44 protein-coding genes and 3 pseudogenes (1 of these 47 running past the window's edge) are annotated in these 57,671 nt (G+C 40.7%); 9 read left to right on the plus strand and 38 right to left on the minus strand.

Annotated features, from left to right (window positions below; translation table 11 throughout):
• A partial coding sequence (locus tag HT724_RS05470) for a YSIRK-type signal peptide-containing protein (RefSeq protein ID WP_173293564.1) occupies positions 1–1,120 on the minus strand: 1,120 nt, incomplete at its 3' end.
• A 383-nt stretch (positions 1,121–1,503) separates the two neighbouring features.
• Between HT724_RS05470 and HT724_RS05475 the strand changes: the two are divergent.
• Positions 1,504–1,728, plus strand: a pseudogene (locus HT724_RS05475) (ISL3 family transposase); the annotation flags it as partial.
• A gap of 125 nt (positions 1,729–1,853) precedes the next feature.
• On the opposite strand, the gene rplA reads toward HT724_RS05475, so the two are convergent.
• The 18 genes from rplA to recJ all read right to left on the minus strand — a co-directional run bounded on the left by rplA (position 1,854) and on the right by recJ (position 21,527).
• Positions 1,854–2,543 carry a 50S ribosomal protein L1 gene (gene rplA / locus HT724_RS05480; RefSeq protein ID WP_001085675.1) on the minus strand — a complete coding sequence of 230 codons (690 nt, stop codon included), beginning with the start codon at positions 2,541–2,543 and terminating at the stop codon, positions 1,854–1,856.
• 206 nt (positions 2,544–2,749) lie between these two features.
• The gene (gene rplK, locus HT724_RS05485) at positions 2,750–3,175 is read right to left on the minus strand and encodes a 50S ribosomal protein L11 (RefSeq protein ID WP_001085807.1); all 426 of its coding nucleotides are present in this window, start codon (positions 3,173–3,175) and stop codon (positions 2,750–2,752) included.
• Positions 3,176–3,297: 122 nt separating this feature from the next.
• Positions 3,298–4,014, minus strand: coding sequence for an LD-carboxypeptidase LdcB/DacB (ldcB, locus tag HT724_RS05490; protein WP_173275421.1), 717 nt, complete (start codon positions 4,012–4,014; stop codon positions 3,298–3,300).
• Positions 4,015–4,016: 2 nt separating this feature from the next.
• Complete coding sequence (locus HT724_RS05495; RefSeq protein ID WP_173275424.1) at positions 4,017–4,487, minus strand: HIT family protein; 471 nt, start codon at positions 4,485–4,487, stop codon at positions 4,017–4,019.
• Position 4,488: 1 nt separating this feature from the next.
• Positions 4,489–5,526, minus strand: coding sequence for a M42 family metallopeptidase (locus tag HT724_RS05500; protein WP_173275427.1), 1,038 nt, complete (start codon positions 5,524–5,526; stop codon positions 4,489–4,491).
• Positions 5,527–5,623: 97 nt separating this feature from the next.
• Positions 5,624–6,949, minus strand: coding sequence for a branched-chain amino acid transport system II carrier protein (brnQ, locus tag HT724_RS05505; RefSeq protein ID WP_033685412.1), 1,326 nt, complete (start codon positions 6,947–6,949; stop codon positions 5,624–5,626).
• 171 nt (positions 6,950–7,120) lie between these two features.
• Positions 7,121–7,408, minus strand: a complete 288-nt coding sequence (locus HT724_RS05510) for a rhodanese-like domain-containing protein (protein WP_173275430.1) — start codon at positions 7,406–7,408, stop codon at positions 7,121–7,123.
• Positions 7,409–7,567: 159 nt separating this feature from the next.
• Positions 7,568–8,146 (minus strand): uracil-DNA glycosylase family protein, encoded by a 579-nt coding sequence (locus tag HT724_RS05515; protein ID WP_173275433.1) that lies wholly within the window; start codon positions 8,144–8,146, stop codon positions 7,568–7,570.
• Positions 8,147–8,199: 53 nt separating this feature from the next.
• A complete protein-coding gene (gene pepV / locus HT724_RS05520) occupies positions 8,200–9,600 on the minus strand; it encodes a dipeptidase PepV (protein ID WP_173275436.1) in 1,401 nt (466 codons plus the stop codon).
• Positions 9,601–9,613: 13 nt separating this feature from the next.
• Positions 9,614–10,219, minus strand: coding sequence for a nitroreductase family protein (locus tag HT724_RS05525; RefSeq protein ID WP_000670164.1), 606 nt, complete (start codon positions 10,217–10,219; stop codon positions 9,614–9,616).
• 173 nt (positions 10,220–10,392) lie between these two features.
• Complete coding sequence (locus HT724_RS05530; protein ID WP_173275439.1) at positions 10,393–11,247, minus strand: metallophosphoesterase family protein; 855 nt, start codon at positions 11,245–11,247, stop codon at positions 10,393–10,395.
• Positions 11,237–13,084, minus strand: coding sequence for an excinuclease ABC subunit UvrC (gene uvrC, locus HT724_RS05535; protein ID WP_173275442.1), 1,848 nt, complete (start codon positions 13,082–13,084; stop codon positions 11,237–11,239). Before uvrC ends, HT724_RS05530 begins: the two co-directional genes overlap by 11 nt.
• 38 nt (positions 13,085–13,122) lie before the next feature.
• Entirely contained in the window at positions 13,123–13,824 is a 702-nt protein-coding gene (locus HT724_RS05540) for a M57 family metalloprotease (protein WP_173275444.1), read from the minus strand.
• Positions 13,825–13,902: 78 nt separating this feature from the next.
• Complete coding sequence (gene murN / locus HT724_RS05545; RefSeq protein WP_173275447.1) at positions 13,903–15,135, minus strand: peptidoglycan bridge formation alanyltransferase MurN; 1,233 nt, start codon at positions 15,133–15,135, stop codon at positions 13,903–13,905.
• 4 nt (positions 15,136–15,139) lie between these two features.
• Complete coding sequence (locus HT724_RS05550; protein ID WP_173275450.1) at positions 15,140–16,360, minus strand: aminoacyltransferase; 1,221 nt, start codon at positions 16,358–16,360, stop codon at positions 15,140–15,142.
• Between the two features lie 108 nt (positions 16,361–16,468).
• Entirely contained in the window at positions 16,469–17,248 is a 780-nt protein-coding gene (locus HT724_RS05555; protein ID WP_173275455.1) for an alpha/beta hydrolase family protein, read from the minus strand.
• A 67-nt stretch (positions 17,249–17,315) separates the two neighbouring features.
• Positions 17,316–18,977: a ribonuclease J gene (locus tag HT724_RS05560; protein WP_000065613.1), complete on the minus strand. Its 1,662-nt coding sequence runs from the start codon at positions 18,975–18,977 to the stop codon at positions 17,316–17,318.
• A gap of 327 nt (positions 18,978–19,304) precedes the next feature.
• Complete coding sequence (recJ, locus tag HT724_RS05565) at positions 19,305–21,527, minus strand: single-stranded-DNA-specific exonuclease RecJ (RefSeq protein WP_173275458.1); 2,223 nt, start codon at positions 21,525–21,527, stop codon at positions 19,305–19,307.
• Positions 21,528–21,703: 176 nt separating this feature from the next.
• On the opposite strand from recJ, the gene HT724_RS05570 reads away from it, so the two are divergent.
• The 5 genes from HT724_RS05570 to HT724_RS05590 all read left to right on the plus strand — a co-directional run bounded on the left by HT724_RS05570 (position 21,704) and on the right by HT724_RS05590 (position 25,961).
• Positions 21,704–22,462, plus strand: a complete 759-nt coding sequence (locus HT724_RS05570; RefSeq protein ID WP_173275461.1) for an amino acid ABC transporter ATP-binding protein — start codon at positions 21,704–21,706, stop codon at positions 22,460–22,462.
• Between the two features lie 10 nt (positions 22,463–22,472).
• On the plus strand, positions 22,473–23,267 hold the full coding sequence (locus HT724_RS05575) for a transporter substrate-binding domain-containing protein (protein ID WP_084923729.1): 795 nt from the start codon (positions 22,473–22,475) through the stop codon (positions 23,265–23,267).
• Positions 23,268–23,279: 12 nt separating this feature from the next.
• A complete protein-coding gene (locus tag HT724_RS05580) occupies positions 23,280–23,957 on the plus strand; it encodes an amino acid ABC transporter permease (RefSeq protein WP_000131137.1) in 678 nt (225 codons plus the stop codon).
• A 9-nt stretch (positions 23,958–23,966) separates the two neighbouring features.
• Complete coding sequence (locus HT724_RS05585; protein ID WP_119919915.1) at positions 23,967–24,626, plus strand: amino acid ABC transporter permease; 660 nt, start codon at positions 23,967–23,969, stop codon at positions 24,624–24,626.
• 144 nt (positions 24,627–24,770) lie between these two features.
• A complete protein-coding gene (locus HT724_RS05590) occupies positions 24,771–25,961 on the plus strand; it encodes a ferric reductase-like transmembrane domain-containing protein (RefSeq protein ID WP_173275465.1) in 1,191 nt (396 codons plus the stop codon).
• Between the two features lie 95 nt (positions 25,962–26,056).
• Here the strand turns inward: HT724_RS05590 and ugpC are convergent, their stop codons facing one another.
• The 17 genes and pseudogenes from ugpC to HT724_RS05675 all read right to left on the minus strand — a co-directional run bounded on the left by ugpC (position 26,057) and on the right by HT724_RS05675 (position 51,658).
• Positions 26,057–27,187, minus strand: coding sequence for a sn-glycerol-3-phosphate ABC transporter ATP-binding protein UgpC (gene ugpC / locus HT724_RS05595; protein ID WP_100104588.1), 1,131 nt, complete (start codon positions 27,185–27,187; stop codon positions 26,057–26,059).
• 112 nt (positions 27,188–27,299) lie between these two features.
• Positions 27,300–28,169 (minus strand): PucR family transcriptional regulator, encoded by an 870-nt coding sequence (locus HT724_RS05600; protein WP_173275468.1) that lies wholly within the window; start codon positions 28,167–28,169, stop codon positions 27,300–27,302.
• 3 nt (positions 28,170–28,172) lie between these two features.
• On the minus strand, positions 28,173–28,559 hold the full coding sequence (locus HT724_RS05605; protein WP_173275471.1) for a Mini-ribonuclease 3: 387 nt from the start codon (positions 28,557–28,559) through the stop codon (positions 28,173–28,175).
• A complete protein-coding gene (cysS, locus tag HT724_RS05610; RefSeq protein ID WP_173275474.1) occupies positions 28,552–29,895 on the minus strand; it encodes a cysteine--tRNA ligase in 1,344 nt (447 codons plus the stop codon). The genes HT724_RS05605 and cysS overlap by 8 nt, the downstream gene beginning before the upstream one ends.
• Before the next feature lie 82 nt (positions 29,896–29,977).
• Positions 29,978–30,862 carry a GNAT family N-acetyltransferase gene (locus HT724_RS05615; RefSeq protein ID WP_173275476.1) on the minus strand — a complete coding sequence of 295 codons (885 nt, stop codon included), beginning with the start codon at positions 30,860–30,862 and terminating at the stop codon, positions 29,978–29,980.
• 11 nt (positions 30,863–30,873) lie between these two features.
• Positions 30,874–31,491, minus strand: coding sequence for a serine O-acetyltransferase (gene cysE, locus HT724_RS05620; RefSeq protein WP_000539979.1), 618 nt, complete (start codon positions 31,489–31,491; stop codon positions 30,874–30,876).
• A 15-nt stretch (positions 31,492–31,506) separates the two neighbouring features.
• Positions 31,507–33,720, minus strand: coding sequence for a polyribonucleotide nucleotidyltransferase (gene pnp / locus HT724_RS05625; RefSeq protein WP_173275479.1), 2,214 nt, complete (start codon positions 33,718–33,720; stop codon positions 31,507–31,509).
• 752 nt (positions 33,721–34,472) lie between these two features.
• Positions 34,473–35,339 (minus strand): methylenetetrahydrofolate reductase [NAD(P)H], encoded by an 867-nt coding sequence (metF, locus tag HT724_RS05630; protein WP_000089967.1) that lies wholly within the window; start codon positions 35,337–35,339, stop codon positions 34,473–34,475.
• A 63-nt stretch (positions 35,340–35,402) separates the two neighbouring features.
• Positions 35,403–37,652: a 5-methyltetrahydropteroyltriglutamate--homocysteine S-methyltransferase gene (gene metE, locus HT724_RS05635; protein WP_173275482.1), complete on the minus strand. Its 2,250-nt coding sequence runs from the start codon at positions 37,650–37,652 to the stop codon at positions 35,403–35,405.
• Positions 37,653–37,896: 244 nt separating this feature from the next.
• Positions 37,897–38,259, minus strand: a complete 363-nt coding sequence (locus HT724_RS05640) for a TIGR02328 family protein (protein ID WP_173275485.1) — start codon at positions 38,257–38,259, stop codon at positions 37,897–37,899.
• Positions 38,243–38,647 (minus strand): annotated as a pseudogene (locus tag HT724_RS05645) (YbgA family protein). The gene HT724_RS05640 and the pseudogene HT724_RS05645 overlap by 17 nt, the downstream one beginning before the upstream one ends.
• An 81-nt stretch (positions 38,648–38,728) precedes the next feature.
• Positions 38,729–40,330, minus strand: coding sequence for a type I restriction-modification system subunit M (locus HT724_RS05650; protein WP_173275488.1), 1,602 nt, complete (start codon positions 40,328–40,330; stop codon positions 38,729–38,731).
• 11 nt (positions 40,331–40,341) lie between these two features.
• A complete protein-coding gene (locus HT724_RS05655; RefSeq protein WP_173275490.1) occupies positions 40,342–42,222 on the minus strand; it encodes a P-loop NTPase fold protein in 1,881 nt (626 codons plus the stop codon).
• Between the two features lie 10 nt (positions 42,223–42,232).
• A complete protein-coding gene (locus HT724_RS05660; protein ID WP_240156725.1) occupies positions 42,233–43,456 on the minus strand; it encodes a restriction endonuclease subunit S in 1,224 nt (407 codons plus the stop codon).
• The gene (locus HT724_RS05665) at positions 43,398–47,399 is read right to left on the minus strand and encodes a hypothetical protein (protein WP_240156726.1); all 4,002 of its coding nucleotides are present in this window, start codon (positions 47,397–47,399) and stop codon (positions 43,398–43,400) included. The genes HT724_RS05660 and HT724_RS05665 overlap by 59 nt, the downstream gene beginning before the upstream one ends.
• A gap of 105 nt (positions 47,400–47,504) precedes the next feature.
• A complete protein-coding gene (locus HT724_RS05670; protein ID WP_173275493.1) occupies positions 47,505–48,266 on the minus strand; it encodes a DUF6261 family protein in 762 nt (253 codons plus the stop codon).
• Between the two features lie 401 nt (positions 48,267–48,667).
• Positions 48,668–51,658: pseudogene (locus HT724_RS05675) on the minus strand (type I restriction endonuclease subunit R).
• A 147-nt stretch (positions 51,659–51,805) separates the two neighbouring features.
• Here HT724_RS05675 and HT724_RS05680 point away from each other — a divergent pair.
• Positions 51,806–52,423 (plus strand): TVP38/TMEM64 family protein, encoded by a 618-nt coding sequence (locus HT724_RS05680; protein ID WP_000076170.1) that lies wholly within the window; start codon positions 51,806–51,808, stop codon positions 52,421–52,423.
• Positions 52,424–52,465: 42 nt separating this feature from the next.
• Here HT724_RS05680 and scrK read toward each other — a convergent pair whose 3' ends face one another.
• Positions 52,466–53,353, minus strand: a complete 888-nt coding sequence (gene scrK, locus HT724_RS05685) for a fructokinase ScrK (protein ID WP_000164310.1) — start codon at positions 53,351–53,353, stop codon at positions 52,466–52,468.
• 302 nt (positions 53,354–53,655) lie between these two features.
• Positions 53,656–55,542, minus strand: coding sequence for a sucrose-specific PTS transporter subunit IIBC (locus HT724_RS05690; protein WP_173275495.1), 1,887 nt, complete (start codon positions 55,540–55,542; stop codon positions 53,656–53,658).
• 381 nt (positions 55,543–55,923) lie between these two features.
• On the opposite strand from HT724_RS05690, the gene HT724_RS05695 reads away from it, so the two are divergent.
• Together HT724_RS05695 and HT724_RS05700 are read left to right on the plus strand one after the other, a co-directional pair.
• On the plus strand, positions 55,924–57,378 hold the full coding sequence (locus HT724_RS05695; RefSeq protein WP_173275498.1) for a glycoside hydrolase family 32 protein: 1,455 nt from the start codon (positions 55,924–55,926) through the stop codon (positions 57,376–57,378).
• Positions 57,359–57,671 carry the beginning of a LacI family DNA-binding transcriptional regulator gene (locus HT724_RS05700; protein WP_173275501.1) on the plus strand. It continues 653 nt past the right edge of the window, so the window shows 313 of its 966 coding nt (coding positions 1–313); its start codon is at positions 57,359–57,361; its stop codon lies off the right edge, out of view. The genes HT724_RS05695 and HT724_RS05700 overlap by 20 nt, the downstream gene beginning before the upstream one ends.

A 57,671-nucleotide genomic window follows, 5' to 3' on the forward strand; every position in this document is an offset into this window, starting at 1 on the left:
CTTGCGTACCTTGAGTGCTGATTGGTTCTGTGTACGCTGGTTGTGCTGGTTGAACCAGAGCTTCGCCCTCGTGACCGGGCTCTTGAGTTCCCTTTGCTTGCACTACAGTTTCATTACTCTCTTGCTGTTGGGGCTCTATGGGAGAAGGTGCTCCCCCTTCTTGTCCCTCTGTTCTTGGTCTGATTGGGGATGGCTGGACTGTATTTGACTGTTCTTGATTCCCACCAGTTTGGCTTGAATTTGTTGCAGACGGTGTAGCCGATCCTTGTTTTTGGTCTGGCTCCTCACCTTTTACAACATGGCTATCCTTACTCTCCTGACTCTGAGAAATTGCTGCTTGCTGACTAGTATCCTCATTTTTAGGATACACAGCCGTTACTGTTGAGCTATCTTCATTTTTTATGTTAGACTTGCTATCATTTGATTGCTTGACAAATTCAGTTCCCATGGTCGAATCTGCTGAATGAGTAGTAACTACTTCCTTAGATTGACTGTTTTCTGATTTAAGCTCTTGATTTCCAGTAGATTCTGCCGGCTTGCTAGTTGTCAATACAGAAAGAGCTGGTTTGTTTTCTACATACCCTAGATAAGTATAACCAGGAATATCAAGCGGAGCTGGCAAGGCATCCCCTGCCTGAACCGATAGTTGGGTGTTATAGGCCGCTAGTGTCTCGCTAGTCAAAGCAAGAGCAGTTGGAGACAGCAACTGACTGCCTAGACCGCTTACTAACAAGAATCGACTAATCTTACTCTTGCCATCACGTCCCGTAAGAACTACTACAACCAATAAACTAAGACCTGCCACTAAGGCAAGAGTCCCTAATGGAGAGCTAGTCCCCGTATTGGGCAATACTCGATTCTCTCGATAAACCAGATAGTAGGTCGCATCAGATTCTTCCGCTACTTGTGGTGAGGATGTAACCAATAGAGCCTTCTCTTCACCAGTTAAATCCGACTCTAAAACGTAAGTATAGCTAACGGTATGAGATTCCTGGGCAGATACAGTTTGTAGGGCAGTTCCCATCAAAAAGAAACACGCAACAGCTACAGATACAAGGCCAACTGCCAATTTTCTTAACGAGAAGTTCTGTCTTTCTTCTCCACTAGTTTTGAAATTCATCTTCCCCTCTTTTTGCATTTTTAAATTAGTGTATTCATTTATAGTAAAAAATACAACTCCTTCCATTATACATCAACTTTTTAAAAGATTCTAGGAATTGATATGCAATTGAATGGATATGGAAAATCAAGTAACTAAGTAATTAACTGATTTGAAAGAAGCTGAGCCAAAGTTCCCACCACACTTTTCTCAAAATTTTTCAGAAATAAACTGTCAACAAAAATGAAGAGAAGCACTATTACTTCTCTCCGTCTTTAAAAGGCTCTATACTATTTGTAGTGGGTAAATCCCCTATGGATATTATGGAGCCTATTTTGTTGTAGAAAAAAGTCCCATAAGATCTATAATGAAAAGCAACAAAACAACTCATTAGAAAGATTCATATGGAACAATTACATTTTATCACAACATTACTAGACATTAAAGACCCTCACATCAAGATTGTAGATATCATCAATACGGATACACATAAGGAAATAATCTCTAAACTGGACTACGATGCTCCATCTTGCCCTGATTGTGGAAGTCTAATGAAGAAATATGACTTTCAAAAATCATCTAAGATTCCTTGCCTTGAAACGACTGGTATGCCTACCAAAATCCTTATTATTATTTAAATAAACACCTTCGCTTTCAGATTTCTTGTCTTAGGCTGGAATAGTTTCCTAGAATGAAAGTCACATAATCAAAAAAACGAGCACTTTCGTACTCGTTCTCTGATATAAACTACTGATTAAAGTGAGTTTACGTCAACTTTGATACCAACACCTTGAGTAGTTGTGATAGTCAAGTTTGTTACGTAAGTTCCTTTAGCTGTAGCTGGTTTTGCTTTTTGGATTGTTTCGTTGAAAGCTTTGAAGTTTTCAACCAATTTTTCAGCTTCAAATGATACTTTACCGATGATTGCTTGAACGTTACCTGCACGGTCAGCACGGTAAGTGATTTTACCACCTTTAGACTCTTCAACTGCTTTAGCAACATCCATAGTTACAGTACCAGTTTTAGGGTTTGGCATCAAGTTACGTGGTCCAAGGACACGTCCAAGACGTCCAACAAGAGCCATCATGTCAGGTGTAGCGATAACTACGTCGAAGTCCAACCAACCGTCGTTGATTTTAGCAACAAGGTCATCTTCACCAACAAAGTCTGCACCAGCAGCTTTTGCTTCTTCAGCTTTTGCACCACGTGCGAAAACAAGAACGCGTGAAGTTTTACCAGTACCGTTTGGCAATACCATTGCTCCACGGATTTGTTGGTCAGCTTTTTTAACGTCGATGTTCAAGTTGTAAGCAACTTCTACAGTTGCGTCAAATTTTGCAAAGTTAGTTTCTTTTGCAAGTGCTACAGCTTCTTCTACGCTGTATGCTTTTGTGCTGTCGATTTTCTCAAGAGCAGCACGAAGTTGTTTGCTTTTTTTAGCCATTTTCTATTCTCCTTGTAAGTGGTTCAATCGATTTTCATCTCCCACGTCACTCCTCGAAATGATGAAGTCTTGCGGGTTTTCAGTCTATTAGATTCTTTTCCTACGGCCTTAAGTTTCCTTGCCGTACCCAAGTACAAGCATCAGTCACTTGCCTAATATGAAAAGCAACTAATAGACTGCTGTGAGATTTTATACTGTGTTATTGATTAGTCAACAACAGTGAATCCCATAGAACGAGCAGTACCTTCGATCATACGCATTGCAGACTCTACGTTTGCTGCGTTCAAATCTGGCATCTTAGTTTCTGCAATTTCTTGTACTTGTGCACGAGTAACTGTAGCAACTTTAGTTTTGTTAGGTGTACCTGATCCTTTTTCAACACCTGCAGCTTTTTTCAAAAGAACAGCAGCTGGTGGTGTTTTAGTGATGAAAGTAAATGATTTATCTTCGTAAACTGAGATAACAACTGGAATGATCATACCAGCTTGATCAGCTGTACGAGCGTTGAACTCTTTTGTGAATCCCATGATGTTGATACCAGCTTGACCAAGAGCAGGTCCAACCGGTGGAGCTGGTGTAGCTTTACCAGCAGGGATTTGCAATTTTACAAGTTTTTCGACTTTTTTAGCCATTTTTAAATCCTCCTTTGTGGTTTTGGCGGTAATTAGAGATTTTTACCTCCCACAAGTATGCTTTACACATACTCATCTATTATACACTATTTATCTGGAATTGCAAGAGAAAAGTTTATTTTTTAATCGACGTAATCTCCGCCTTCAAAGCCATAGTATTCTTCCAAACTAAGACCACTCTCAGCAATTTCTTTAGCTTCTTTTCCTACATAACGCAGGTGCCATTCCTCAGCCATATAGCCTGTTTCCTTTTCCTTGCCTTTGAGATAACGGACAACAAAACCATAATCAGCTGCATGGTCTAAAAGCCATTGAACTGCTTTTTCTTCGGTTACCAAATCACCATCAGTCCCAATCACATCAAAGGCCAAGCCTGTCTGGTGTTCGCTATAACCAGGACGGGCAGAGTAACGGTCAGCTGCTGCTTTCCCATCTTGATTGACATAATCTTGGTAGAGCTTGGTCTGAGTTTCATAACTTCTAAAGCCACTGTAATGGTCACTAATTGGGAAACCTGCCTCTTGCATCGCTTTGATGAGTTTGACCAACTCAGCCTTAGCTGTTGGATTTTCCCCTGGATTGTAGTCTTTTGACAAGGGATAGTGTTTGTTGGCTACGATGATTTCATCGTATTTCCCTTGGATGCTGTAGTAGTCTCCTTTATTAACCACTTCTGCTTTTTTCTGAGCAGCTCCTTGAGACTTACTTCCGACTGTTCCATCAGCTTTAGCTGTTTGTTCTGTCTTAGCTGCGCCATCTTCATTTTTTGCTTTTTCTTGTGAACAAGCTGCTAGACTCAAGGCTAGCAAGGCTGTCAAAACAAGGTATCTTTTTTTCATTTCTACTCCTTTATTTCTAATAGTTTATCTAGTTCTGACGATAAACGTTTGACTAATCTTTTGATCTCATCCGGTTTTGCTTGGCAGGTTTCTGCTGTCATTTCTTCAAAGGGAACCCACCAGACTGGTCCACGTCCCTTGAGACCGTGACCATTCATATCACCTGTTCGTCTAGGAAACAGATGCCAATGAAGATGGGCATCACCATTTCCTAGCAGTTCGATATTCATTTTCTCAGCAGCAAAGGCCTTAGCAACTGCCTCTTGGACTAAACTCATTTCCTCTAGAAAACGGATTCTAGTTTCCTTCTCTAAATGATGCAATTCGGTGACGTGTTCCTTGGCTAGAAAGAGGCTATAGCCTGCAAAATACTGGTGGTCTCCAATCACAAGATAGCCTGTTTCCAACTCTTTGACAAAGTAGGGATTCTCTCCAGCTCTGATGAGGTCAATTCTCTGGCAAATCAGACACATATTAGTCTACCAATGCACTCTTAAGATAAGCATCAACCATACGCTCCGTTGCAACCACCGAGTCAATATGAGTGCGCTCATATGAATGGCTAGACTCGATACCAGCACCAAGAAGGGCGTGTTTAACCTCTACCCCTGCAGACATAGCCGCTGAAGCGTCCGAACCATAAAACGGATAGATATCCAGCTTAAATGGAATATCTTGCTCTTTCGCCAAGGCAACCAAATGTTGACGGAAGTCATAGTGATAAGGCCCTGAGGCATCCTTGACACAGATAGACACTGTATATTCGTCTGTTTGCTGGTCATCTCCCATAGCTCCCATATCCACAGCCAGATATTCTACCACCTGAGCAGGAATATTAGAGTTAGCCCCATGCCCCACTTCTTCAAAGACTGAAAAAGCAAAATGTGTTGTTACGGGCAATTCAATCTTCTCTTCCTTATAACGACGAAGCAAGTTAAGCAAAATCGCTGCGCTGACCTTATCGTCCAAATGACGAGACTTGATAAAACCTGTCTCTGTCACGACGGTTCGTGGATCAAAGCTAATAAAATCACCGACCTCAATACCAAGAGCACGAGTTTCTTTTTCACTGGTTACTTTGGCGTCCAAACGCACTTCCATATTATCCTGCGTGCGTTCTGCAGTTCCTGCATCCTTATAGACATGGCAAGAAGTTTGGTGGATGAGGATGGTTCCTGATACTTTTTGACCTGTGCTAGCCACATGAACGGTACAGTTTTCACCTTCAATCATGTTCCAAGGAAAACCACCGATACGATCTAGTTTGAGACGGCCATCTGGTTTGACAGCACGGACAATAGCACCCAGCGTATCTACATGGGCAGTCACATAGCGATGCTCTTCATCATTTTGACCTTTGATAGTCACATTGACACCACCCTTAGCTGTGCGAACCGGCTGGTAACCAAAGCCTTCTAGAGTCTTGACTAAATAGTCCGAAATCTCCCGAGTAAAACCTGTTGGCGATGCGATGGCTGTTAGTTCTTTGATATATTCTACTGTTTGATTCATTTCTTCACCTCTTTTAATACCTATTATAACACATTTATCATCGGATAAAAAAAGAAAATCACTCCTGTAGACTTGGCTACAAAAGTGATTTAAGTGATTATTCCATTTCAAAAACATCACTTTCTTGCTTGTTTGGTAGAACCAATGAGAGCAAGATTCCGACAACAGCTGGTACCAACCATGGGAGTGATGCCTTGGCAAAAGGAAGAGCGTTGACAAGATTAGCAAGAAACTCAACCTTAAATGAGCTTCCTAGTACGCTTGCAATGGCAATAGCTGTAACCACAGCAATTGTCAACTGCATACCTGGTTTTGAAAGAGCCACAAATTTGTTGACAATGACAATCATGACGATAGCAATGGTGATTGGGTACAAGATAACCAGTACTGGAATGGAGTACTTGATAATCGCATCAAGGCCCAAATTTGCAATGGCAAAACCAATCAAGGTAAAGGCTGTCGCATAAACCTTGTAGCTGATTTGTGGGAAGCGTTCATTAAAGAACTCAGCTGTTGACACAATCAAACCAACTGTTGTTGTGAAGCAGGTTACGGTCACCATAGCTGCAAGGAAGAGTTGAGCTGTTGAACCAAAGATTTCTTGAGTAGCTTGTGACAAGATGTAAACACCTGGTGTTCCACCCTTCATCGCTTCAGCAGGTACTGGGAAATGATTTCCAAGGAAACCTAAACCGATATAAAGAGCGCTGAAGGCAAGGGCAACAACAATACCAACAACCCAAATAGTTGAAATGTATTCTTTCTTACTTGAAAATCCAAGTTGTTTCAAGGTTTGAACTGCGATTACGCTAAAGGCAACTGAGGCAAGGGCGTCCAAGGTATTATAACCTTCTAAGAAACCTGTACCAAAGGCAGAAGCTTGATAAGCAGCTGAAGCAGCTTGAGGACTTGTCCCACCGTATTTGAAAGCTCCTAGTACAACCAAGATGACAATCAAAATCGCAAAGACTGGCGTTAAAATACGACCGATACGGTCCAAGATTTTTGATGGATTAAGCGAAATCAAATAGGCTGCCGCAAAATACAGAACCGTAAAGACAATCAAGCCAAGTCCTTTATTTGCATCCGATAAAAGGGGGCTAATCCCTACTTCGTAAGCTGTTGTAGCTGTACGTGGGATAGCAAAGAATGGACCGATTGACAAGTAAAGAACTGAGAGGTAAAGAGTCGCAAACCAAGGCGCTATCTTTGTTGAAATCTCGTAAATATATCCTTTAGGATTTAGCGTTCCAATAATCAGAGTCAAGACGGCGATACCGACACCTGAAAAGACAAAACCTGCGATGGCAGGAAGAAAATGTTCTCCAGATAGAGCACCCAGAGAAGGCGGAAAAATCAAGTTCCCCGCACCAAAAAATATTCCAAACAGGAGTAAACCTGTTAGGGCACCTTTTTTAGCCATGAAAATCTCCTTCATATTTATAAAATACTGACCTAGTATATCATGAATAGGAGTATGAAAAAAGCTTCACGAAGTAAATATTGAATGTTTTCAAGATTCTTAAAAATGAGAATTATCTAAAAATAAAATTCTCCTACCCAGTCCACACCAAGCAGGAGAAAATTCTAATGTTTAAAGTTCTTCAAAAGCCATCATGCCACCTTGGACATTGATAACCTCATAACCTTGTTCTGATAAGAATTGGCAAGCACGCGCCGATCTCATTCCAGATTTGCAAATAACATAATGTAACTGGTCCTTATCCAACTGATCATAGCTATCAGCCAATTGACTAAGTGGCAGGTTGTGGGCGCCTTCTAAATGAAGAGCTTCAAACTCATCCACTTCTCTCACGTCCACTAAAGAAAGTTGGTCATTTTGGTAAAGCTGGTAAAATGCGTCAAAGGTTATTTCTTTCATTCTTTTTCTCCTAATACTCTTCGAAAATCTCTTCAAACCACGTCAGCGTCGCCTTACCGTGCGTATGTTACCGACTTCGTCAGTTTTATCTGCAACCTCAAAGCTGTACTTTGAGCAGCCTGCGGCTAGCTTCCTAGTTTGCTCTTTGATTTTCATTGACTATAAAATGGTTTTAATTCTTTTTTTCAAATCTGTCACCACTTCTGACTCAAACCAAGGATTTTTGGCCATCCAGATTTGATTTCGCGGTGAGGGGTGTACCAGTGGAAAATAGGTTGGCAAGTAGTTCTGGTAATGTTTTACTCGTTCTGTTACCTTGCCACTGACTTTCTCCTGTAAATAGTAGGCTTGGGCATATTGCCCAATCAAGAGGGTCAATTGAATATCTGGTAATTCTTGCAAGAGCTGAGGATGCCATTTTTCAGCAAAGCCAGTTCTCGGTGGCAAATCACCTGACTTGCCATGCCCTGGAAAGTAGAAATCCATAGGCAAAACAGCAAAATAACCTGAATTGTAAAAAGTGTCTTCATCCACACCTAGCCAATCCCGCAAACGATCACCACTTTTATCTTTCCAATAAAGGCCTGCTTCTTGGGTTTTAAGTCCAGGTGCCTGACCGATGATATTGATGCGAGCAGTCTTTGGCGCTGCAAAGAGAGGTTCAATGCCACGCTCTGTATAGCTGACATTCTGCGGATCCGCCATAATAGCCTGCTTGATTCTTTCGATTTGAGACATCTACTTTCCCTCCAAAAAGAAGTCTAAGCATACAATCTCAGACTTCTATCGTTTTATTTGATCAATTCGTAAATAGCTTCGGCATAGATTGCTGCTGCTCGGAAGAGATCGTCCAAGGCGATAAATTCATTGGCTTGGTGCATGGTGTCAATGGAGTCTGGGAACATAGCTCCATAGGCAACTCCGCGTTCTAGCAAGCGACCAAAAGTGCCACCACCGATGACTTGCTCGTGACCTTTAAGGCCTGTTTGTTTTTCATAGACATTCAACAAAGTTTGAACAAGCGGATCTTCCATTGGCACATAGTGAGGCGTGTGACCGTGTTCAGAAAGGCTAACAGAAGCAACTGGCAAGTTTTCAAGGATTGACTTAATTTGTTCTGGACTTGTTCCTTTCGGATAGCGGATGTTGAGGGCAATGGTATTGTCAGCGCTTGTTTCATCAAAGCGGAAGACACCTGCATTCATAGAAAGGGCACCCATCTTTTCATCCACATGGGCAATCTTGAGATTTTCACCCTCATGGTCGTTCAAGAGAATCTTACCAGCAATGTCTAGGTAGTCTTTTGCAGGTCCTGCAAAGTCAAACTGGCTGAGGAAGAGAGCTAGGTAAGTCGCGCCATTGACACCTGAAGCAGGCATAGCACCGTGGGCTGATTTACCAATGATCGTCACCTTGTATTGGCCGTTTTCTTCTTGGAGTTCTCCTCTAAGTTTGTGTTCTGCAACAAAAGCATCTAGTCTAGCTTGCAAGTCAGTCAAATCTCCTGAAACAACCGCTGTTGCTGATTCTGGTACCATGTTTTCACGCAAACCACCTGTGAAGCTGTGAAGACGGGCAGCACCTGCATTTTCACCTGCAAAGTGGAGATATTCTGTAATATTTCCTTTTTCACCATTGATGATAGGGAATTCAGCGTCTGGAGAGAAACCAAAATCTGGTTTTGCAAGTCCTACGTGCTCGAAATAGTAGTCCATGTCTGCCCAACCTGATTCTTCATCTGTTCCAACGATGAAGCGTACTTTCTTAGAAGTTGGAAGACCCAATTCTTTAATGATTTTCAAACCATAGTAACAAGCTGTTGTAGGTCCCTTGTCATCAGAAGCTCCACGCGCATAGAGGCGACCGTCTTTAATAGTTGGTGTGTAAGGATCTGTGTCCCAACCGCTACCAGCAGGCACTACATCCATATGGGCAAAGATGCCGAGAACTTCTTCTCCATCACCAAACTCAAAATGTCCTGCGTAGTTGTCAACATTTTTAGTTGGATAGCCATCGCGGTCTGCGATTTCAAGGAATTTCTCCAAGGCTTTTACCGGCCCAGGTCCAAATGGATGCTCAGCATCAACCTTGCTATCATCACGTTCTGAGTTGATTTCCAAAAGGCTAAACAAGTCAGCCAAGAGGTCTTCTTTGCGTTTTTCTACTTCTGCTGTAAAATCAATTGCTGTCATTTTTTTCTTCTTTCTATCTTTTCTCAATGATTTCATCTACTGGCAAGCGGTAGCTTGGTTCCAATTTTTCGTCTGTATAACCCACTGTGATCAAGAGTTCTGGGCGGAAGCGGTCTTCGATATCCAAAACTTCATTGACTTTTGATTTGTCAAAACCAAGAATAAGATTTGATCCGATTCCTTGGTCTGTAAGAGCCAGAACCAAGTTCATAGCAACCAAACCTGCATTGAGGGCTAGGTAGTCGCTGACTTGTTGTTCATTGTAACGGGCAAATTCAGCAGGCAAATTCTTCATAAAGTATTGAAGTTGTTCTTCAGAAAAGTTATTAGCACCACCAACTCGGGCAATCTTACGAGCACGTTTAGCCAAATCTGTGTCTGTAAACAAGGCAATGGTTACAGGCGCCGATGATACCTGTTCAAAGTTTGAACCGTAAGCCAATTTTGCTAGTTCGGCATTTTTCTCACGCACCACTACAAATTTCCAAGGCTGGCTGTTGTGGGCACTTGGTGCCAAGGTTGCGATTTCGATAGCCGTACGTACATCTTTAGGATCAACAGGCTTATCAGTAAAATGCTTAGTCGCATGACGTTTTTTATTTAATTCAAGAAATTTCATAATCGATTTCCTTTTCTAATTCTACTGCTTCCATTCTACCATAATTTGAAAGAGCTTGCAGGGATTTTTCATAGAAAGAAATTGGAACAAGGATAAGCAACCGAATGAAGCACATCATTCAAATCAGGGATCCATTCATCCAGTTCCAACTATTTTTCAGTGACTTAACGAAACTAGTCTACCTTATATTCTGACTTTATAACCTCCAAGAAATCTTTCACATCCTCTACATACCCATGCTTTTCTATTAAGCTTGCTAATAATTCCAGATTGTGCCCCTGATAGTTATCGTCACGACGCAGTTCTTCATACATTTCGATAAAGGGAAGGCCCTTGGACTTGGCCAATTCTAACTCCGCCTCGTAATCATAAGCAACTTTACGAAATTGGATATTGAGTAATTCCCCATCTTCAACTTCTATCAAGGCATACTGGGCACGGTGATTTTTTAACGCCTCCCAATTAAAATAGGGCATGCCAATCGAACCTGGATTGATGATTTGTTGCCCTTGACTGCCATAACGAAGCAACTGCTTGTGAACATGACCATAGACTGCCACGTCCGTTTCCTCATCTAGTAGTTGGTCAAATTTCTCTGTATCATTCTCAACTAGCAAGTCACCACCATAGTTCTTATTTGGCAAATTATGAGAGATAGAAAAGCGCAATCCGTCAATTTCTTTCTTTTCCAGCAAAGGCAAGCTTCGTAGCCAGACAATCGTTGCAGGATCCATTCGCTCCATCAAAAACTGGGTCATGCGCATTGACTGGATTTCTTTCGGATGTTCCAAACCATATTCACCATCCAAGGCCTCAAGGATACGATCATCCCAATTGCCTCGAACACTGGCTGTGATAGGAAGGTCCTTTAGCAGGGCGACTAAGTCATTTGCGCCTGGACCAGGAAGAAAAATATCTCCCAGAAGCCAGTATTCACTGACTCCTTGATTTTTAGCATCTGCAATCACTGCTTCTAGCGCCGTCGCATTGCCATGAATATCTGATAAAATTGCGATTTTATGGTTCATTGTGGTTTCCTTCCGTTTGGTAATCTACTCTCTCTTCCGCCACTTGAGCCAACTCCACTTCTTCCTGCGGGGTCAATTTTCTTTGCACAGCCTCTGCGACTGTTCTTGGCACCCCAACTTCGACAATCTCATCCACACTGGCTTCCTTGATTTTAGTTAGAGACTTGAAATGCTTCATAAGATTTTGCTTGCGTTTAGGTCCCAGCCCTTCAATTCCATCCAGTTGTGATGAAAAAGAATTTTTGGAGCGCAGTTGGCGATGGAAAGTAATAGCAAAGCGGTGGACCTCGTCTTGAATACGTTGGAGGAGGAAAAATTCCTGAGAATTGCGAGACAACTCCACCACCTCAAGCGGATCTCCAAAGAGCAATTCATGGGTTTGGTGCTTGTCATTCTTTTGCAGACCTGCAATGGGAATATCCAAGCCAAGTTCTTCTTGGATGACCTGCTTGGCGATATTGACTTGACCTTGCCCCCCATCAATGACAATCAAATCTGGGGGAGTCAAACCGTCACGCTGTACTCGACCATAACGCCTGCGAATGACCTCTCTCATGCTGGCATAATCGTCTGGCCCGACTACGGTTTTTATCTTGTACTTACGGTAATCCTTCTTACTTGGTTTGCCGTTGACAAAGACCACCATGGCTGAAACAGGGCTAGTTCCCATGATGTTGGAGTTATCGAAGGACTCGATGCGAACTGGAGTCGGAATTTGGAGCAAGCGTCCTAGATTTTCAATAGCCCCTTGGGTCTTTTCGACTGATTTTTCTAGCAGGTTGAACTTCTGCTCTAGACTGACTCGAGCATTCTTTATAGCCAAATTGACCAGTTGCTTTTTCTCTCCACGCTGAGGCTTAAGAATCTTGGTGTCTACCAAAGCCTTGACAGCTTCTTCGTCAATATCCTGCGGAATCAGTACCTCATTGGGTACTAGGTGAGATTTTTCTTGATAAAATTGTCCCACATAAGTCAAGAAGTCCTCATCCGGATCATTGTAGTAGGGGAAGAGATTGACATCCCGCTCAATCAGCTTTCCCTGACGAACAAAGAAAACCTGAACACACATCCATCCCTTATCTACATAGTAACCAAAGACGTCACGATTTTGCAAATCTTTCGCCATGACCCGTTGCTTGGTCCGAAGCGTTCCAATGGACTGAATCAGGTCACGGTATTCCGCCGCACGTTCAAATTCCATAGTCTGGGCTGCCGTTGCCATCTTGCCCTTGAGATCATCAATGATTTTGTCATCCTGCCCTTTCAGAAAATCAGAAACCTCCTGGGCCATGGACTTGAAATAAGCCTCATTTTTCTTACAGATTGTGTGGGCCATACACTGGCCGATATGGTAGTAAAAACAGACCTTAGACGGTGGATTGGTACACTTACGAAAAGGGAAAATCCGATCCAGCAATCGCTTGATTTCATTGGCTGCTCCCACATCTGGATAAGGTCCAAAATAAAGACCTCCATCTTTTTTGACCTGACGAGTGATAATCAAGCGAGGATAGCGCTCATTAGTGATTTTGATGAAGGGATAAGACTTATCATCCTTGAGCATGATATTGTACTTGGGCTTGTTTTCCTTGATCAGGTTGATTTCTAGGAGAAGTGCCTCAATATTGGACTCCGTAACGATAAATTCAAAATCCACAATTTCAGACACCAGAGCCTCTGTCTTAGTATCATGACTTCCACGGAAATAGGACCTCACGCGATTACGCAGATTTTTAGCCTTTCCTACATAGATAATGGTGCCGTTTTTATCCTTGTGAATGTAGCAACCAGGGCTGGTCGGCAAGAGCTCTAGTTTTGATTTAATCAAGTTGTTCATAGTTCCATTATAGCAAAAAAGTAGGGAAAGATTGTTCCCTACTCATTAGTCTCATATAATTTTCGAAGTCTTTCGACATCCTCTTCCTGAATACCATAAAAAGAACCCGCAGGTTGCATGACAGACTTCTCATCTGTATGGTCCAAACCAATCGCATGCCCCAACTCATGTTCTGCCGTATGGACAATGCGCTCATAGGAATAGCCATAGGTTGGATTGGACAAATAATAATGATTCAGGCGCACCGTTACGGATAAGAATTGCCCTGTCAAGAGATTGGTCTGACTTTCCGCCTCTCCTGCCACAGGAGTGCCTCCGTCATTCATCTCTGTAGCCAAGATATCTGCCTTGCTGAACTCAGTCACGATTTCAAAGTTAAAAGCACCAGTTTGATTCCAGTTCTGAATTGCTTCTAAATACGCCTCTTGAAATCCTGAATCCATCTGCGGATCCAAATAAATACGAGCAGAAGCCTGCGGCCACCTTCCTTCAGAGTGTTGATGGCTATCTGTCTGGTTCAACTGAGGCAGTTGCCCTGTTTTTTCCCATTGGTCGATACTTTGTTGACCAATCTTTACTGACCGTTCTGCTTGCTTTAGCGCTTCTTGAAAATCCCCGTTTAGATACCAGAGAAGTCCGAAAGCAAGAACGCATAAGAGTACAACTGTCCAAACCAGGCGCCAAAACAAACGCCACACAAAAGAAAAGAAAGCCCCTATCAAACGAAAAAGCCAGCGCATTTCCCTCCACCTTTCTAGCAAATAAAGACTATTTTACTAAAACAAGCTGAAAGAAAGCTAAATACTGACTTTTTTATCTTATCGTCCTACTATTTTTTTGAGTAATTGAATAGCTTTGTATTTTAAAGGCGATGGATGATAACGGAAAGTACCTGCTTTGCGTACAATATAGCCATTAAAGTTCTGTTTAAAACGCAAAACACCATCACTTCCATCAAAAATCCCTTGAATACCTAGGAAGTTGTATTTAGGTATTCCACGTTTTATACTTTCCAACATAACATATTTTTGAAGCAGTGCAGGGGCATAGAACTTATTAAACTCAGTGTAGGAACCACTAAAGAGGTAAGTCGTTTCCTGAGGCATATAAACAAATAAACTCCCAGCTAAAACAATATCTTCCTCTCCATATTTTTCAATCAAGTCTCGCGCTTCTGCTTTTCGAACTTCAAACGTTTCAAATTGACTAGAATATTCTCTCAGTTGATTTTGTTTTTTCTCAGAATGAGGATTTTTACTCAAATCAAGTCGCAACTTATCCAAGATTTCTTCTAGTTTACTTTGTTCACCTTGCAATTTGCTCATATAGTCCGAAAAATTTAAGTTTGCTATGAGAAACTCCGCTTGTTCTCCAAAAGCATCATAAAAATGCTCATAGTATTCTAAACTTTTATCACTATATTCTCTGCGCTCAGAGGTTTCTTTTGTGATATTCTTAAAAATCGATAGTTCTTCACGTTTTAACTTTTTCAACCGAATGCCAAAGGTTTCAGCCTTTTTCACCAAGGGTTTACCCTTTTTACTAAAACTTTTAAGCAAATTCTTTTCAGTTAATTCAGTCAAATCTTTATAGTATAACCAATCTGGTTCTCCACCTGGATACCCTGTCGTCAATCCATCAAATTGATAACCTAAATCAGTCAAACCTTGAATCATACTTTTTTTCTCAGCATCTATTGGATTACCTTGGCTATCAAAAGTTTGGTAAGTTTCATAAGGTTTTACAAGCAACTCTAATACACCATTTTGCTTGGCATATTCTTTTAACTCCGCATAAAAAACTGGAAGGGCATCTTGTTGGGTATAAATCGGCCCCGAATTGAGCTCCATATGCAGACCACCCAGCATGGGCAAGCTATAAACCAGAGCTGCAACTTGAATTTCTCCTTCTTGTTTCAAAGCAAGATAAACAATTCGAGCCCCTCTTTTTTCTAGCAAATCCCCCATCTGGACCGATTGCATAAAGGAACGAGAAGAAACCTGATCAGAATAAGTACGAAACTCTTCTTTGGTGAGTGTAGTTAGTGCCATATACTTACTTTCTATGTTTTTTTCTTAATGTTTTACGGAAATCAAGAGCAAGTCTTAACAGAGGATAGAGAGGATGGGTAGGCATTGTAAATTCACCCAAGTATTCTTCAATCGTTGGATTAAATTTTTCTTTAAAATGATAAAGGCCACCATTGAGAGAGTTTTCAACACCACCTAAATTTTGCCAGACCATACCTCGTTCAAAGGCATAGCGAGCCGTTTCATACCAAGTTAAAATTGGTGCATTGTAACGTTTAAAATCATCATCCATTCCAGCGTATAGATTGACAGAAGTTTGTCCGAATTCTAAAGTCAAGGTAGCCGCTAAGGGAACTCTTGCTTGACCTGCATCCATATATTCCTGCAGGAAAGTCAATTCCTCTAACAAACGTTCTTTTTCCTTCTTCTGCGCTTCTACTTTTGAAGTGCGAGTCGACTCAGTAAAGGTCTCTTCCAAGGCTCTATTTTTCGCTAACTGTTCTTCTAATTCTTGCGAACGTTTAGAGACATCCAAGGTGGCCAAGGTGATATAGGCCTTGTCCTTAAAATTATCTAATAACTTTTTATAATAGGCTTCATTCCTCAAATGAATCTCTTTCCGCTTCTCGGTTTTTTTCATCAAAAAGGAAAAAGACTCCAATAATTCAGTTCCACCAAATTGAATCTCTACCCCCTTATTCCGTGCTGTTCGAATAGCCTGTTTTGTTGACTTGGAAAGTTTATCTTCTTCAAAATTTTCCTTGTATATTTTCGCCTGAATACGAGGCTGAATAGTATCATCCATCTCGGCTGTCTGCCCAGACCATTTCACTCCTAGTTGCCCTAAAGTCTCAACAAGAGCAAGATTTTCAGGATATTCTGTTTTATCTTGATTAACCAAATGTTGAGATAGACAAATACTTGGGTCAAAAGTCACAAAAACCGCTCTCTTACTGCGAGCATAAGACTTAATAGACTGTAGGACAAACTTTAAAACTTCTGTATCTCTGTAATCCAAAATGGGACCTCTTGGAATATAAAACATTTTATACCCCAAAGGCAGAGACTTTATGAGAATACTAGCCACAGCCAGTAATTTTTCCCCTTCATAAACCCCAAGTCTCTCATGATTCCAATCAGATTTCACTTTTTCCCAAGCACTACTTTGTAATACATTGGCTAATTCATGCTCTTTGACAAACTGATCATATTCTAATGTGGGAATGCCAATTTGATAACGGTACATTTCCTACCCTCTCCTCCAGTATTTTATTACTATTCTACTACTTTCGTTTGAAAAGTCTAGTGAAAACATATTTTATTTTAGTCCTACTACCCTACGCTAAAGTTCAAACTAAGTTAGTCTCTCTTCTAATTTGAAATCAATTGGCAGAGTTGCTAGAAACCGTTCCAATTGTTTTTCCCAGTAATACCACTCGTGAGTTCCAGCGCTATGGCTATAGGTCACATCAAAACCTAGTTTTTTGAGATTTTTCACTGCGAGATTATTAGCTTCGTACAAGAAATCCTGCTCGCCACACCAAGCCCAAAGTTTGGTCTTTTTATCCGATTTTTTAGCCAAACTTTCAAGAGAATAAGGACTAGTTGTCCAGTCTTTAATCTCTCCAAAAACACCTCTCCAATAAGCTGGTGTTCCCAAATCTTGGCTTTCAGGAGAAAAATCTTGAAAACTAAGGGCACCTGAAAAACTAGCTGCATGAGAAAAATGATTTGTAGCAAGAGCCAATTTGAAACAGCCGTAGCCTCCCATGGAGAGACCAGCGATAAAGGTCTTTTCACGCTTACTGGTCATGTTAGGGAAGAAGCGTTTCAGAACCTGTGGCAATTCCTCTGCTAGAGCTGTGTAATAGTCAAAACCATATTGGGTATCGGTATACCAACCGTTGCTGGTATTGGGCATGACGACGATGAGATTAGTGCCTCGAAGCAAGCGTTCTACATTGGTCCGCTTGAGCCAGCTATTATGGTTGCCAGACATCCCGTGCAAGAGGTACAAGACGGGAATATCTTTACACTCTGGTTCTTCCACTCGATTGGCATCGGGGTAGAGGACATTCACACCCCACTCCATATCCAATACTTGTGAGTAATACTCGATTTTCATTACTGCCATAATTTTTTCCTCTATTTTTCTATAAGAGAAAGCCAAAACTCGGCTTTCTCTCTGTTTATTTCAAAGATTATTTTGCTTCCATGACCACTGGTAAAATAGCTGGACGACGCTTAGTTTGGTCAAAGAGATACTTGGTCAGATTATCACGAACCTTCCCTTTGAGATCTGCCCAGTCAAAGTCATCTCCTTGAAGATAGTCTTCTACCGTTTGGTTAATCAATTCTGAACTTTCACGGAGAATATCGCGACTCTTCTTGAGATAAACAAATCCGCGCGTATGAACACGAGCCTTGGCCACAATTTTCTTCTCACGACGGTTAACGGTGATTGCGACGATGAAAATACCATCCTCTGACAAGACCTTACGGTCACGAAGAACCACATTTCCAACATCACCGATGGCATTTCCGTCAATCAAGACATCCCCTGCCGAAACCGCTCCAGCTGGGACAAAGTCTCCATTCTCATAAGCCATGCTGGTTCCCTTTTTAGGGATGAAAATGCGTTCTGGCAACATACCAACTGCCATGGCAGCCTTAGCATGGGCATCCAACTCACGGTATTCCCCTTGAATTGGGAAGAGATACTTGGGTTGCAAGAGATTGATCATCAACTGCAAATCACGCGCATTTCCATGACCTGACACACGCAAGCTTTGAGTGATCAGTTTGACAACACCGCCAGCTTGGTAAATCATATTTTCCACACGCGCCATGACCGCCTCTTTGGCGATAGACGGAGTGGTTACGATATAGACCAAATCACCGTCCTTGATTTCCACATAACGGTGACGACCAATTGACATCTTGCGAAGACCGTTGATTGGCTCACCCATACGACCTGTCTCAAGGATAATCAACTCATGGTCTTCAAAGCGAGACATATCTTTTGGTTTAATCAAAAGACTCTCGTTGGCTAGAGACAATTTCTTGAGACGAATAGCAGTGCGGACGATATTTTCAATATCAAATCCTGTCAAAACCACACGACGACCTGTTGCATCCGCAGCGTCAAACACCTGCTGGATACGAGAGAGGTTGCTGGCTACAGCCGCAACGATAATACGCCCCTCCCAGTCTGCAATAGTTTGGGTAATTTCATCCCCAACTTCACTTTCACTAGCCACTTGGATATTGCTATCTGCATTGGCTGAATCGCTAAGAAGAGCTAGAACTCCATCACGACCGATTTCTGCCAAACGAGCGAAGTCTGTCGCGTAAGATTCACTAGCTGTCTGGTCAAATTTGAAGTCACCTGTATAAACGATGCTACCTTCAGCTGTCTTCAAGACAACACCCAAACTTTCTGGGATAGAGTGGGTCGTACGGAAGAAGGACACCACAGTTCCTCCAAAATCTATCTCCGTATCCTCATCGATGACATGAAAATCATTGAATTTCTTAACTGTGTCATTTCCTTTGACAAAGAGTTTGGCCAACTCAATGGTCAGCTCAGACCCAAATACAGGTACCTTGGCTTCAGCCAAGAGATAAGGCAGAGCACCAATGGCATCCGCATGACCGTGAGTCAAGAAGACCCCAGCGATACGGTCGCTATTTTCAAAAAGGTAGTCCATATTGGGAATGACCACATCCACCCCTAGTTGTTCATTTTCAGGATATTTTAGACCTGCATCCAAAACGAAAATAGACCCATCGATTTCAGCGATATACATATTTTTCCCATTTTCACGCACACCACCAAGTGTTGTTAAACTGATATTACTCATTTTTCCTCCGAAAGCTTTGTTTATCTTGATTATAGGGTTGCTTACCCTCTTATTCTAAAAGCACTATTACTTTTATACTCTTCGAAAATCAGATTCAAACCACGTCAGCTTCGCCTTGCCATAGGTGTATGGTTACTGACTTCGTCAGTTTTATCCACAACCTCAAAGCAGTGCTTTGAGCAACCTGCAACTAGCTTCCTAGTTTGCTCTCTGATTTTCATTGAGTATTAGCCGAATCTTTTCCTACCATTATACCATTTTTTTGATGATTTTCAAAATGAAGATTTGTTTTCAAAAAAGAGCTGGTTGCCCAACTCTTTCCTACGTCTACTCTTTTTCCATTAAAAAGTCATAAATTTCTTGCACAGTACCCAGCGCCATCATTTCTTGGTCTTTGACGGTTTGTTTGAGATTTTGGTAAATCTGACTTTCTCCGATTTCCCGCTTTGGTGCCTCTTTATTCACTGTCATGACCCCATCTTTGATGGTCACAAAGCCTAGCTCTTCAAATACTTGAATCATCTTAACCAGCAAAATTTGTTGGATATTGAGATAACCCGCCAAATCTTTCAGCTTGTAGCGAATATCAAACTCTGGGAACTGGTAGATGGTCTTGTACAATTTGGCAAACTGTTCTCTAGTCCCATAGCCTGTCAGATAGTAGGCCTTGTCAATATCATTTTTGAAATAGATCGCAGAGAAATTCTGTTCCTGAAAAATGGTCTTCAGCTGAGTAATATCCTCAGGAATGGTTTTTACAACAACAGCTTCACTATCTACTAAATCTGGTAGTTCTCCAGCAAAATCCAAGACTGGAACTCCCTCTGGCAAGACTGCATTCTTCCCACGGATGTTAAAAAGTTGAACACCCTCCACACGCGCATCCACCATCATCAACTGCAGGGCAGTTTGGCCATTCCATTGGTTGACAGACAATTTGACTGCCAGCTCTAGATTCTTGGTTTGAGAAAACTCTGTCGCCCATCTGCCTTGGCTAAAGGCCACCACTTCAAAACTAGCCTCACCCTTGGAAATTTTCAGCTTGAGATGGGCATTGCCTGCCCCCATAGTACGGGCACTTTCGACCTGAAAATCCTTGATATAAAAGACAGGTTTCTGATTATCCATTCCAAAAGGTGCCAAACGTTCAAAACTTTTGACCGTTTCCAAGCTAAGTGTCTCCAAATCCAGTTCTTCATCTAGGTTTAACCTATTCTTGCCACCAGCATCTGCGCCTTTTTCACGGACATAGTCTTCCAAGACTTGAGATAAATCTGAGAGTTTCTCAACTTCCAGCGTCATGCCAGCTGCACTAGCATGGCCACCAAAGGCGATAAAAAGATCTCGATGAGGATCCAGAGCCTCAAAAATATCGACCGCTTCCACACTACGAGCACTACCCTTGGCACGACCGTCTTCTATATTAAGAACGATGACTGTCTGCCCTAGTTCTTCCAGCAAACGACCAGCCACGATTCCTAGAACCCCAGGATTCCAACCTTCCTTGGCCAAGACTTGAACCTTCTTCTCAGGGTCCACCATGGTCTTAGATTCTTCATAGATAGACTGGACGATTTCCTTGCGCTCTTCGTTTTTCTGATGAATCATAAGGGCAATCTCATGCGCTTCCTCATCGTCAAACCCAGTCAGCAAATCAATGGCGGGATTGGGATCGTCCAAGCGCCCCAAGGCATTTAAACGAGGAGCAATCTGGAAGCCAACCGTTTCTTCTGTCACTTCATTAGCAGCAATCCCAGCCATATCCAGCATTTCTTGCAGGCCGATGCGCTGGGTATGACCTAACATTTCCAGACCATATTGAACCAAGATACGGTTTTCATCCGTCAAACTCACCATATCAGCAATTGTGCCAATAGCGACCAAATCAAGCAATTCCACTTGTACTTCTTCTAACAGGGCACAAGCCAGCTTGAAAGCAACTCCACAACCCGCCAAATATTTGAAAGGATAGTTCGCATCTGGATGTTCAGGATGGACAATAGCATAGGCATCGGGCAGAGTTTCAGGCATGGAATGGTGGTCAGTCACAATGACATCTACTCCCATAGACTGGGCCAATTCAATAGCCTCATGACCAGCAACCCCATTGTCCACCGTCACAATCAAGGAAATTCCTTCTTGCTCGATAAAGTATTTATAGACACTTGTATTAGGTCCATAGCCATCAGTAAAACGATTGGGTAGGTAAACACGGCACTCGGCGCCAAGCTGTTCCAAACTTTCCTTAACAATAGAGGCCGAAGTCATTCCATCCGCATCGTAATCTCCATAAATGAGGATATTTTCCCCTTCTTCAATGGCCTGACGAATCCGTTCCACTGCCTTGTCCATATCATGGAGCAGATAAGGGTCATGCAAGTCCTCCAAGGAAGGTTCTAAAAACTTCTTCAGACTTTCTTGGTCCTGAATCCCTCTTTCAAATAATAGCCGAGCCACCTCAGGACCCAGTCCAGCCTTCTTGGCTATCTTTGTAAAATCCGCATCTTCTACCTGCGGGGCAAACTGCCATTCATAAGTAGGTGTTATCAAAAAGACATCCACTCTTTCTAAGAATTCTATTGCTTCATTATAACATGATTTAGGCTTTTTCTCTATCCAGATTGCTTTTTTATAAAATTTTAATGAATTTTTTCAGATATGATTTGACAAGGTAATTCTTTTGGTGTAGAATCGTGTTATAAAATCTAACACAAAGGAGATTCCTTATGGCTTTAGTAAAATTTGAACACGTCGAAAAATATTATGGAGACTATCACGCACTCCGTGACATCAATCTCCGTTTTGAAAAAGGACAAGTCGTTGTCCTCCTAGGCCCTTCTGGTTCTGGAAAATCAACTCTTATCCGCACCATCAATGGTTTGGAGGCTGTAGACAAAGGAAGTCTTCTAGTAAATGGTCACCAAGTTGCTGGTGCCAGCCAGAAAGATTTGGTGCCCCTTCGCAAGGAAGTAGGCATGGTTTTCCAACATTTCAACCTCTATCCGCATAAAACAGTGTTAGAAAACGTAACACTCGCACCCATAAAAGTTCTAGGAATTGATAAAAAAGAAGCTGAAAAAATAGCCCAAAAATATCTGGAATTTGTAAATATGTGGGACAAGAAAGATTCTTATCCAGCCATGCTTTCTGGTGGACAAAAGCAACGGATTGCCATCGCACGTGGACTCGCTATGCATCCTGAACTCCTCCTCTTTGATGAACCAACATCTGCCCTTGACCCTGAAACCATCGGTGATGTTCTGGCAGTTATGCAAAAATTGGCCCACGATGGTATGAATATGATTGTCGTCACCCATGAAATGGGCTTTGCCCGTGAAGTTGCCGACCGCATCATCTTTATGGCTGACGGAGAAGTTTTGGTGGATACGACAGATGTTGATGACTTTTTCGACAATCCAAGCGAACCTCGTGCCCAACAATTCCTCAGTAAAATCATCAACCACGAAAGTGACAAAGTCAAATAAGGAGGCGCCTATGAAAAAGAAATTCTTTTTATCCGCATTATTGATTAGCCTTTTCGGCCTTGCTGCTGCAAAACCAGTCCAGGCTGATACCAGCGTCGCAGATATTCAAAAAAGAGGCGAACTGGTTGTCGGTGTCAAACAAGATGTTCCCAATTTTGGCTACAAAGATCCCAAGACAGGGACCTATTCTGGTATCGAAACTGACCTGGCCAAGATGGTAGCTGATGAGCTCAAGGTCAAGGTTCGCTATGTACCTGTTACAGCGCAAACTCGTGGACCCCTTCTAGACAATGAACAGGTCGATATGGATATCGCGACCTTTACCATCACAGACGAACGCAAAAAACTCTACAACTTCACCAGCCCCTACTACACGGATGCTTCTGGCTTTTTGGTCAATAAGTCTGCCAAAATCAAAAGCATTGAGGACCTAAACGGAAAAACCATCGGAGTCGCCCAAGGTTCCATCACCCAACGCCTGATTACTGAACTGGGTAAAAAGAAAGGCTTGACCTTTAAATTCGTCGAACTTGGTTCCTACCCAGAATTGATTACTTCCCTACATGCTCACCGTATTGATGCCTTTTCCGTTGACCGCTCGATTCTGTCTGGCTACATCAGCAAACGCACAGTACTACTAGATGATAGTTTCAAGCCATCTGACTACGGTATCGTTACCAAGAAATCAAATACCGAGCTCAACGACTATCTTGATAACTTGGTTACTAAATGGAGCAAGGATGGTAGTTTGCAGAAACTTTATGACCGTTACAAACTCAAACCATCTAGCCATACCGCAGATTAAGGAGGACACCCCATGACAGATTTATCATCTTGGACAGCCTATTTTCAGGATTTTGGACAATTTTTCAATGGTTTCCTCTTCACCCTTGCCCTAGCAATCGGATCTTTTATCCTAGCCATGGTTTTGGGCATCTTCTTTGGAGCCATGTCAACCAGCAAGCGTCCAATATTGAGAATTTTAGCTCGCATCTTTGTCGAATTTTACCAAAATACTCCCCTCTTGGTGCAGTTTGTTATCGTTTTTTATGGCCTACCTCTTATCAGTGACCATATCATCATGATTCCAATTTATTGGACAGCCGTTCTCTGCGTGGGTCTCTATCACGGCGCCTATATCGCTGAGGTTATTCGCTCAGGTATTCAGTCTATTCCTAGCGGTCAGATGGAGGCCGCCTTGTCGCAAGGTTTTACCTATATCAGCGCCATGCGCTTGATTATCTTGCCTCAGGCCTTCCGTATCATTCTCCCACCTTTGACCAATCAAATCGTCAACCTCATCAAGAATACCTCGACAGTTGCTATCATCTCTGGAGTGGACTTGATGTTTGTGACCAAGTCTTGGTCAGCCCTCAACGGAAATTACATCCCAGCCTTTCTAGGTGCTGCCCTTCTCTACTTTTCTCTATGCTTCCCTGTTGCCCAGTTTGGTCGCAAGATGGAGCAAGCCAACAAAAAAGCCTATTCACTTTAGGAGGTTACTATGGAATCCATTTTAGAAGTTTTGACCCCAGATAACCTAGTCTTTATCTTTAAAGGATTTGGCTTGACCCTCTACATTTCTCTAATTGCCATCGTCCTCTCTACCCTTATCGGTACGGTGCTAGCTGTCATGAGAAATGGAAAAAATCCTGTCTTGCGCATTATTTCCAGCATTTATATCGAGTTTGTGCGTAACGTTCCCAACCTCCTCTGGATTTTTACTATCTTTTTGGTTTTCAAGATGAAGTCCACTCCAGCAGGAATCACCGCCTTTACTCTCTTTACCTCAGCAGCCCTAGCTGAGATTATCCGAGGTGGCCTCAATGCCGTAGACAAGGGGCAATACGAAGCAGGAATGTCACAAGGATTCACCTCAGTCCAAATCCTCTACCACATCATTCTCCCACAAGCCATTCGTAAAATGCTGCCAGCCATCATTTCTCAGTTTGTAACCGTAATTAAGGATACCAGTCTCCTCTACTCTGTTATCGCCCTACAAGAACTCTTTGGAGCTAGCCAAATTCTCATGGGACGTTATTTCGAACCAGAGCAGGTCTTCAGTCTGTATATCCTGATTGCCCTCATCTACTTCAGCTTTAACCTAGCCATTTCTAGCCTGTCTCATATGCTAGCAAAACGTTGGCAACAAGCTGCAGAATAAAAAAACAGCTCTCCAGTTCAATTGGAGAGTTTTTTTGATGAGAGTAAACATTTATAGACCCCAATTTGACACCATACTTTTTCTATGATAAAATGTAACAAATTCGTTTACAACAAATTAAATCTAAATGAAATGGAATTTTCTATGAAATCAATCAAAGGACTACTCTTTATCATAGCTAGTTTTATCTTGACTATGTTGACTTGGATGAACACTTCTCCCCAATTCATGATTCCAGGACTAGCTTTAACAAGCTTATCTCTGACCTTTATCCTCGCCACTCGTCTCCCGCTACTAGAAAACTGGTTTCACGGTTTGGAGAAGGTCTACACTATCCACAAATTCATAGCCTTTCTCTCCATCGTTCTACTAATCTTTCATAACTTTAGTATGGGCGGTTTGTGGGGCTCTCGATTAGCTGCTCAGTTTGGCAATCTTGCAATCTATATCTTTATCAGCATCATCCTTGTCGCCTATTTAGGCAAATACATCCAATACGAAGCTTGGAGATGGATTCACCGTCTGGTTTACCTAGCTTATATTTTCGGACTCTTTCACGTCTACATGATGATGGGCAATCGTCTTCTCACATTTAATCTTCTAAGTTTTCTTGTTGGTTGCTATGCCCTTTTAGGATTACTGGCTGGTTTTTATATCATCTTCCTTTATCAAAAGATTGGCTTCCTCTATCTAGGGAAAATTACCAATCTCAAACGCTTAAACCACGATACTAGAGAAATTCAAATCCATCTTAGCAGACCTTTCAACTATCAATCAGGACAATTTGCCTTTCTAAAGATTTTCCAAGAGGGCTTTGAAAGTGCTCCGCATCCCTTTTCTATCTCAGGAGGTCATGGTCAAACTCTCTACTTTACTGTTAAAAATTCAGGCGACCATACCAAGAATATCTATGATAATCTTCAAGTCGGCAGCAAAGTAAGCGTAGATAGAGCTTACGGGCACATGATTATAGAAGAAGGACGAGAAAATCAAGTTTGGATTGCTGGAGGCATTGGGATTACCCCCTTCATCTCTTACATCCGTGAACATCCTATTTTAGATAAACAGGTTCACTTCTACTATAGCTTCCGTGGAGAGGAAAATGCAGTCTACCTTGATTTGCTCCATGACTATGCTCAGAAAAATCCTAATTTTGAACTCCATCTAGTAGACAGTAGGAAAGACGGCTATCTTAATTTTGACCAAGAAAAAGTGCCCGATCATGCAAGCGTCTATATGTGTGGTCCTGTTTCTATGATGAAGTCACTTGCCAAACAGATTAAGAAACAAAATCCAAAAACAGAGCTTATTTACGAAAGATTCAAGTTCAAATAACTACTCATACTCTCCTGGAATTTCCCAGGAGTTTTTTCTACACAACCGCAAAAAACACTGCCAGATTTCTAGCAGTGCTTTGAATTTTATTTATTTTAATAGATTGTTTTTTCAGTTTCTACATCAAAGAAGTGTGCTTTGTTCAAGTCAAATCCAAGTTCAACTGTTGCACCTGTTTGCAAGTAATCACGAGCATCAACTTTAGCAACAAATTCGTCTTTACCAACTTGGCAGTATAGGTGAGATTCTGAACCAAGCAGTTCTGATACAGAGATAGTCGCTTTTACAACACAGTCTGGGAATGTTTCAAGGAAAGCAGGTTCTGCATTCACGTCTTCTGGACGGATACCGAAGATCAATTCTTTACCTTCGTAGCCTTTTTCACGAAGAACTTTCAATGCACCTTCTGGCACTTTCAAACGGAAACCATCAGAAATAATTTCGCTACCAACTAATTTCACGTTGATGAAGTTCATAGCTGGGCTTCCGATGAATCCTGCTACGAATTTGTTCACTGGGTTTTTGTAAACTTCTTGAGGAGTACCAATTTGTTCTACACGTCCGATAGTACCTGTACCAGCAGGGTTCTTAGTTGCTGACATGATAACGATACGATCCGCAAGTGTCATCGCTTCTGTTTGGTCGTGAGTTACGTAGATAGTTGTAGCTCCGATACGACGGTGGATTTTCGCAATCTCAGCACGCATTGATACACGAAGTTTAGCATCCAAGTTTGACAAAGGTTCGTCCATCAAGAATACTTTTGCATCACGGACGATCGCACGACCCATGGCAACACGTTGACGTTGACCACCTGAAAGGTCAGCTGGTTTACGTTCCAAAAATTCTTTCAATCCAAGAATTTCAGCTGCTTCTTGCACACGTTTGTCGATGTCTTCTTTGCTGTATTTACGCAATTTCAAACCGAAAGCCATGTTGTCATAAACAGTCATGTGTGGGTAAAGAGCGTAGTTTTGGAATACCATGGCGATGTCGCGGTCTTTTGGAGCTACGTCGTTGACAACCACGCCATCGATAGATGCAGTTCCTTCTGTGATGTCTTCAAGACCAGCAATCATACGGAGAGTTGTTGATTTACCACATCCTGAAGGACCTACGAAAACGATGAACTCTTTGTCTTTGATGTTCAAGTTGAAATCTTCAACTGAATAGTGTTCGCTGTTTGGATATTTTTTGTAAATATTTTTAAGATTTAATTCTACCATGAGGTGAACTCCTTTTGTCTTTTGATAATTACATTATAGATGAAAACGCTTTACATTTCTATGGCAAGGTGACCAAAAAAACAAAAAAGTTCTGTGCAACTTGCACAAAACTTTAGAGAAGATCTGGTAAAATCAATTGATAACACAGAGTCAGGTCGGTCAACTCCTTCAACTGTAGGCCTGTCAATTCTTCCCATTTATCAATTTTGTATTGGAGAGAATTGCGGTGCAGATAGAGTTGCTGGGCTGTTTTTGTTAGGACAGCACTATTTTCCCAAAGAGAGAGAATGATTTCCTGAATCTGATCTTGATCCAAAATCATCTGGTGTAGACATTCCTTGATTGGCTTCAAGTCCACGAGTCTTTCTCCCATACTCCAAAGATAGAGCTGAGAAAAAGTATGAACACCTTGGTGACCCTGACGCCACCAAGTCTTGAACAAATCCCGCTCCGCTTTGATTAAGTCTGATAAGGCATGATGTCCTGTCTGAGACCAAACCTGTCCTAACATGATAGATAGACGCAGCCCAAAATCATACTCAACCGCTTCAATCGTATCACTTAAAATAGCTCGTACAGAAGTGTATTTATCTTGTTGAAGCACGAAAACATAATCCTGAGCTCCGACCTGAAGCACCGTCTGACAATTCGGAAAAAGAGTCCGCATCATGTCCAGCCAAGAGGCCAGATTTTCCTGTTGAAAATAGGAAAGATGGCAATAAACCACCTGAATCTTTTTAAAAGTTTGCGGTGCCTGACCCTTCCCCTCAATCAAATAGGGATACCAAGGATTGAGCGAACGAGCCTGCTCCTGCTGGGTCAAAAGGGCAACCAACTGCTTTTCACGCTCACTGAGACCAGCTTCCTCCAGCAAAATCCACTGCTGAGAAGCTAAAGGGAGAGTGATATAACCCTCTTTCTCTACTGGTTGGTCTGAAATTTGAGCCTCAGGAAACCAGTCTTGTAATTCTTTTGCAATCATGTCCTAGACCTCCACTTTTTGGATGCACCAAGAAATCAAGCTCTCAAGACGTTCCAGATTTTCAGTCATATGGAGATAGCCCATCACGGCTTCAAAACCTGTGGACATGCGATAAGTCACCACATCGGCATTTTTAGCTTTGGTATGGCTATTGGTATTGCGGCCACGTTTGTAGATTTCCTCTTCTTTTTCCGTTAGGACTTGCTCCTCTAACATCAGTGAAATCAAACGTGCCTGAGCTTTGGCTGAGACATACTTGGTCGCTTCTTGATGGAGTTTATTGGGTTTGGTCATGCCTTTGAGGATGAGGTGGCGGCGAATATACATAGAATACACCGCGTCCCCCTCAAAAGCTAACGCAATCCCGTTAATGAGATTGACATCAATCACGTGTCCACCTCACTCCATCCTTGGTGTCAAGGAGCTTAATCCCTTGAGCAGCCAATTGGTCACGGATCTGGTCCGCTGTCGCAAAGTCACGATTAGCACGCGCTTCTTGACGTTTTTGGATCAAGTCTTCAATCTCTGCATCCAAAACTTCCTCAATAAAGACAATTCCAAAGACCTCTAACATAGCCGCAAGAGCTTCCTTAACACTTGCATCATAGTTACCTGAGTTAATCCATTTGGCCATTTCAAAGACTACTGTAATACCATTAGCAGAGTTGAAATCCTCATCCATAACCGCTACAAACTTGTCTTTAAAAGCCTGTAACTCTTGAGCATCTACAGTTCCTGAAAATGGTTGCTCGTAAGTATTCTTCAGATACTTGAGATTGGTCTCTGCATCACGCACTGCCTTTTCCGTAAAGTTGATAGGCTTGCGATAATGTTGAGTCGCAAAAAAGAATCGAAGTACCTGTCCGTCAAGAGTTTTAAGGGCATCGTGTACGGTAATAAAGTTGCCCAAGGACTTGGACATCTTAACATTGTCGATATTGACAAAGCCATTATGCATCCAATAGTTGGCAAAGGTCTTGCCTGTTTTTGCTTCTGACTGGGCAATTTCATTGGTATGGTGAGGAAACTCTAGGTCAGCTCCACCACCGTGAATATCAATGGTGTCGCCCAAAATCTCTGTCGACATGACTGAACACTCGATGTGCCAGCCCGGACGACCAGGTCCCCAAGGACTATCCCAAGAAATCTCGCCTGGCTTGGCAGCTTTCCAGAGGGCAAAGTCTACAGGATTTTCCTTGCGAGCTGTTTCTTCATCGGTACGACCTGAAGCACCCAGCTCCAAGTCTTCCAAGGTTTTATTAGCCAATTTGGCATAGTTGTGAGATTTTTCCACACGGAAATAGACATCTCCTTGACTCTCGTAGGCAAAGCCTTTTTCAATCAAGTCTTCCACAAAGCGGATGATGTCATCCATAAACTCCACCACACGCGGATGGCGAGTCGCAGATTTGACGCCCAAAGCCGTCACATCCTCACGAAAGGCAACGATGTACTTGTCCGCAACCTCCTGAGGCGTGATGCCTTCTTCCCTAGCACGATTGATAATCTTATCATCCACATCTGTAAAATTGGAAATATAGGCAACCTCGTAACCACGATACTCAAAATAACGACGAATGGTATCAAAAGCCACCGTTGAACGAGCATTTCCCACGTGGATATAGTTGTACACCGTTGGCCCACAAACATACATCTTTACCTTGCCGTCCTCAATCGGGACAAATTCTCGCAAATCACGAGACATGGTGTCATAGATTTTAATCATAAAATAATAGTCAGGAAAGCCAAAATCCGAGAACAGTTAGTTTCATCACTAAGAGTTCAATTGAATTTCAGTCCGAATATCTCTACACTTCGGAATCCCTTGCTCCTTTCTCATTCAGATAAACCACCTGAGTCTGTTTGACAAAGCCAATTTTTTCATACAAACGTTTGGCACCTACATTGCTATCTTCCACTGCAATCTGAAATTCCTTATCATTTTGCTCAATTAGTTGGTTGACAAGTGATTTTGCTAAGTAGCTCCCATAGCCTTTCCCACGTTCAGGTTCTGATATTGCTAAACCGTAGAAGTAATTCGTATCGCTCGATAAATCAACCGTGCAAGTTCCAATAACCTGACCGTCTTTTAATAAAATATATAAGCGACTTTCTGGATCCTTCAGAGCTTCAGCGACATATCTATCCACAATCTCTCTAGATTCATGCTCTTCTGAGAATGCCTGAAATTTTAACTGACTGATTTGATCCTGATACGAACTATCTGCTAACAAAACTTCAAGATTGGAAAGCTTTGCTAACGGATAAGGTCTTCTATCCTTACCTAACCAAGTTTCTGTCTCTTCATCCTCGACCAATCCCCAGTTGCTGACAAAATCAGGATGACGTTCTAGAAAAATACGTTCTGTCTGAAAAGTAACTGAACGAATAGGAAAAGAAGCCGTTTCTTTCTCAAAACTAGTAAACAACGCACGCGCAATTCCCTGACAGCGACGATCTGGATGAACCAGTATCGTCACCTCTACATCTTGATCATCTGCATAGACAGTTAATAAACCAACAAGTTCGCCTTTTTCATAATAAAGGAAAAAGGCGGGCATGTTTGGGTCAAAATTAAGCATGTTAGAGAGATAGGGATCACGATAGGTACCGTCATAGTTTTGGCAACAGTTAATTAGTTTTTTCGCCTCAGATAGCTCCTCTTGGCTTAACTTGTTTCTTGCTTGAATCATATAGGTACCCTCTACAACCCCGACGATCTGTGACTGGCTTCTTTAGCCTGCTCGAGTTTATTGACGTAGTACTCTCGTTTTTCTTCGACTTCGTGAATGACCGGCTCATCCTTTTTACCATGTACACGGACAATCTTGGCCGGAATACCGACAACCGTCACATCACTAGGCACGTCTGCCACGACAACTGCTGCTGCACCGACTTTGGCATTTTCACCGATTTCAACGGGTCCAATGACTTGAGCATGAGCGGATATTAAAGCTCCTTTTCGAACGGTTGGATGGCGTTTGCCAACATCCTTACCAGTCCCACCAAGAGTCACTCCATGATAAAGAAGAACGCCTTTTTCAACAATCGCTGTTTCTCCGATAACCAGGCCTGAACCATGGTCAATAAAGACTCCAGAGTCGATTTGAGCACCCGGATGAATCTCAATCTGAGTCCAAAAGCGCCAAAACTGACTGTGCATACGAGCCAAGAGTTTGAAGCCATGCTTCCAGAGAAAATGCGAAAGACGGTGGGCCGCCAAGGCCTTGACACCTGGATAAGTCAGCAAAACCTCCAAAGTGGTGCGGGCCGCTGGATCATTTTCTTTTACGATATCAATGGTTTCGCGCCACCATCCCATACACTTCTCCTTTTCTTATTCTGAATCTTTTGGTGTTCCTGTAAATTCTTTCTTAGGTTTGTGGTCCTTGTGATGACGTGGGCGGTGAGGACGCTCTGATTTTTCACCTTTTTCATCACGTTCAGGTTTTGGAGGACGAGGAAGAAGGGCTTTCATAGAAGCATCCACACGTCCTTTTTCATCAATCTTGATAACCTTAACATCAACTTCATCCCCGATTGCTACCAAGTCTTCGACATTATTGGTACGCGTCCAAGCCATCTCAGAGATATGAACAAGGGCATCTGTCTTATCAAAAAGGTTGACAAAGGCACCAAATTTCTCGATACGAACGACTTTAGCACGGTAAACTTCATCCACTTTGGCTTCACGGACCAAACCAGCAATAATTTCTTTAGCACGGTTAATGGCATCTTGGTCGCTAGAGTAGATAGACACATTTCCTTCTTCGTCGATATCAATCTTAACGCCTGTTTCAGCGATAATCTTATCGATGGTTTCTCCCCCCTTACCGATGACAATCTTAATCTTGTCCACATCAATCTTAATAGTATCAATTTTCGGTGCAGTTGGAGCCAATTCTGGACGAACTTCTGGAATGGTTGCTTCAATCACATCAAGGATTTCAAAACGGGCTTTCTTGGCTTGAGCAAGGGCCTCAGTCAAGATTTCTGCAGTAATCCCTTGAATCTTGATATCCATTTGAAGGGCTGTAATCCCGTCACGAGTACCCGCAACCTTGAAGTCCATGTCTCCAAAGTGGTCTTCCAAACCTTGGATATCTGTCAAGACTGTATAGTTGTTGCCATCTGAGATGAGACCCATGGCAATACCAGCTACTGGCGCCTTGATTGGCACACCACCAGCCATAAGGGCAAGAGTTCCCGCACAGATAGAAGCTTGAGATGAAGAACCGTTTGATTCCAAAACTTCTGCTACTAGACGGATAGCGTATGGGAATTCTTCCAAGCTTGGCAAGACTTGAGCAAGGGCACGCTCTCCAAGAGCACCGTGACCGATTTCACGACGACCAGGTGCACCGTAACGACCAGTTTCCCCAACAGAGTATTGAGGGAAATTATAGTGGTGCATAAAGCGTTTCTTATACTCTGGATCCAAACCATCAATGATTTGAGTTTCACCCATCGGAGCCAAGGTCAAAACTGAAAGAGCTTGAGTTTGTCCACGAGTGAAGAGACCAGAGCCGTGCACACGAGGAAGGAAGTCAACAACCGCATCCAAAGGACGGATTTCATCGACCTTACGACCATCAGGACGTACCTTATCTTCTGTGATCAAACGGCGCACTTCTGCGTGTTCCATTTGTTCCAAGATTTCAGCCACATCACGCATGATACGGTCAAATTCTTCGTGGTCCGCATATTTTTCTTCGTAAACAGCAATTACTTGGTCTTTGACTGCTTGAGTTGCAGCTTCACGAGCTAATTTTTCTTCTACTTGAACCGCTTTTTGGAGGTCACTGTTGTAGGCTGCGATGATTTCAGCTTGCAAGTCAGCATCCACATGAAGCAATTCTACTTCTGCTTTTTCTTTACCAACAGCTGCAACGATTTCTTCTTGGAAAGCAATCAATTCTTTGACTGCTTCATGCCCTTTAAGAAGGGCTTCCAACATGATTTCTTCTGACAATTCTTTAGCACCAGACTCTACCATGTTGATAGCGTGTTTGGTACCAGCTACTGTCAATTCAAGGAGAGATTGCTCTGCTTGTTCTTGGCTAGGGTTGATGATGATTTGACCATCCACATAGCCCACTTGGACACCAGCGATTGGACCGTCAAATGGAATATCTGAGATAGAAAGCGCTAAGGATGAACCAAACATAGCAGCCATTGGTGCAGAAGCATTTTCATCATAAGAAAGCACGGTGTTGATGACCTGTACTTCATTACGGAAACCTTCCGCAAACATTGGACGGATTGGACGGTCAATCAAACGCGCTGTCAAAGTCGCATCCGTTGAAGGACGTCCTTCACGTTTCATAAAGCCACCAGGAAACTTCCCAGCTGCATACATTTTTTCTTCGTAGTTGACTTGGAGAGGGAAGAAATCTCCAGTTGCCATTTTCTTAGACATAACGGCCGCAGTCAAGACAGTTGACTCACCGTAACGTACGACAACTGCGCCATTTGCTTGCTTAGCAACCTGACCAGTCTCTACAATTAACTCACGACCCGCAAAAGTCGTTTGAAACACTTGTTTTGTCATTTTAATCCCCTTTGGATTGATGAAATTATACGCCTTGCCTACAAAGATCAAGATACTAAGCCGTTAAGCAACTCAAAGGAAAATAGGAAATCGGACGACGGAGCGACCGCTCCTAGGCAGATTTATCTTTTTCCACAGAGTTGTAGGCGAGTTCAATTACTCAAGATACCAAGGGCGTCAAAAGCAAAGTAAAAATAGGAAACTGACGAAGTCTTCGATGAAGACAAGACAGTTTATCTTTTTTACACAGCTTTTCGGCCGGATTCAATTACTCAAGATACTAAGCCGTTAAGCAACTCAAAGGAAAATAGGAAATCGAACGACGGAGCGAATGCTCCTAGGTAGATTTATCTTTTTCCACAGAGTTGTAGGCGTGTTCAGTTACTCAAGATATTTTGGACGGTTCGGCTTGCCGAACATTTCTGTAGAAAAATAGGAAGGTGACGCCGCACTCGATGAGTGCTAGGAAGCTTATCTTTTTTCCTAAGAAATGAGACCAAAATTCAATTAAGAATCTTTGATAGCGTGAAATATCTTTTAAATATTCACTCCGTTCGTGTTTTTTGAGACACACATTATCAGATTTTGCTTAAAAAATAATCAACTTTAAACAAACTTCTACAACCTAAATACCCTCATCTTTGTATCAAGTACGTACAGAGTCTATTTTATCATATTTTTCTTAAAAAGTGCGGCCTTTACCATTAAAAAGGAACCATTCCCCTCAACTGAGAAGAATGGTTTGCTTTTTATTATCCTAGAGACTGGTGATTAAACAAAGCATGTGTTGCTTGATGAATGTATTTTGCTGTTTCAGCATTGTTCATGGTGTAAAGATGCACACCAGCCACATCCTGAGTTACCAAGTCCACGATTTGGTCCACTGCATAGGCAAGTCCTGCTGCTCTGAGCGACTCAGGGTCATGCTCATACTTATCTAAGATGGCTTTAAATTTGCGTGGAAGATGGATATTCTCACAAGTCTTCAAGAGGCGGAGAGCCTGATTTCGATTCAAAATTGGCATAATCCCTGCATGAATGGGAACATCAATCCCAGCCAAGATGCACTTGTCTTGGAAATCATAGAAGCGCTCATTATCAAAGAAAAGCTGAGTTACGAGGCTCGAACAGCCTGCATCCACTTTCTTCTTAAGATTTTGAATATCTGAAATCTGATTTGGCGAATCTGGATGCCCTTCTGGATAGCAAGCTCCGACAATATCAAAGTGAGGGGCTTGTTCCTTGATGAACTCAATTAAGTCAGTTGCGTAGCGAAAATCCTTTTGCGGCTCTACATCAGGGATAATATCCCCACGAAGAGCCAATATTTTCTGTACCCCAACCTTGTCCAAGTCGGCAATGGTTTCAGCAACCTTGTCCTTAGTCAAATAGATAGCTGGCAAGTGAGCAATAGTCGGAATCGCCAAGTCATTTTGGATAAAGTCAGCCAAACGAACCGTCGTTTCCTTGATATTAAATTTATTATTGCTGGCAGTCACACTGATAAAGTGGGGAGCCAACTCCTGCATATCTTGAAGAGCAGAAATAATGTTATCATTACCCACAGCTGGGTTTGGAGGGAACACTTCAAATGAGAGTGACGGTGTTTGGCGTGACATATGTAATAACCTTTTCTAGTTGATTTCTTTTTGAACAACCATTGTATGGAGAGAAATCTAATCTTACAATTTCTCACGCGCAGCTTTAGCTGCTTCAACAAGGCGGATCAAGCTTTCTTTTGTTTCTGGAATACCACGTGTTTTCAAACCACAGTCAGGGTTGATCCAAACTTTCTTGCTTGGTACTTTGGCAAGGATGGCTTCGATGGTGTGGTCGATTTCGCCTTCGTTAGGCACACGAGGTGAGTGGATATCGTAAACCCCAGGTCCCACTTCTGTTTGGAAGTTTTTCGCTTTGAGTTCGTCCAAGATTTCAAGGTTTGAACGGCTGGCTTCAAAGGAAATAACGTCCGCGTCCATGTTGTCGATAGCTGGGATGATATCTGTAAATTCTGAGTAACACATGTGAGTGTGGATTTGTGTGTTTGGCGCTACTGTTGAGTGTACCAAGCGGAAGGCAGGAATTGCCCAGTCAAGGTAGTCTTCGTACCAGTCGCTACGACGAAGTGGCAATTTTTCACGAAGAGCAGCCTCGTCGATTTGGATGATTTTCACACCAGAAGCTTCAAGGTCAAGTACTTCATCCTTGATGGCAAGGGCGATTTGAAGAGTTGAATCCTTGATAGAGATATCTTCACGTGGGAATGACCAGTTAAGAATAGTTACTGGTCCAGTCAACATACCTTTAACAGGTTTGTTTGTACGGCTTTGTGCATAGCTAGACCATTTAACAGTGATAGGGTTAAGACGAGTAACATCACCCCAGATGATCGGTGGTTTCACTCCACGCATACCGTATGATTGTACCCAACCATTTTTAGAGAAGAGGTAACCTGACAAGTTTTGACCGAAGTACTCAACCATGTCATTACGCTCAAATTCACCGTGAACAAGGACATCAAAGTCGATATCTTCTTGCCATTTGATCCATTCGTCGATCGTTTCAGCAAGGAAAGCGTCGTACTCTTCTTGAGACAATTCACCTTTACGGTAAGCCAAACGTTTGGCACGAACTTCTTTTGTTTGAGGGAATGAACCGATCGTTGTTGTTGGAAGAGCTGGAAGTTTGAAAGCTTCTTCTTGGATAGCTTCACGTTCTGCAAAGGCTGGCAAACGAGTATAGTCAGCGTCTGTCAAACCAGTGATACGAGCACGAAGTTCCGCATTTTCACCAACACGTTCAGTCGCAAAGAGTTCTTTGTTAGCTGCAAGCGCTTCTTCACCTTGACCATTGCGGATAGCATCCAAATCACGAATCTCATCCAATTTTTCAACTGCAAAGGCAAAGTGGTTCAAGATAGCTGGTTCAAATTCTTCATTAGCTGTTGTAAATGGCACATGAAGAAGTGAGCATGAGCTTGTCAAAACGATGTTTTCAGCTGGAATTTGTTCAAGAACAGCCAAGCTCTTTTCGTAGTTGTTACGCCAGATATTTTTACCATTGACAATGCCTGCATAAAGAATCTTGTCAGCTGGGAAACCACCTTTAACAAGTTCAAGAGTTTTCTTACCTTCAACGAAGTCAAGACCGATAGCATCTACTGGCAAGTTCACAAGGTCAGCGTAGACGTCACGAACATCACCGAAATAAGTTTGAAGCAAGACTTCAAGGCCTTTTTTGTCAGCCAAAAGTTTGTTGTAAAGGTTCAAGAAGAGAGCTTTTTCTTCAGCTGTCAAATCTTTGACAAGAGCCGCTTCATCCAATTGGATACGAGTCGCACCAAGTTCTGCCAATTTAGCAAAAACTTCTTGGTAAGCAGCCACTAAACTATCTACGAAGTCTCCTGCTTTCACACCTTCTTCAAAGTCTGACAATTGAAGGAAAGTGAATGGACCTACAAGAACTGGACGAGTGTTCAATCCAAGTTCTTTTGCTTCTTGGAACTCATCGAAGATTTTGTGACCAGCCAATTTTACTTGAGTGTCTTTTTCAAATTTAGGAACGATGTAGTGGTAGTTGGTGTTGAACCATTTCTTCATTGGAAGGGCGCGAACATCCCCTTTTTCTCCTTGGTAACCACGACCCAAAGCGAAGTAGCGCTCAAGGTCAGACAAGTCCAAGTTTTGAACTGAAGCAGGTACCACGTTGAAAAGGAAAGCTGCATCTAGGAAGTTGTCATAGTGAGAAAAGTCATTTGATGGGATTTCAGTGATGCCTTTTTCTTTGACAATGTTCCAGTGTTTAGCACGCAAATCTTTTGCTGCTGCCAAGAGTTCTTCTTCTGAGATTTCTTTTCTAAAGTATTTTTCAGTTGTAAATTTTAATTCGCGGAATTCTCCCAAACGAGGGAAACCGATGATTGTAGTTGACATGATGTGTCCTCCAAAATTTGTTGTTGAAACTATCTTAACAGAAAAGGAATCATCTGTATAATTGTAAAAAATTAGGCTTTGATATAGTTTGAAACTATATCTCTGTTTTAAACAAAAGAAAAAGACTTGAGACACATGCCTCAAATCCTTTGTGTAGCTTGTTTTATAGCTCTATTGCAGTTAGGCTCTTCAATCGCGTTATTAGTAATTCTTATAAGTGACTATGGCTTGTTATTAGAAAAGACTATAGGTTGATCCCCTTCTCTCGGAGATTATCCAGACACTCCTCATAGTATTCTGCATCATGCTCACTATAGATGGGCTTGCCTAGCTTCTCCTCTGCTAAGTATTGATGAGAAGGGCAAGTCTTACCACGGTAGTTCTTGTCCAGCCACTCTTGACTGACATTATAGCCACGGTTAGCCATCTCCTCCATGATCAAGTCATGATAGGCATAGAGACGATAAGGCGAGTGGGTAAAGACATAGTCCACCGTTGCATGCTTTCTGCCCCAGCCATTGCCACGCAGGGCGCAGCACTCTCTATGTTGTCCCAAAAGTTGAGGACGCGGAAGTTGTGAAATCAAAGCCTCATGCCAAAGTCTCATGACAATCTCCTTTCAGTAAAGTCGAATGCTGCAAGTAGGTATTTGGATAGCGTTCAAGCAAATCTCAAGTCTTAGCAATCACATCTTCCTTAGAAGCCTGACCAAAGCGGTAGCGATCAAGCAAGAGCATATAGTCCTTGCGCTCAGCATCTGTCGCTTTCTTTTTGAAATAGCCCCAAATATGCTGAAAGGCATTGCAAACCTGACCCCTGTGTTCTGTAATCTGGCAGGCACGGTCAATCATCTCTTGAACCTGACTCACCTCGACCTCTTCATTCTTCAGGTATTGGCGGATCTCGTTGTAAATATTGCTGGAATGGCTCAAAACAAGGTATTTATTTTCCGCCCAGAGTCGCTGACAAAGGGCACGTTGGTTGTTATTTTCCATATTTCTCCTTACTTTCTACTAGTTCCCCGGAAATATGGAAACAAAGTTATATCTTAAAAATGAGCGAATCAATTACTCTCATCACCCTTCAAACTCTTTCAAAAACTTTTTGAGTTCAGCATCGGCTTCTGGTGTGGTTCCATGTAGTTGACCGAGCATTTCGAGTAGGGAAGCAGTTTGGTTTTGGATTGCTTCATTTGTCGTGTTAATCTTGCTGACGATGTCTGTCAGTGGTTCGACTTCTTCTTCCTCAAAGGTATCTACGTAACGAGGGATATTGAGGTTGTAGTCATTTTCAACGATTTCTTCATAGCTTGCCAGATGTGCAAACTTGTCAATCTCCTCACGAGACTTGTAAGCCTCCAAAATCTTCTCGATATGAGTATCCGTCATGATATTCTGGTTTTTCCCCTTATCACACTCCTTAGAAGCATCGATAAAGTAGACATCACGATTGGTACGGTTCTTTTTGAGAATGATAACCGTGGTCGGAATGCTGGTGTTAAAGAAGATATTGGCTGGAAGACCGATAACTGTATCAATGGCTCCTTCTTCTAACAAGGCCTTACGAATGGTTCCCTCAGCATTGCCACGGAAAAGAACACCGTGGGGAAGAACGATAGCCATAACTCCATTATCCTGCTTGAGATGGTAGTAACCATGTAAGAGAAAGGCAAAATCAGCCTTGGACTGAGGCGCTAGTTTCCCAAATGGAGAGAAACGAGGATCCGCCATAAAGCCAGAGCTAGCAGACCACTTGGCAGAGTAGGGTGGGTTCATGAGAACACCGTCAAAGTTGGTCGGCTCTTGAGTCGGCCAGTCTTCGTCTAGTGTATCGGCATTGTGGAGAAATTGATTCTCAACTGGAACACCGTGTAGAATCATGTTCATCCGAGCCAAGTTATAGGTTGAGGTATTGAGCTCCTGCCCAAAGTAAACCACTGTCTGAGGTTTATGAGAGTATTTCTTGGCATTGAGCAAGAGAGAGCCAGAACCCATAGTCGCATCATAGATAGTAAAGCCTAACTGGTCCTCACGACCCAAAAAGGCAATCTGAGTCATGAGTTTGGCAACAGGTTGAGGTGTATAGAACTCACCAGCCTTCTTGCCCGAGTCAGTTGCAAACTGACCAATCAGATACTCATAAGCATCCCCCAGCATATCACCAGCATGACCAGTCACATCTAGCACAGCCAACTCCTTCATGACCGCCGCCACCGTTTGATTTTGCTTTTGCGGAGTCGCCCCTAGCTTTTTGGAATAGAGATCAATATCTTCAAAGAGATTTTCATAGAGTTCATCACTCTGCTCAATATCTCGAAAGCCCTGAGCCAAATCTTCCAGCTGGAAAGTACCTTCATTGACACGTGCTACTAGAGCCGTAAAGGTCAACTCAGGCTTGATACTATAGTTGAGTTCGCCCTTCATAACTGTAAGAAGATCCTCGTGGGTGCCCGCATCCTCATAGTAGTTGCGATAGACCTCAAGGGCAGCCTCTAGACTCTCACTCCCTTCCTCCATGGTCTCCGCCACGAAAAAGAGCATCTTATCTGACAGATACTTATAAAAGACCATACCCAAGAGATAGGACTTGTAGTCATTGGCATCCATCTTAGAGCGGAGAACATCCGCTGAGTTCCACAGGGCTTGGTAGAGCGACTGGGACGTTTGTGTTGTTTCCATAATGTTTCTTTCTAAGTTTTCATTGATAATGGTTTCTTTAGTTCATCAATTTTGGCTTCAAATACGAATCCATTTGACTCCATTTGATTTAGTTTTTCCCGAATATTTAAAATTACTGTCTTTTCATAATCTACATAGTCGTATGGTGGAGCAAACATATATCTTCCTGTCCAAAGAATATATTTCTTACTTTCAGGAATAATATCAAATCCATCAAAGCCATATTCATTCGATAAAATAGACTGAAATATCCAGAATGATAGGAATTCTGTATCGTTGAAGTGATTTATAAAATCCCATATACTGCTATCCCAACTATCAAATTTGCTAAATTTTTCCACTGAAGCTAAATAAGTCAATAGAAGAAAATCTTTTCTACGATACTTTGTAAAGGTTTGACAACCAATATCTAAATCATGAAAATGGCACCCTAAATCGTGGAAGCTCAATACTCTATGCTTTTCTAAAAAATATATAATCTCAGATTGATCTAATCCTGCAGGTTTTAAAATATTTTCCCACATTTCAACAATTTTAGAAATCACATCTTTTGTTAGGGGATAATTTCTTTCATATGGAGGCACTATCTCATTATACTTTTCTTGGACAATAAGAGTCATAGAGGGACTATTTTTAAACTTCATAGATTCATTAATAACAATATTTAGTAAACTTTTTTTCTGAATATCAGAAAAATCTGCAAATTGATTATTCAAATATTGATAAAAATCAGTCTTTTGATCCGAATTTAATAACTCTTGTATAAATTTATCTGACTGTTCCATGAATAAGGTATCTAATTCATCTTTTGTACGATTCATAGGCACTTCATAAAGAAAATATTCCATACTATTCTTATTAAAACTTAGTGGATATTGCTCATTATCAACTTTTTGGATTTCAGATAACAGCTCTTTTATTGTGTAGCCTTTACGGAGGAAATCTTCTAACTTTGTTTTCTCATTCTCTTCTATAACTATTTGTTTATTGTTGAGTATTTTCTTATAGAGTTCTGGATAAAACAAGTAAGCATAGATAATTAATAACTGTTGTTCCACTTGAACACGACCAAATTTCCTTCTTGTAAAAAATTCTTTATTTACATAATCATTAAAATGTTCCCTATCACGTAAATTTCTCTGGTCACTTTTAACTCTTTTTTTAAAATTCTCTGATAAATAAACGCCAAACTTTTTTTCTAATAAATGAAAATAACTATCCCAAATATTTGAAGAATGTAGTACAAAAGGTAACTCAACTTGCCTATCAATTATCTTTGATAGATAGTTATCCCCTCTCTTATAAAGTAGTGTCATATCACCAACAAAAATAATAGGTAGCTTTCCATTTATCAAACTAAAAAGTTTATAACAGTCTTCTTGTTGCTTTTCCAGCATTCTATCAAAATCATCAATAACTAAAATTTTAGAAAATTTATGTAGTCTAGTTAATAAGAAGCTATACAACTCATCAGATTTATATTTAAAAACATTCCAAACTGCAACTCCTAAAGATACCAATCCTCCAATTTTCAGAATCACTGATTTCTCAGAACCAAAATACTCACCCAATCCTATATCCACAACATTAGTCATCAAAATAGAAACCATTACTAGGGCAACAATACTTAACCTCATAAAAACTAAGTAAAAAAATGGATGGAGTTTTGAAAATGTTACTTCAATCATTGAACGATTATCTGTTAACCTCCAAAAATCCATAGTAATTAGTTTTATCTTTTTATTCTTATTTACATCCTGTAAAAATGTTGATTTCCCTGAGCCCCAGTTTCCATTAAGAAAATATGTTTTATCTTCTTGCAGTAGTTCAGCAAAATTTTTTGCTGCTGTTGAGGTATCGATTTTCTCTAGTTTTATATAATTCTTTTCCATTTTGATTTACCTAAATAAACATATCCTGCAAAAATTTCTTTTTCAGGATTTCTAACTGAGAAATTTTTTCTTGGTGAGAGTTGATGAGATTATCTAGGTTTGAGAAATAGGCACCGATGGCTTGTTTTTCTGCAATTGTTTGTGGAATTGCAAAAATAGTTGTTGAAACTGACTTCCAATCTGAACGAGGCATTTTAGTACCAGATGTATCATTAGCAACTTTTTGATAACGACTTGATTGAACTAAATAATAAATAAAATCCGAGTTATTTCCATTTGGATCAAATACCCAAAAATCACCTAAAGCAACACCTTCAAATTTCGGTAAAAGCCAGTTATTCAAATAAGGTCGTAATTTACCATATAATGTATATCCAGGCTTAAAGAGTATCCCTTTACGATTATCAAATTTACTACTAATATCTTTATTAAGTTTCCCCTGACCAGAAATAATATCCTCAAACTCAACTTTTGGTAATGAATCTGAATCAGAGCTTTCAGTAACTCTATTTACAATTTGTATAAATTCCTTCTCTTCCCACTCACCTTCAAAACCATCTAAACGAATCTCTGGAACTGTCTGTCCAGCTTTTGGAAACATCTTGGAGAGCATGGTCGCCTTGAGGGTTTGGTAGTTGGCGAGATTATCCTTGTAGCTAGACAAAAGGTCGTCGAGAGTACGGAAAAGGGTACCGATAGCGGATTGTTCGGCTGGACTAGGAAATGAAATTGGAGTTTCTAAAATATTTTTATTGTACAATCGCTTGATAGTTGTTCCTTCAATTCCTTCCCATTTCACTATTGAATAAAATTGCTTAAGAAAAGAATTATTCAACCGTTCATCATGCTTCAACCAAACTATATTTGAATCTTGAAAATAAGCTTCCTCTCCATGGTATTCTACAGTCCGACCGATACTTCCTGAAGCAGAAATCAAAATGTCCCCAATTTCAGGATATGGATATTTTGATTTATACTCCTCAAATTTTTCTCGAGTAATAAATGAATCTGGTTCACTACCAAAAGTACCAATTTTATAAAATGGAACCTCCCCAGTTTCAGAAGTTTCATCCTTGAAAATTCGCTTATTCATGGAAACCGAGCCAAGATCACCTATTTTTTTACTTTCCCAGTTATCACTAAAATCGCAGAATCTCACTGCAGGAATACTATTTTTACTCATTATTTTCCTCCAGAATGTCTTTAAATTCGATCTGCTTACTTCTAAATCCAAATAGCTGTAATATAGAATCTTCGCGTCTGGACTTATCAGAAATCAACTCCCTTTTCTTTAAGTAATCAAGAAGCTTTTTGTTAAATTCAGAATACGAAACCTCTGCTTTTCTATTACCATTCCCTCCGTTACCTTCATTCTCATTTAATTTTTCAAAGGCATCTTTCCATTCATCATAGATAGCATCATCGATTTGTTTATTCAAGATTTGCATAATATCCGATAGTTCTAATAAATCTAAATAATTACCTAGAAAAGCAAGCTTATCCAGTTTAATTCTATTTTCTGAATTATAAATTAATTTTTCAAAAAGTTCTTTCTTATGTTCATTCGAAACATCATCCGCATTCAGAATTTCTTCATACAATGAAAAGCTAATTTCATTTTCATCTAATTCTATAAATTGTCTTATATATTTTTTAACAATGTTCTTAATTTCAACTTGAAGTTCATTTTCAACTTTTTCATATATCTCCTTTGGCAGTAGATATTCAAAATTACTGTCATCAAAATGATTAGTCAAAAGAAATATTCTTATTTTTATATCATCTTCCATTTTAAGATCGTATCTTGCTATTAATTCTAGTAATTGTTCTTCATCTCGAATATCCCTCTCATCATTTAGATAATCCTTTATATTATTCCAAATAAAATTAGCTAGGGAGCTTGGATATTCTTTTCGGAAAAATTCAAGATTTAGTCTATTGAATTCAATTAGCCTATCATCTGTTAAGTTTTCCAACTGGGATTCACTCATACCTATTTCGCTAAATTTTTCATAATATCTATCCCCAGTGGCATTAAGAACTTTTTTTCGAATATTTTTTTGTAATTTCTTTGATTGTATTATATATTCTTCAAATTTTTCTTGCACTTCATCATCGAACCGTAGATAAATCTCTTTATCAAACTCGAAATTTGGATTTTGATTAATAAAATCAATCAAGAAATTATCCTCGTCCTTATATTGACTAAAATATTCCAAAACAATTTCAGTATTTACTTCAGCTTTTTGAATATGTACAAGATTTTGTACTAGTATGTCTCGATTTTCATCAGATAGAGCATTGAATTTCTCTTGTGTATAAGCAATATAAAAATCTGGAATACTAGAGATTATCTTTTCTGCTAATGTTACATTTTTTATATTTTCATCATTATCTAGTTCATCAGATTCATCACTTTCTAACTTTTCCTGAGACAACTGATGATTAAATATCACATTATTATTTAACATCTGTTCAATATATTGAGGTTTATCTCGCATATCACCCTCTGATAGTTCAATATACATCAAAATATACTTTAGAAATTCTTCATCAGAAGATAAACAATAGTCTAACAAGGATTCAAAAAGACTGTTACTACTAATTATTTCAAAATTCTGATGTTTAAATTGTTCATCCGTATATTCTGAGTACCAATTCATAAAGAATCTTATATTATTTTCATTAATAGTATATAACTTGTTCCAAAAAATACTGTCCACAATTAAAACAAACTCTTCTTGAATTCGTTCGTTCTTAGTTCCGTAGGTAGAAAAATTAGTAAATTTAATATTTAAAGTTCTTAAATTCTCAGTTAGTCTAGGTAAATTGTATTTAAATTCTCCAGTCAAAATATCAAAATTATTATCTATATAATTCATTAGTAAATACTTTGTTCTTTGTGGTGTATTCTTTAAAAAAATTGTATCCAATAAGTTTAATAGTTTAATAACTACATTATTCTTTAATGGAAAAAAGTCTTTACTATCTGTTTCTAAATACTCATTAAATAAATTGCTGTTATATGATATCCAGTTTTCAAAAAGAGACTGATATATCTTATCACTTTCTAAATCATTTATAAGGCCATTTTGATTGTAATTATATATTTTGAAATAAAAGTCCATAATAAATTTAATAAATCCCTCTTGATGAAATAATAATTCCAATTCATTTTTAAAACTAGAACTATCTGATGGGACTAATAAATATCTGAACAGACTATAATTCAATACATACGGATATCTAAAATCATTTATCCCCAAACGGTCAATTATTTCGGCCATGTTGTGTAAAATAATTCCAGGATCATTAGTGCGTCCAGAAATAACATTTCTTAAATATTCCTTCTCAATTATTGTTATAGTATTCGCATAAAAATAAGTTAAATAATCTTTATAACTCTCGTCAATATAAGAATTTCTAACCAGGAAAGAAATAATCGAAAATTGAGGATTATTTCTTATTTCTTTTCTAAAATTACTTTTAAAATCATCAATATCCGTAGCAGACTGATAAAGTTCTGACAATCTCTTACTATCTAATGCTACTAGTTCCTCGTGAATTTTTTTAATGTCCTCCTCTAATTTTTCTATTAGTTTTTTATTCTTAGTATTGTTTAAACGTTCTTGAAATTCCAGACTATTTTTTGCAGGAAATATATAATCAATTGTTACTTCTTGAGAGTTGTAATTGTTATAAGCACTGTAAAAAGTATCAAAAACAACAACCTTACTATCTTTATCAAGTAATTCTTTAATAAATTCAGAGTACGAGGTGAACTGAGATTGAGACTTACCATTTACTTTAATAACTTCTTTTCCATTTGGAATTTTTAAAATAGTACTATATAGTTCAATTTCATCGTTTAATTGTTCTTCCTTAGCATTCACTATTTTTGTCTCTAATAACTCAATTTCTCTTTTTAATTCAGTCTTACGTTTTTCTAATCTCATTTCTTTTGAATTTAGCAATTCAAACAGATACCCTTGATTTCTTTGTAATAGCGAAAAGTCTTTAGGAAAAATATTTTTATATACTACCATTGAAAATAACTTATCCTGCTCTAACTTTAAAATATTTAATGTCTCTTTGTAGGTTAGATACTCATTACAAACATTATTAATTAATCTCATATCGTCAAGATATAAAGAAATATTAAATAAAAATCTCTTGTCAAAACCACCATACTCCCCCATATCTGTTAACAATTCTTTTAGTATTTCATGTGAATTTGAAGCTGTTACTACAGGAACTACAGGAATAATGTAATCAAAGAACTTCGTTCTCTCTTGTGATTCAAATAAATTATCCTTTACAAGATAGAAAAATACAAGCTTGGTTTCCCTAGATACTTTTCTTTTCCTATTGATAACAATATTTAATTCCTTTAACTTTTCAAAAATTCTAGAATCATTAAAACGTTCAATATCTTCAAATACTATGATATCTGCTCCTGATTGCTTGAATAAATAAAGGATATCATCTAAATAGCGATCAAAATAAGATACTCTTGAACTTTCATTTGAGAAGATTTCAATATTTGTTTCGATTTTTTCTGCTTTTAATGATAGTTTCTTAATAAAACCAAAATCTCTTTGTAATTTAGATAAATAAAAAATTCCATACATAATTAAAACAAATAAAATCGCTAGAGCTAGAAGGGAAATAGTAGGCTTCATACTCCAAGACAACCAAGAAAAATTCTGAACTAATCCCTGCCATAAAGAAAAATTAAAAAGATACAAAGATAATAGTATTACTAAACCTAGATATACTGTTATATTGATGGGATTAATTCGTAACTCTGTATCAAGAGTTTTAAAAATAGACTTTCTTATTTTTTTAGACTCTATTTGATGAAGCAATTGATTGATTATTTTCCCTTCAATTGTATTGATTTCACGCTTATCAAGTCCATTTTTTCCATTACTTTTTGTTTCGTCATATTGCCCCAAAGATATATGAATAAATTTTTTATCCGTATAATTAAGTTCAAAACTCTCAACAATACTACTTTTCCCTGCTCCATAATTACCTGTAACAGCCACATTTGTTACTTCAGATTTCTCATCAATCGCAAACTCAAGTGCTTTCAGTGTTACCGGTTTTATTTCAACATCCTTATTTGAAGTAAGTGCTCTAAACTTGTATTCTTTTACCATTAATTTTTCCATTTCTCTATGATTACTATACATAAACCATTATATCAATTATGACCTAGTATATAAAGCTTTTATACGCAAAATCCCCCTTAGAAATCCGCTTCTAAGGGGTTGTCTTTAACCTGCTGCTTGGGCTGGTTCTGCTGGTTTGGTCTTTTTATCTTTCTTGCTACTAGTGATGAGACGGCGCTTGCTATCTCGGATGCTATTGAGTTCCTTGAGGAGTTGAGTCAGGTGTTCCTTTTCAGGGTAGGCTTCTGCACTGGCTGCAGTATAGCGCATAAAGAGGTCGTAGCTGGTTGAAAGTTCGGTACGGAGTTGTCTGGTCTTGCCAACTTCCTTGGCAGACTTAGAAGCACGCGCCTTACTCTCCACTTGACCATATTCCTCTTGAGCATTGATCACAGCCGTCAGCATAGGTGTCAGTCCTAGACTGGTCACTGCCTCATGATAGGGTGTTTCACTAAGTGTTTTGAGCAGGCTCTTGATTTCTGCCGTTTCCATATCATTGCTGTGCTTAGTAATGTCCTTGTACTTGGCAAAGACTGGTTTCAGAGTTTCATGAGCTTCTTTGAGCTTGGCATCCTTAATCTTAGCAAATCCTCTATGAAGGGTAAAGAGACCGACCAAAGCACTATCACGATTGCGATCGACTTCTGTCAGATTACTAGACTCTTTCGTCTCCACAGCCGCAAGTTGAGCTTGAAAATCATCTAGCTTGGTCTTGAAGGGTTCCAAATGTTTGGAATACATGCCCTCATCCTTGTTTGCCTTAGAAAAAGTAGCTAGACTCTGATGAGTATCCATCATTAGGCTTTCAAACTCACGGTTGGTAAAGTTGCTGTAACTAAGTGGACGAATAGCGTATGTTTTTGTCATGATGATATCCTTTCTATTTTCCATTATGTAAACTTTTAAAATAATTCTAACAGTTACTTTAAAAGATTTGTTCCACTTCCGCTCAACTGTCATTATTTCCATCTAAAATGTACTTTTCAGAACAAATCAGACATTTCCAAATTAAAAAATCCCTATCTGACTGGACACACACTCCGTCCATCAGATAGAGACTCTTACTATTTTTAAATTTTAACTTTCCTAGCTTTAGAATACATTTAAACTTTAAGAAAGACGACTATTCGAAAGCTAGAAGACCTCAAAACTCTCTCAGATAAGCTATTCGAAACTTAGAATACTTGTAAATTTATGTAAGCGCACTTATTCTAAACTTAGAATACACATAAACTTTAGGAAGCAAGCCTATTCTAAGTCTCGAAGAACTATCTCCTAACCCTCAACGGCTCAATGACTTCCTCTACTAGCTGGGTATAGGCTTCCTTGATTTGTTTTTTATAGAGGAGAGGATTGAGGGCATCTGACACCTCTAGCTTATAGTCCTGATAGCGCTGGCTCTTGGTCAGCTGGCTTTCTCCTAGTTGTTTTTTAGCTCCCTTACGGTAGTGTTCAACATAGTATCGGAGTTCATCCTCTCCGACATACCAACGTTTGCTAAAGACTTGGATATGTTGTTGGATGACAGCCTCGATCATCTGATCCAAGATATTTGCGATAGACTGACCACGATAGCTTTCCGGATGTTCTTGTACCTCTCTCCAAAGTTCAGTGATGATCTGGGCAAGATTTGGATTGGTCTTCTCAAGACTCTGAATATAGTTATCCACGGCTTCCCTATCTTGAGCGCTTAGGTTCTTTTCTTGACTTTGACCTTGTTCAATTAGGCTTTGAATCAAGGTTAAGATATAGGCATAGTTGATCTCATCCACTTGGATAGACTCCAATTCATAGTGGATATCAAGTGGCTCTCCATCGTCATCATCCTCTACTCGGCTTTTTAATTCTGCAAGGACATTTCGATAAAGTCCCAGATACCTTTCCAACTTTTCTCCATCAAGTCCCGTCTGACTGTAAAGCTCTTCCTCATCATACTCTTTATACACTCGGATAGAGGCTAGGTATTTATCAAAGGCTTGATAGGTTTTAGCCAGTTTCCTCAACTCAGATGTAGAGACTTGCTCGAGATCTAGACCGTTCACATAGTCATCAGTAGCAAGATTTTTAAAATCACTGCAACTCCGTAAAAAGTTCCTCTTTTCCTCTTCCCAGCTTGGGGCTAGGACCTCGTTTTCACCACCATTTGAGTAGAGTTTGAGGGCACTATCTACTGCTTCCTTAAAGGCTAGAGGCTTTTGGAAGGTGATGATATGACCGTAGGTCTTACTGCTATCAAAAATACGGTTGGTTCGGCTAAAAGCCTGAATCAAGTCCTGCGGTTGCATGGGTTTTCGGTCGATAAAAAGAGTTGATAAACAAGGAGCATCAAATCCCGTTAAGAGACGATTGACCACGATGACTAAGTCCAACTGCTCATTGCGATAGAGGTATTTGTCCTGTTTTCGAGCTAGACGGTTATTGACATCCGTATTAAAGCCACGAAGATCCGACATGGTAAAGTGGGTATCAAACTCTTGGTTATAGTCCTCTAAGACCTGCTTCATGTGGTCTTGGTTGGCTCTTGAGTCTTCTTCATTTTCTGTGACCGAGTAGGTGATGGTCGTCTTTGGAAAGTCTGGAAGAACCTGCTTGACCCTTTCCGATACCTTAACTCTCGTCTCCCCATCCTTGACTCGTTTGAGGAGGTCATAATAGGCTTGGGCTTGAGGGATTGATTTAACGGTCAGGATAGCATTGTAGGTCTTACCAACTCCTTTTTGGAAGCCTAACTGTTGACGGGATTTATTGATAATGGCATCCAGGACTTCCAGCATATGCTCCTCATCCTCGTAGACGGTATCTGGTAGGTCATTTTCGGATTTATCCGTGATGAGGGTATTGCGATAATCCACCTTAAAGCCTAAAACTGCTCCATCATGGATGGCTTCCTTTACTGTATACTCATGGAGACGGTCACCGTACTGTTGCTGGGTGGTTTGAGCTAGGTCTCCGACCTGTTGGCGTTTATTTTCTTTAAAGATAGGTGTGCCTGTAAAACCATACCAGAGCGACTGTGGGAAAAAGGCCTTAATGTCTTTTTGTGTTTGTGGCGTAACGGCACGGTGGCATTCATCCACGACAAAGGCCACTCGGAGACCCTTGATTTTGTCCGCATCTCTTTGGTAAAGACCTTGTTCAAACTTACGCATCATGGTGGTGATTTTCTGGATGGTGGTCACCACCACACGCTTATCATTACTTCCTAGTCGTTTGACCAAATCATGGGTATTATCCGTCTCGTCAATATCAATGACATCATTGGTCGCATAGGAGAGAAAAGATGAAGTGGTCTGTTGATCCAAGTCCCTACGGTCAACGACAAAAATCGTCTTTTGGATGGATGGAATCTGGAGGAGATTTCGAGCTACCTTATAAGAAGTCAGGGTCTTACCTGAACCTGTCGTATGCCAGACATATCCTGATGCTTGCTGGCGAGAGGCTTCTTGCACTGCTTCGATGGCGTGGATCTGGTAAGGACGCAAGAGGATAAGAGCTTTCTTGCTATCATCAAGGACAGAATACTGCATAACCATCTGGTGGGCACGAGGGATGGAAAGGACTTCGTGGGCAAAGCTGGTCAAGCTCGTTATGGGTTGGTTGTCTTTATCCACCCACTTGGTTAGAAATTGCTTGTTGAGTTTATTTTCCCTAGCTGCAGCGATATAGCGTGTATCTACCTTGTTGGTCACAACAAACATCTGTAAGCTAGAATAGATGCCACGGAACTTGCCTTCGCGGTCATATTTTTTAATTTGATGAAAGGCATCTAAAAAAGCAACTCGGGGACTTTTAAGCTCAATCTGAATCATTGGAAGGCCATTGATCAAGAGGGTCACATCTAGCCTGCGATCTTGATCTTGAGGATTTATCTTATCTCTCTCGACTTGGTTGACAACCTCATAACTAGACTTACCAGCTGCGATATTGTCTCGCCAGATGACAGATAGACGGATAGTCCCCAAACTAGCATCTTCTCTCTGAACCTCAACCTTGGCAATGCCATTTTCGCCGACCAATCACTTGGCCGCATCATAGTAGCTAACAAAGTTCAGTTGATTCTGAATCTGGCGTTTTTCCTGTTCTGTCAGGGGATGATCTGCCAATAGAGCCACATTGTTCTGGGCTAGCTTTTCAAAGAAGTTTTCCCATAATTGCTCTTCTGTTTTAAGGTCATCTCTGTAAGTCCATTGACTTTCCCCAGTCACCAGTTGGTTGACCAGCTGTTTTTCTATCTCCAGTTCTGGTTTTGCCTGTATCATACTCTCTCCTTTGCTACTTGTCTGCTCCCTTTATTATAGCATGTTTAGCCTCAAATTCCACTACTCTTCCCATCACAAAAGCAATCATTCCCCCTTTCTCCTCCAAAATATGGTATAGTAGAACTATACTATCTATGAGGAGTTTACATGTCACAGGATAAACAAATGAAAGCTGTTTCTCCCCTTCTGCAGCAAGTTATCAACATCTCATCGATTGTCGGTGGGGTTGGGAGTTTGATTTTCTGTATTTGGGCTTATCAGGCTGGGGTTTTACAGTCTAAAGAAACCCTCTCTGCCTTTATCCAGCAAGCAGGTATCTGGGGGCCACCTCTCTTTATCTTTTTACAGATTTTACAAACGGTCGTCCCTATCATTCCTGGGGCCTTGACCTCCGTCGCTGGGGTCTTTATCTACGGTCACATCATCGGTACTATCTACAACTATATCGGCATCGTGATTGGCTGTGCCATTATCTTTTATCTGGTGCGCCTCTACGGAGCTGCCTTTGTTCAGTCTGTCGTCAGCAAGCGCACCTATGACAAGTATATCGGCTGGTTGGATAAGGGCAATCGTTTTGACCGTTTCTTTATCTTTATGATGATTTGGCCCATTAGTCCAGCTGACTTTCTCTGTATGCTGGCTGCCCTGACCAAGATGAGTTTCAAGCGCTATATGACCATCATCATTCTGACCAAACCCTTTACCCTCGTGGTTTATACCTACGGTCTGACTTATATTATTGACTTTTTCTGGCAAATGCTTTGACACATAAAAAATCCGTTTGGTTTCCCAAGCGGATTTTGTGCTTTATTTCGAAACTTCTTTTGCAAGAACAAAGTTCCCAAGAGTAGCAGAACCATTTCCTGCTACTGCTGGCGTTACAATGTAATCACGCACATCAGGTACTGGTAGGTAACCATTGAGAAGAGATGTAAATTTCTCACGGACACGGTCCAGCATGTGTTGTTGAGCCATGACCCCTCCACCAAAGACAATCACATCTGGGCGGAAAGTCACTGTCGCATTAACCGCAGCTTGAGCGATATAGTAGGCTTGGACATCCCAAACAGGGTTGTTGAGTTCAATGTTTTCCCCACGAACACCTGTACGAGCTTCCAAACTTGGACCAGCTGCATAGCCTTCCAGACATCCCTTATGGAAAGGACAAACACCCTTAAACTCTTTTTCAATATCCATTGGGTGTCTAGCAACATAATAATGACCCATTTCAGGGTGACCCACACCACCGATAAACTCACCACGTTGGATGACACCTGCACCGATACCTGTACCGATTGTGTAGTAAACCAAGTTTTCGATACGACCACCAGCATTGTTACGGGCAACCACTTCACCATAAGCAGAGCTGTTTACGTCTGTAGTGAAGTACATTGGCACGTTGAGGGCACGACGAAGGGCACCAAGCAAGTCCACATTTGCCCAGTTTGGTTTTGGAGTCGTCGTGATAAATCCATAAGTTTTTGAGTTTTTATCAATATCAATCGGACCAAATGAACCAACTGCAAGACCAGCAAGGTTATCGAATTTTGAGAAGAACTCGATGGTTTTATCGATTGTTTCGATTGGAGTTGTTGTTGGAAATTGTGTTTTTTCTACAACGTTAAAGTTTTCATCACCGACAGCACAAACAAACTTTGTACCGCCCGCTTCCAAGCTTCCATATAATTTTGTCATGATAAACCTCTTGTTTTTATTTTCTTTATTATAGCATATTTCGAAAGTCTAAATTTCTCTATTTTTTAGATTTTCCTCTGTAAATCTTACCATTCAAGCAAAAACGAACAAACATGTCATTTGTTCGTTTTCATTGTGAGAGGGAATATTGTACTCAATGAAAATCAAAGAGCAAACTAGGAAGCTAGCCGAAGGTTGCTCAAAGCAATGCTTTGAGGTTGTAGATAAGACTGACGAAGTCAGTTACATATATCTACGGCAAGGCGAAGCTGACATGGTTTGAATTTGATTTTCGAAGAGTATTAGATTTTCACTTCAATAACAGCATCCCCCTTAGCAACTGAACCTGTTGCGACTGGAGCTACTGAAGCGTAGTCAGCTGTATTCGTAACGATAACCATTGTTGTATCATCAAGACCAGCTGCAGCGATTTTGTTTGAATCAAATGTTCCAAGAACATCTCCTGCTTTCACCTTGTCACCTTGAGCAACTTTTGCTTCAAAACCTTCACCGTTCATTGTTACAGTGTCGATACCAACGTGGATTAAAACTTCAGCACCATCAGTTGTTTTCAAACCAAAAGCGTGTCCTGTTGGAAAGGCAATTGAAACTTCAGCATCAGCTGGTGCATATACCACGCCTTGGCTAGGTTTCACAGCGATACCTTGTCCCATAGCTCCGCTTGAGAAGACTGGGTCATTGACATCAGCAAGAGCGACAACATCACCGACGATAGGAGTTACAAGTGTTTCATTTTGAAGAGCTGCTGGAATGTTGCCAGTTGTTTCTTCTTGGACCAAACGTTCTGTCGCCGCTTCAGTAGCAACTTCTTTTTCATCCTCATAACCAAACATGTAAGTAAGAGCGAAACCAAGAACGAATGATACAGCTACCATAAGAAGGTATTTGGCAAGTTGTCCGTTACCAACATAAAGCATTGTACCAGGGATGATGGTGATACCACTACCATTACCAGCAAGTCCAAGGATTGAAGCCAATCCACCACCGATTGCACCAGCAATCAATGAAAGGAAGAATGGTTTACGGAAGCGCAAGTTCACCCCGAAGATAGCAGGCTCTGTAATACCTAGGAAGGCAGAAAGAGCAGCTGGGAAAGCAAGAGTTTTCAGTTTTGGATTTTTAGTTTTAACACCAACCGCAACAGTCGCAGCACCTTGAGCTGTCATAGCAGCTGTGATGATCGCGTTAAATGGGTTAGCATGGTCAGCAGCAAGCAATTGAACTTCAAGCAAGTTGAAGATGTGGTGTACACCTGACACGACGATCAATTGGTGAACCCCACCAATCAAGAAACCACCAAGACCAAATGGCAAGCTAAGGAGTGCTTTTGTTCCAAGAAGGATGTAGTTTTCAACAACGTGGAAGACTGGTCCGATGACAAAGAGTCCAAGGATAGACATAACCAAAAGTGTCACGAATGGTGTTACCAAGAGGTCAATCACATCTGGAACAACCTTGCGGACAGCTTTTTCAAATTTAGCTCCGACAACCCCGATGATGAAGGCTGGAAGAACGGAACCTTGCAAACCAACAACAGGGATGAAACCAAAGAAGTTCATAGCTGTTACTTCACCACCTGAAGCGACTGCCCAAGCGTTTGGAAGTGAGCCAGAAACAAGCATCATACCAAGAACGATACCAACGGCAGGATTTCCACCGAATACGCGGAAGGTTGACCACACAACCAAACCTGGCAAGATGATGAAGGCTGTATCTGTCAAGATTTGTGTGTAAGTTGCAAAGTCACCTGGAAGTGGCATTTCAAGAGCGTTGAAAAGACCACGCACCCCCATGAAGAGACCTGTCGCTACGATAACTGGGATGATTGGAACGAAAACGTCACCGAAAGTACGGATAGCACGTTGGAACCAGTTTCCTTGTTTCGCAGCTTCTGCTTTCATGTCATCTTTAGATGATGTTGGCAAACCAAGTGCAACAACCTCATCGTACATTTTGTTAACTGTACCTGTACCAAAGATGATTTGGTATTGACCTGAGTTAAAGAAAGCACCTTGAACTTTTTCCAAGTTCTCAATCACTTCTTTATTAATTTTCCCTTCATCTTTGACCATGACACGAAGACGAGTCGCACAGTGAGCTACACTGTTGACATTTTCACGTCCGCCCAAGGCATCGATGACTTTTTTTGCAATTTCCTGATTGTTCATTTGCAAAAATCTCCTTATATAAAATTTTGTTCTTGTTTGAAAGCGATTTTATCCGCCCTTACGACTATTATTTTATCATGTTTTAGAACTATGTCAAGCGTTTTGCAGAAAAAATATTCTATCCACTTAGTAGGCGCGCTTTAGATTGATTATTTTTGACTGTTTTATCAGGTATTCCTTGAAAAAATAAGTTTGAAATCTGAGTTCAAAAGGGTTTTGTTTCACTTTATTTCAATTCTCTGTAGATAGTTGATTGATTTTCTGCTTCTATTTTATGATAAACGTTTGACAGTTTTTCCTCTTTTTTAACATAAAAGGCTTGCATTTTTTACCGAAAACGGTTACTATTAAAAGTGATAAGATTTTTGGAGGAATGAATGAATGGAATGGACAACTGAGCGTCGTTACAGACTTTATCAAGATTGGACGCAAGAAGAAATTCAACATATAAAGGAAAATATGGCACAATCCCCATGGCATACTCATTACCATGTTGAGCCAAAAACAGGACTTCTCAACGACCCAAATGGCTTTTCTTACTTTGATGGCAAGTGGATCCTCTTTTACCAGAATTTTCCTTTTGGTGCGGCCCACGGTTTAAAATCTTGGGCACAGCTAGAAAGTGATGATTTGGTTCACTTCACAGAAACTGGTGTCAAAGTTTTGCCTGATACTCCATTAGATAGCCACGGTGCCTACTCTGGTTCTGCCATGCAGTTTGGCGATAGCTTGTTCCTATTTTATACAGGAAATGTCCGCGATGAAAACTGGATTCGTCACCCTTACCAGATTGGGGCTTTGATGGACAAGGATGGTAAGATTACGAAGATTGACAAGATCTTGATTGACCAGCCTGCTGACTCAACTGACCACTTCCGTGACCCACAAATTTTTAACTTTAAGGGTCAATATTATGCCATCGTTGGTGGACAGGACTTGGAGAAAAAAGGCTTCGTCCGTCTCTACAAGGCTGTTAACAACGACTACACAAACTGGCAAGCTATTGGCGACCTTGACTTTGCTAACGACCGTACTGCCTACATGATGGAATGTCCAAATCTGGTCTTTGTAGGGGAGCAACCTGTCCTTCTCTACTGCCCACAAGGATTGGATAAAGATGTTCTAGACTACGATAATATCTATCCAAATATGTATAAGATTGGGGCTTCCTTTGATCCTGAAAATGCCAAAATGGTAGATGTATCTCAACTTCAAAATATGGATTATGGTTTCGAAGCCTATGCAACTCAAGCCTTCAATGCTCCTGATGGACGCGCTCTAGCTGTTAGCTGGCTTGGATTACCTGATGTTTCATATCCATCTGACCGTTTTGACCACCAAGGAACCTTCTCTTTGGTCAAAGAACTCACTATCAAAGACGGTAAACTCTACCAATTCCCAGTCGCAGCTGTCAAGGACCTTCGTGCCTCTGAAGAAGCCTTCTCAAATCGTGCCCAAACTAGGAACACTTACGAACTTGAACTCAACTTGGAAGCTAATAGCCTGAGCGAGATTGTCTTACTTGCTGATCAAGAAGGCAAGGGACTTTCCATCAACTTTGACCTTGTAAATGGTCAAGTGACAGTGAATCGTAGCCAGGTTGGTGAACAGTACGCCCAAGAATTTGGAACTACTCGTTCTTGCCCAATCGATAACCAAGCTACTACTGCTACGATTTTCATCGATAACTCTGTCTTTGAAATTTTCATCAATAAAGGAGAAAAAGTATTTTCCGGTCGTGTCTTCCCACATGCAGACCAAAATGGTATCCTGATCAAATCTGGAAACCCAACTGGAACTTACTATGAATTAGATTATGGTCGCAAAACTAACTGATGTCGCCAAACTTGCAGGCGTCAGCCCTACTACCGTTTCTCGGGTTATCAATAAAAAAGGTTATCTATCTGAGAAAACCATCCAAAAAGTCAATGAAGCCATGCGGGAATTGGGCTATAAACCCAACAACCTAGCTCGTAGTTTGCAAGGAAAATCAGCTAAGTTAATCGGCTTGATTTTTCCCAATATTTCCAATGTTTTCTACGCAGAATTGATTGATAAGCTGGAACACCAGCTTTTTAAGAATGGTTACAAGACCATCATCTGCAACAGTGAGCATGACTCTGAAAAGG

Origin of the sequence: Streptococcus sp. k-402, assembly GCF_013277515.1 — a bacterium.
GTDB lineage: Bacteria > Bacillota > Bacilli > Lactobacillales > Streptococcaceae > Streptococcus.

Coding starts and splice junctions, on each gene's coding strand:
- rplA (WP_001085675.1), bottom strand. CDS start 2,543: ATGGCTAAAAAAAGCAAACAACTTCGTGCTGCTCTTGAGAAAATCGAC.
- rplK (WP_001085807.1), bottom strand. CDS start 3,175: ATGGCTAAAAAAGTCGAAAAACTTGTAAAATTGCAAATCCCTGCTGGT.
- ldcB (WP_173275421.1), bottom strand. CDS start 4,014: ATGAAAAAAAGATACCTTGTTTTGACAGCCTTGCTAGCCTTGAGTCTA.
- HT724_RS05495 (WP_173275424.1), bottom strand. CDS start 4,487: ATGTGTCTGATTTGCCAGAGAATTGACCTCATCAGAGCTGGAGAGAAT.
- HT724_RS05500 (WP_173275427.1), bottom strand. CDS start 5,526: ATGAATCAAACAGTAGAATATATCAAAGAACTAACAGCCATCGCATCG.
- brnQ (WP_033685412.1), bottom strand. CDS start 6,949: ATGGCTAAAAAAGGTGCCCTAACAGGTTTACTCCTGTTTGGAATATTT.
- HT724_RS05510 (WP_173275430.1), bottom strand. CDS start 7,408: ATGAAAGAAATAACCTTTGACGCATTTTACCAGCTTTACCAAAATGAC.
- HT724_RS05515 (WP_173275433.1), bottom strand. CDS start 8,146: ATGTCTCAAATCGAAAGAATCAAGCAGGCTATTATGGCGGATCCGCAG.
- pepV (WP_173275436.1), bottom strand. CDS start 9,600: ATGACAGCAATTGATTTTACAGCAGAAGTAGAAAAACGCAAAGAAGAC.
- HT724_RS05525 (WP_000670164.1), bottom strand. CDS start 10,219: ATGAAATTTCTTGAATTAAATAAAAAACGTCATGCGACTAAGCATTTT.
- HT724_RS05530 (WP_173275439.1), bottom strand. CDS start 11,247: ATGAACCATAAAATCGCAATTTTATCAGATATTCATGGCAATGCGACG.
- uvrC (WP_173275442.1), bottom strand. CDS start 13,084: ATGAACAACTTGATTAAATCAAAACTAGAGCTCTTGCCGACCAGCCCT.
- HT724_RS05540 (WP_173275444.1), bottom strand. CDS start 13,824: ATGCGCTGGCTTTTTCGTTTGATAGGGGCTTTCTTTTCTTTTGTGTGG.
- murN (WP_173275447.1), bottom strand. CDS start 15,135: ATGGCACTAACTACACTCACCAAAGAAGAGTTTCGTACTTATTCTGAT.
- HT724_RS05550 (WP_173275450.1), bottom strand. CDS start 16,360: ATGTACCGTTATCAAATTGGCATTCCCACATTAGAATATGATCAGTTT.
- HT724_RS05555 (WP_173275455.1), bottom strand. CDS start 17,248: ATGGCAGTAATGAAAATCGAGTATTACTCACAAGTATTGGATATGGAG.
- HT724_RS05560 (WP_000065613.1), bottom strand. CDS start 18,977: ATGAGTAATATCAGTTTAACAACACTTGGTGGTGTGCGTGAAAATGGG.
- HT724_RS05570 (WP_173275461.1), top strand. CDS start 21,704: ATGGCTTTAGTAAAATTTGAACACGTCGAAAAATATTATGGAGACTAT.
- HT724_RS05575 (WP_084923729.1), top strand. CDS start 22,473: ATGAAAAAGAAATTCTTTTTATCCGCATTATTGATTAGCCTTTTCGGC.
- HT724_RS05580 (WP_000131137.1), top strand. CDS start 23,280: ATGACAGATTTATCATCTTGGACAGCCTATTTTCAGGATTTTGGACAA.
- HT724_RS05585 (WP_119919915.1), top strand. CDS start 23,967: ATGGAATCCATTTTAGAAGTTTTGACCCCAGATAACCTAGTCTTTATC.
- HT724_RS05590 (WP_173275465.1), top strand. CDS start 24,771: ATGAAATCAATCAAAGGACTACTCTTTATCATAGCTAGTTTTATCTTG.
- ugpC (WP_100104588.1), bottom strand. CDS start 27,187: ATGGTAGAATTAAATCTTAAAAATATTTACAAAAAATATCCAAACAGC.
- HT724_RS05600 (WP_173275468.1), bottom strand. CDS start 28,169: ATGATTGCAAAAGAATTACAAGACTGGTTTCCTGAGGCTCAAATTTCA.
- cysS (WP_173275474.1), bottom strand. CDS start 29,895: ATGATTAAAATCTATGACACCATGTCTCGTGATTTGCGAGAATTTGTC.
- HT724_RS05615 (WP_173275476.1), bottom strand. CDS start 30,862: ATGATTCAAGCAAGAAACAAGTTAAGCCAAGAGGAGCTATCTGAGGCG.
- cysE (WP_000539979.1), bottom strand. CDS start 31,491: ATGGGATGGTGGCGCGAAACCATTGATATCGTAAAAGAAAATGATCCA.
- pnp (WP_173275479.1), bottom strand. CDS start 33,720: ATGACAAAACAAGTGTTTCAAACGACTTTTGCGGGTCGTGAGTTAATT.
- metF (WP_000089967.1), bottom strand. CDS start 35,339: ATGTCACGCCAAACACCGTCACTCTCATTTGAAGTGTTCCCTCCAAAC.
- metE (WP_173275482.1), bottom strand. CDS start 37,652: ATGTCAACTACAATCATCGGTTTCCCTCGTTTGGGAGAATTCCGCGAA.
- HT724_RS05640 (WP_173275485.1), bottom strand. CDS start 38,259: ATGAGACTTTGGCATGAGGCTTTGATTTCACAACTTCCGCGTCCTCAA.
- HT724_RS05650 (WP_173275488.1), bottom strand. CDS start 40,330: ATGGAAACAACACAAACGTCCCAGTCGCTCTACCAAGCCCTGTGGAAC.
- HT724_RS05655 (WP_173275490.1), bottom strand. CDS start 42,222: ATGGAAAAGAATTATATAAAACTAGAGAAAATCGATACCTCAACAGCA.
- HT724_RS05665 (WP_240156726.1), bottom strand. CDS start 47,399: ATGGAAAAATTAATGGTAAAAGAATACAAGTTTAGAGCACTTACTTCA.
- HT724_RS05670 (WP_173275493.1), bottom strand. CDS start 48,266: ATGACAAAAACATACGCTATTCGTCCACTTAGTTACAGCAACTTTACC.
- HT724_RS05680 (WP_000076170.1), top strand. CDS start 51,806: ATGTCACAGGATAAACAAATGAAAGCTGTTTCTCCCCTTCTGCAGCAA.
- scrK (WP_000164310.1), bottom strand. CDS start 53,353: ATGACAAAATTATATGGAAGCTTGGAAGCGGGCGGTACAAAGTTTGTT.
- HT724_RS05690 (WP_173275495.1), bottom strand. CDS start 55,542: ATGAACAATCAGGAAATTGCAAAAAAAGTCATCGATGCCTTGGGCGGA.
- HT724_RS05695 (WP_173275498.1), top strand. CDS start 55,924: ATGGAATGGACAACTGAGCGTCGTTACAGACTTTATCAAGATTGGACG.